This window comes from Variovorax sp. YR750, assembly GCF_900109805.1.
Lineage (GTDB): Bacteria > Pseudomonadota > Gammaproteobacteria > Burkholderiales > Burkholderiaceae_C > Variovorax > Variovorax gossypii.
Genome location: NZ_FOBJ01000001.1, coordinates 620,909 through 675,511 on the forward strand (window position 1 = coordinate 620,909; position 54,603 = coordinate 675,511).

The 54,603-nt window shown below is 67.5% G+C and carries 56 protein-coding genes, 2 tRNA genes and 1 riboswitch (2 of these 59 only partly in view); of the genes, 31 read left to right on the forward strand and 27 right to left on the reverse strand.

Features of this window, described 5'->3' with window-relative positions; genetic code table 11:
- Nucleotides 1–259: the 5' portion of an aspartate aminotransferase family protein gene (locus BMY35_RS02815; protein ID WP_093195457.1), read on the reverse strand. It extends 1,046 nt beyond the left edge of the window; 259 of the gene's 1,305 nt are visible here — the first part of the coding sequence; the start codon lies at nt 257–259; the stop codon falls past the left edge of the window.
- Nucleotides 260–371: 112 nt separating this feature from the next.
- Between BMY35_RS02815 and BMY35_RS02820 the strand changes: the two genes are divergently transcribed.
- Nucleotides 372–1,115: a TetR/AcrR family transcriptional regulator gene (locus BMY35_RS02820; protein WP_176947492.1), complete on the forward strand. Its 744-nt coding sequence runs from the start codon at nt 372–374 to the stop codon at nt 1,113–1,115.
- Here BMY35_RS02820 and BMY35_RS02825 read toward each other — a convergent pair.
- Complete coding sequence (locus tag BMY35_RS02825; RefSeq protein ID WP_093195459.1) at nt 1,102–2,040, reverse strand: LysR family transcriptional regulator; 939 nt, start codon at nt 2,038–2,040, stop codon at nt 1,102–1,104. The two genes, BMY35_RS02820 and BMY35_RS02825, sit on opposite strands and share 14 nt — an antisense overlap.
- 86 nt (nt 2,041–2,126) lie before the next feature.
- Here BMY35_RS02825 and BMY35_RS02830 point away from each other — a divergent pair, with 86 nt between their 5' ends.
- The 3 genes from BMY35_RS02830 to BMY35_RS02840 are packed head-to-tail and all read left to right on the forward strand — an operon-like array spanning nt 2,127 to nt 5,352.
- Entirely contained in the window at nt 2,127–3,143 is a 1,017-nt protein-coding gene (locus tag BMY35_RS02830) for a Bug family tripartite tricarboxylate transporter substrate binding protein (RefSeq protein ID WP_093195460.1), read from the forward strand.
- A complete protein-coding gene (locus BMY35_RS02835) occupies nt 3,140–4,375 on the forward strand; it encodes an aromatic ring-hydroxylating dioxygenase subunit alpha (protein WP_093195461.1) in 1,236 nt (411 codons plus the stop codon). The genes BMY35_RS02830 and BMY35_RS02835 overlap by 4 nt, the downstream gene beginning before the upstream one ends.
- The gene (locus BMY35_RS02840) at nt 4,372–5,352 is read left to right on the forward strand and encodes a PDR/VanB family oxidoreductase (protein ID WP_093195462.1); all 981 of its coding nucleotides are present in this window, start codon (nt 4,372–4,374) and stop codon (nt 5,350–5,352) included. The genes BMY35_RS02835 and BMY35_RS02840 overlap by 4 nt, the downstream gene beginning before the upstream one ends.
- Here BMY35_RS02840 and BMY35_RS02845 read toward each other — a convergent pair.
- On the reverse strand, nt 5,326–7,224 hold the full coding sequence (locus BMY35_RS02845) for an adenylate/guanylate cyclase domain-containing protein (RefSeq protein ID WP_093195463.1): 1,899 nt from the start codon (nt 7,222–7,224) through the stop codon (nt 5,326–5,328). The genes BMY35_RS02840 and BMY35_RS02845 overlap by 27 nt on opposite strands.
- 198 nt (nt 7,225–7,422) lie before the next feature.
- Nucleotides 7,423–7,523, forward strand: a riboswitch (TPP riboswitch).
- Between the two features lie 76 nt (nt 7,524–7,599).
- Here BMY35_RS02845 and BMY35_RS02850 point away from each other — a divergent pair.
- Nucleotides 7,600–8,946 carry a purine-cytosine permease family protein gene (locus BMY35_RS02850; RefSeq protein ID WP_093195464.1) on the forward strand — a complete coding sequence of 449 codons (1,347 nt, stop codon included), beginning with the start codon at nt 7,600–7,602 and terminating at the stop codon, nt 8,944–8,946.
- Here BMY35_RS02850 and thiD read toward each other — a convergent pair.
- Nucleotides 8,891–9,751, reverse strand: a complete 861-nt coding sequence (gene thiD / locus BMY35_RS02855; RefSeq protein ID WP_093195465.1) for a bifunctional hydroxymethylpyrimidine kinase/phosphomethylpyrimidine kinase — start codon at nt 9,749–9,751, stop codon at nt 8,891–8,893. The two genes, BMY35_RS02850 and thiD, sit on opposite strands and share 56 nt — an antisense overlap.
- A gap of 35 nt (nt 9,752–9,786) precedes the next feature.
- Between thiD and BMY35_RS02860 the strand changes: the two genes are divergently transcribed.
- The 9 genes from BMY35_RS02860 (at nt 9,787) to BMY35_RS02900 (ending at nt 17,372) form a co-directional block, all read left to right on the forward strand.
- A complete protein-coding gene (locus BMY35_RS02860) occupies nt 9,787–10,878 on the forward strand; it encodes an FAD-dependent oxidoreductase (RefSeq protein ID WP_093195466.1) in 1,092 nt (363 codons plus the stop codon).
- Nucleotides 10,875–11,078, forward strand: a complete 204-nt coding sequence (gene thiS, locus BMY35_RS02865; protein ID WP_093195467.1) for a sulfur carrier protein ThiS — start codon at nt 10,875–10,877, stop codon at nt 11,076–11,078. The genes BMY35_RS02860 and thiS overlap by 4 nt, the downstream gene beginning before the upstream one ends.
- Nucleotides 11,079–11,096: 18 nt before the next feature.
- Complete coding sequence (locus BMY35_RS02870) at nt 11,097–11,909, forward strand: thiazole synthase (protein WP_093195468.1); 813 nt, start codon at nt 11,097–11,099, stop codon at nt 11,907–11,909.
- Nucleotides 11,906–12,838: a thiamine phosphate synthase gene (locus BMY35_RS02875; RefSeq protein ID WP_093195469.1), complete on the forward strand. Its 933-nt coding sequence runs from the start codon at nt 11,906–11,908 to the stop codon at nt 12,836–12,838. Before BMY35_RS02870 ends, BMY35_RS02875 begins: the two co-directional genes overlap by 4 nt.
- A 5-nt stretch (nt 12,839–12,843) precedes the next feature.
- The gene (locus BMY35_RS02880; protein WP_093195470.1) at nt 12,844–14,997 is read left to right on the forward strand and encodes a TonB-dependent siderophore receptor; all 2,154 of its coding nucleotides are present in this window, start codon (nt 12,844–12,846) and stop codon (nt 14,995–14,997) included.
- Between the two features lie 49 nt (nt 14,998–15,046).
- Nucleotides 15,047–15,122, forward strand: a tRNA-Asn gene (locus tag BMY35_RS02885).
- Between the two features lie 175 nt (nt 15,123–15,297).
- Nucleotides 15,298–15,373 (forward strand) — tRNA-Asn (locus tag BMY35_RS02890).
- 134 nt (nt 15,374–15,507) lie between these two features.
- Nucleotides 15,508–16,368, forward strand: coding sequence for an AraC family transcriptional regulator (locus BMY35_RS02895; protein ID WP_093195471.1), 861 nt, complete (start codon nt 15,508–15,510; stop codon nt 16,366–16,368).
- Entirely contained in the window at nt 16,365–17,372 is a 1,008-nt protein-coding gene (locus BMY35_RS02900) for an alpha/beta hydrolase family protein (protein ID WP_256228077.1), read from the forward strand. Before BMY35_RS02895 ends, BMY35_RS02900 begins: the two co-directional genes overlap by 4 nt.
- Here the strand turns inward: BMY35_RS02900 and BMY35_RS02905 are convergent.
- Nucleotides 17,350–17,667, reverse strand: coding sequence for a YnfA family protein (locus BMY35_RS02905; protein ID WP_093195472.1), 318 nt, complete (start codon nt 17,665–17,667; stop codon nt 17,350–17,352). The two genes, BMY35_RS02900 and BMY35_RS02905, sit on opposite strands and share 23 nt — an antisense overlap.
- A gap of 352 nt (nt 17,668–18,019) precedes the next feature.
- Here BMY35_RS02905 and BMY35_RS02910 point away from each other — a divergent pair, with 352 nt between their 5' ends.
- Nucleotides 18,020–18,421 (forward strand): GreA/GreB family elongation factor, encoded by a 402-nt coding sequence (locus BMY35_RS02910; protein ID WP_093195473.1) that lies wholly within the window; start codon nt 18,020–18,022, stop codon nt 18,419–18,421.
- A 57-nt stretch (nt 18,422–18,478) separates the two neighbouring features.
- On the opposite strand, the gene BMY35_RS02915 is transcribed toward BMY35_RS02910, so the two are convergent.
- Nucleotides 18,479–18,697, reverse strand: coding sequence for a hypothetical protein (locus tag BMY35_RS02915; RefSeq protein ID WP_093195474.1), 219 nt, complete (start codon nt 18,695–18,697; stop codon nt 18,479–18,481).
- Nucleotides 18,698–19,165: 468 nt separating this feature from the next.
- Between BMY35_RS02915 and BMY35_RS02920 the strand changes: the two genes are divergently transcribed.
- Nucleotides 19,166–20,059 (forward strand): CsgG/HfaB family protein, encoded by an 894-nt coding sequence (locus BMY35_RS02920; protein WP_093195475.1) that lies wholly within the window; start codon nt 19,166–19,168, stop codon nt 20,057–20,059.
- A gap of 54 nt (nt 20,060–20,113) precedes the next feature.
- Here the strand turns inward: BMY35_RS02920 and BMY35_RS02925 are convergent, their stop codons facing one another.
- A complete protein-coding gene (locus tag BMY35_RS02925) occupies nt 20,114–20,518 on the reverse strand; it encodes a GFA family protein (RefSeq protein ID WP_093195476.1) in 405 nt (134 codons plus the stop codon).
- Between the two features lie 101 nt (nt 20,519–20,619).
- Here BMY35_RS02925 and BMY35_RS02930 point away from each other — a divergent pair, with 101 nt between their 5' ends.
- From BMY35_RS02930 to BMY35_RS02940, 3 genes are all read left to right on the forward strand, one after another.
- Nucleotides 20,620–21,597, forward strand: coding sequence for a helix-turn-helix transcriptional regulator (locus BMY35_RS02930; protein WP_093195477.1), 978 nt, complete (start codon nt 20,620–20,622; stop codon nt 21,595–21,597).
- A gap of 150 nt (nt 21,598–21,747) precedes the next feature.
- On the forward strand, nt 21,748–22,434 hold the full coding sequence (locus tag BMY35_RS02935) for a response regulator transcription factor (protein WP_093195478.1): 687 nt from the start codon (nt 21,748–21,750) through the stop codon (nt 22,432–22,434).
- 1 nt (nt 22,435) lies between these two features.
- Nucleotides 22,436–24,307, forward strand: a complete 1,872-nt coding sequence (locus BMY35_RS02940) for a sensor histidine kinase (protein WP_093195479.1) — start codon at nt 22,436–22,438, stop codon at nt 24,305–24,307.
- A 12-nt stretch (nt 24,308–24,319) separates the two neighbouring features.
- Here BMY35_RS02940 and BMY35_RS02945 read toward each other — a convergent pair whose 3' ends face one another.
- The 5 genes from BMY35_RS02945 to BMY35_RS02965 form a co-directional block, all read right to left on the reverse strand.
- The gene (locus tag BMY35_RS02945) at nt 24,320–24,622 is read right to left on the reverse strand and encodes a hypothetical protein (RefSeq protein ID WP_093195480.1); all 303 of its coding nucleotides are present in this window, start codon (nt 24,620–24,622) and stop codon (nt 24,320–24,322) included.
- 130 nt (nt 24,623–24,752) lie between these two features.
- Nucleotides 24,753–26,237 carry a DegQ family serine endoprotease gene (locus BMY35_RS02950; protein WP_093195481.1) on the reverse strand — a complete coding sequence of 495 codons (1,485 nt, stop codon included), beginning with the start codon at nt 26,235–26,237 and terminating at the stop codon, nt 24,753–24,755.
- A 101-nt stretch (nt 26,238–26,338) separates the two neighbouring features.
- Nucleotides 26,339–27,664 (reverse strand): ATP-binding protein, encoded by a 1,326-nt coding sequence (locus BMY35_RS02955; RefSeq protein WP_093195482.1) that lies wholly within the window; start codon nt 27,662–27,664, stop codon nt 26,339–26,341.
- Nucleotides 27,661–28,320, reverse strand: a complete 660-nt coding sequence (locus BMY35_RS02960; protein ID WP_093195483.1) for a response regulator — start codon at nt 28,318–28,320, stop codon at nt 27,661–27,663. Before BMY35_RS02960 ends, BMY35_RS02955 begins: the two co-directional genes overlap by 4 nt.
- Before the next feature lie 62 nt (nt 28,321–28,382).
- Nucleotides 28,383–29,153, reverse strand: coding sequence for an IclR family transcriptional regulator domain-containing protein (locus BMY35_RS02965; RefSeq protein WP_093195484.1), 771 nt, complete (start codon nt 29,151–29,153; stop codon nt 28,383–28,385).
- A 142-nt stretch (nt 29,154–29,295) separates the two neighbouring features.
- Here BMY35_RS02965 and pobA point away from each other — a divergent pair, with 142 nt between their 5' ends.
- The gene (gene pobA, locus BMY35_RS02970; protein WP_093195485.1) at nt 29,296–30,477 is read left to right on the forward strand and encodes a 4-hydroxybenzoate 3-monooxygenase; all 1,182 of its coding nucleotides are present in this window, start codon (nt 29,296–29,298) and stop codon (nt 30,475–30,477) included.
- Between the two features lie 12 nt (nt 30,478–30,489).
- Here the strand turns inward: pobA and BMY35_RS02975 are convergent, their stop codons facing one another.
- From BMY35_RS02975 to BMY35_RS02995, 5 genes are read right to left on the reverse strand one after another with little or no spacing between them, the layout of a single operon-like run.
- A complete protein-coding gene (locus BMY35_RS02975) occupies nt 30,490–30,891 on the reverse strand; it encodes a nuclear transport factor 2 family protein (protein ID WP_093195486.1) in 402 nt (133 codons plus the stop codon).
- Complete coding sequence (locus BMY35_RS02980; protein ID WP_093195487.1) at nt 30,888–31,289, reverse strand: SRPBCC family protein; 402 nt, start codon at nt 31,287–31,289, stop codon at nt 30,888–30,890. The genes BMY35_RS02975 and BMY35_RS02980 overlap by 4 nt, the downstream gene beginning before the upstream one ends.
- A gap of 13 nt (nt 31,290–31,302) precedes the next feature.
- The gene (locus BMY35_RS02985) at nt 31,303–31,662 is read right to left on the reverse strand and encodes a VOC family protein (RefSeq protein WP_093195488.1); all 360 of its coding nucleotides are present in this window, start codon (nt 31,660–31,662) and stop codon (nt 31,303–31,305) included.
- Nucleotides 31,641–32,555 (reverse strand): helix-turn-helix domain-containing protein, encoded by a 915-nt coding sequence (locus tag BMY35_RS02990; RefSeq protein WP_093195489.1) that lies wholly within the window; start codon nt 32,553–32,555, stop codon nt 31,641–31,643. The genes BMY35_RS02985 and BMY35_RS02990 overlap by 22 nt, the downstream gene beginning before the upstream one ends.
- A 34-nt stretch (nt 32,556–32,589) precedes the next feature.
- Nucleotides 32,590–34,920: a xanthine dehydrogenase family protein molybdopterin-binding subunit gene (locus tag BMY35_RS02995; RefSeq protein ID WP_093195490.1), complete on the reverse strand. Its 2,331-nt coding sequence runs from the start codon at nt 34,918–34,920 to the stop codon at nt 32,590–32,592.
- Between the two features lie 203 nt (nt 34,921–35,123).
- On the opposite strand from BMY35_RS02995, the gene aat reads away from it, so the two are divergent.
- From aat to BMY35_RS03010, 3 genes are read left to right on the forward strand one after another with little or no spacing between them, the layout of a single operon-like run.
- Entirely contained in the window at nt 35,124–35,879 is a 756-nt protein-coding gene (gene aat, locus BMY35_RS03000) for a leucyl/phenylalanyl-tRNA--protein transferase (protein WP_093195616.1), read from the forward strand.
- Nucleotides 35,876–36,709, forward strand: coding sequence for an arginyltransferase (locus BMY35_RS03005; protein WP_093195491.1), 834 nt, complete (start codon nt 35,876–35,878; stop codon nt 36,707–36,709). The genes aat and BMY35_RS03005 overlap by 4 nt, the downstream gene beginning before the upstream one ends.
- 30 nt (nt 36,710–36,739) lie before the next feature.
- Nucleotides 36,740–37,573 carry an IclR family transcriptional regulator gene (locus BMY35_RS03010; protein ID WP_093195492.1) on the forward strand — a complete coding sequence of 278 codons (834 nt, stop codon included), beginning with the start codon at nt 36,740–36,742 and terminating at the stop codon, nt 37,571–37,573.
- Between the two features lie 82 nt (nt 37,574–37,655).
- Here the strand turns inward: BMY35_RS03010 and BMY35_RS03015 are convergent, their stop codons facing one another.
- The 8 genes from BMY35_RS03015 to BMY35_RS03050 all read right to left on the reverse strand — a co-directional run bounded on the left by BMY35_RS03015 (nt 37,656) and on the right by BMY35_RS03050 (nt 47,247).
- On the reverse strand, nt 37,656–38,870 hold the full coding sequence (locus BMY35_RS03015) for a serine hydrolase (RefSeq protein WP_093195493.1): 1,215 nt from the start codon (nt 38,868–38,870) through the stop codon (nt 37,656–37,658).
- A 116-nt stretch (nt 38,871–38,986) separates the two neighbouring features.
- Entirely contained in the window at nt 38,987–40,525 is a 1,539-nt protein-coding gene (locus BMY35_RS03020) for a 2-isopropylmalate synthase (RefSeq protein WP_093195494.1), read from the reverse strand.
- Nucleotides 40,526–40,583: 58 nt separating this feature from the next.
- Complete coding sequence (gene leuA, locus BMY35_RS03025; protein WP_093195495.1) at nt 40,584–42,287, reverse strand: 2-isopropylmalate synthase; 1,704 nt, start codon at nt 42,285–42,287, stop codon at nt 40,584–40,586.
- Between the two features lie 186 nt (nt 42,288–42,473).
- The gene (gene pssA, locus BMY35_RS03030) at nt 42,474–43,298 is read right to left on the reverse strand and encodes a CDP-diacylglycerol--serine O-phosphatidyltransferase (RefSeq protein WP_019652981.1); all 825 of its coding nucleotides are present in this window, start codon (nt 43,296–43,298) and stop codon (nt 42,474–42,476) included.
- Between the two features lie 185 nt (nt 43,299–43,483).
- Nucleotides 43,484–44,500: a ketol-acid reductoisomerase gene (gene ilvC, locus BMY35_RS03035; RefSeq protein ID WP_081266312.1), complete on the reverse strand. Its 1,017-nt coding sequence runs from the start codon at nt 44,498–44,500 to the stop codon at nt 43,484–43,486.
- Between the two features lie 49 nt (nt 44,501–44,549).
- Nucleotides 44,550–44,810, reverse strand: a complete 261-nt coding sequence (locus tag BMY35_RS03040; RefSeq protein WP_093195496.1) for a DUF4282 domain-containing protein — start codon at nt 44,808–44,810, stop codon at nt 44,550–44,552.
- Nucleotides 44,811–44,863: 53 nt separating this feature from the next.
- Nucleotides 44,864–45,355: an acetolactate synthase small subunit gene (gene ilvN, locus BMY35_RS03045; RefSeq protein ID WP_007834236.1), complete on the reverse strand. Its 492-nt coding sequence runs from the start codon at nt 45,353–45,355 to the stop codon at nt 44,864–44,866.
- Nucleotides 45,356–45,462: 107 nt separating this feature from the next.
- The gene (locus BMY35_RS03050) at nt 45,463–47,247 is read right to left on the reverse strand and encodes an acetolactate synthase 3 catalytic subunit (protein ID WP_093195497.1); all 1,785 of its coding nucleotides are present in this window, start codon (nt 47,245–47,247) and stop codon (nt 45,463–45,465) included.
- Between the two features lie 281 nt (nt 47,248–47,528).
- Here BMY35_RS03050 and BMY35_RS03055 point away from each other — a divergent pair, with 281 nt between their 5' ends.
- The 6 genes from BMY35_RS03055 to BMY35_RS03080 all read left to right on the forward strand — a co-directional run bounded on the left by BMY35_RS03055 (nt 47,529) and on the right by BMY35_RS03080 (nt 50,987).
- Nucleotides 47,529–48,095, forward strand: a complete 567-nt coding sequence (locus BMY35_RS03055; protein ID WP_093195498.1) for an RNA polymerase sigma factor — start codon at nt 47,529–47,531, stop codon at nt 48,093–48,095.
- Complete coding sequence (locus tag BMY35_RS03060) at nt 48,092–48,523, forward strand: DUF3619 family protein (RefSeq protein ID WP_093195499.1); 432 nt, start codon at nt 48,092–48,094, stop codon at nt 48,521–48,523. Before BMY35_RS03055 ends, BMY35_RS03060 begins: the two co-directional genes overlap by 4 nt.
- A gap of 204 nt (nt 48,524–48,727) precedes the next feature.
- The gene (locus BMY35_RS03065; protein WP_256228093.1) at nt 48,728–49,381 is read left to right on the forward strand and encodes a DUF3106 domain-containing protein; all 654 of its coding nucleotides are present in this window, start codon (nt 48,728–48,730) and stop codon (nt 49,379–49,381) included.
- 13 nt (nt 49,382–49,394) lie between these two features.
- A complete protein-coding gene (locus tag BMY35_RS03070; protein ID WP_093195500.1) occupies nt 49,395–49,961 on the forward strand; it encodes an RDD family protein in 567 nt (188 codons plus the stop codon).
- Nucleotides 49,958–50,365, forward strand: coding sequence for a diacylglycerol kinase (locus BMY35_RS03075; RefSeq protein ID WP_093195501.1), 408 nt, complete (start codon nt 49,958–49,960; stop codon nt 50,363–50,365). Before BMY35_RS03070 ends, BMY35_RS03075 begins: the two co-directional genes overlap by 4 nt.
- Nucleotides 50,366–50,396: 31 nt before the next feature.
- Nucleotides 50,397–50,987 carry an LOG family protein gene (locus BMY35_RS03080; RefSeq protein WP_093195502.1) on the forward strand — a complete coding sequence of 197 codons (591 nt, stop codon included), beginning with the start codon at nt 50,397–50,399 and terminating at the stop codon, nt 50,985–50,987.
- A 46-nt stretch (nt 50,988–51,033) separates the two neighbouring features.
- Here BMY35_RS03080 and BMY35_RS03085 read toward each other — a convergent pair whose 3' ends face one another.
- Both BMY35_RS03085 and BMY35_RS03090 read right to left on the reverse strand, forming a co-directional pair.
- Nucleotides 51,034–51,372 (reverse strand): P-II family nitrogen regulator, encoded by a 339-nt coding sequence (locus tag BMY35_RS03085; protein ID WP_056518066.1) that lies wholly within the window; start codon nt 51,370–51,372, stop codon nt 51,034–51,036.
- Nucleotides 51,369–53,066, reverse strand: coding sequence for an NAD+ synthase (locus tag BMY35_RS03090; protein WP_093195503.1), 1,698 nt, complete (start codon nt 53,064–53,066; stop codon nt 51,369–51,371). Before BMY35_RS03090 ends, BMY35_RS03085 begins: the two co-directional genes overlap by 4 nt.
- 19 nt (nt 53,067–53,085) lie before the next feature.
- Between BMY35_RS03090 and BMY35_RS03095 the strand changes: the two genes are divergently transcribed.
- Together BMY35_RS03095 and BMY35_RS03100 are read left to right on the forward strand one after the other, a co-directional pair.
- Nucleotides 53,086–54,240 (forward strand): GNAT family N-acetyltransferase, encoded by a 1,155-nt coding sequence (locus BMY35_RS03095; RefSeq protein ID WP_093195504.1) that lies wholly within the window; start codon nt 53,086–53,088, stop codon nt 54,238–54,240.
- A gap of 59 nt (nt 54,241–54,299) precedes the next feature.
- A protein-coding gene (locus tag BMY35_RS03100) for a hypothetical protein (RefSeq protein ID WP_093195505.1) crosses the window boundary here: on the forward strand, nt 54,300–54,603 show its start. 449 nt of this gene lie beyond the right edge of the window; the window shows 304 of its 753 coding nt (coding positions 1–304); the start codon lies at nt 54,300–54,302; the stop codon falls past the right edge of the window.

Here is a 54,603-nt window from a genome sequence, read left to right on the forward strand (position 1 = left end):
CCGGTGCCGAGTGGCCGTAGACGCCGGCCGTGTACTCCGCAATGAAGTCGGCATAGCGATGGCCGTCGGCGTCCCACAGCGTGGCGCCCTCTCCCCGTGCGATCGTCAGCGGGAACGGCGCGTAGAACAGGACTGAGCGGCTGTTGGCGCCGGGCATGTAGCGCGCCTGTTCCTCGAACTGGCGATGGCTGGCCGGGTTGCTTTCGGTGAAGCGGCCGTGCGCGGCTGCAAGGGCTTGGTCGATGTCGGCATGGGCCATGGCGATGTCCTTCGAAGGTGGTGCGCCCGTCGCTTGCAGCGCGATTTATTGATCGATGCTCAATTTAATTTGTTTATACAGTCAACCCGACTGCAGCACAATGGCTGCAACCATGACGAAGAATTCGCCCCAAAAGGTCCAGAAACCCCGTACGGCCGGCCGCCCAGCCGGGGGCGGCGGCCTGACGAAGCAGCGCATCGCCGAGGAGGCACTGGCGCAGATCGACGAGTTCGGCCTGGGTGCCTTCAGCATGCGCGAGGTGGCGGCACGGCTCGACGTGTATCCGGCCACGGTGCACTGGCACGTGAGCACGCGCGAGGCCCTGCTGGCCGAAGTTGCGGCGCTCGTCATGGCCGAAGTGTTGCCGCCGCCCGGCAAGCTCGCATGGCACGACTGGATCGCCGAGCTGTTCCGCCGCTGCCGGGCCGCGGTGCGGCGGCACCCCAACGTGGCACAGCTGCTGGGCGCGCAGCTGGTATCGAACGGCAGCCTGCCGATGGAGCTGGTCGAGGGCGTGCTGGCCGCGCTGACCGAAGCCGGCTTCGAGGGCGAGCCGCTGCTGGAGGCCTACAACTGCGTGGTGGCCGCGATGCTGGGCTTCCTGACGATGGAGTTCTCGCCCCTGCCCGCCGACAACACCCAGGCCTGGGCCGAGGAACTGCGCGAGCGCGTGCACACGATCCGCCCGCTCGACCATCCGGTGCTCACGCGCAACCTGGCGCAGCTGGCCAACAAGGCCTTCATCCTGCGCTGGGACAACGGCACGACGGTGCCGCTGGACAGCAGCTTCGAGCGGCACATCCAGATCACCATCGACGGGCTGGAGGCGTTCGCGCGCAGGCTCAGGCCGCGCTAGCGGTGCCCTCGGCCGGCGCGTCGCGCCCGATGCGCAGCAGCGCGTCCTTCAGCCACAGCACGCCGGCATCCGAGTTGGAGCGCCGGTTCCAGCACACCACCGAGCGGTAGCCCTGCAGCTCGAAAGGCAGCGGGTGCACCGCCAGCAGGTGGCGAAAGCGCTCCGCCACGCGCAGCGGCATCACGGCGACATGGTCGGTCTGCGCCAGCAGGTCGACGATCTGCCCGAAGCTGGTCATCGCCACGCTCATGGTGCGCGTGCGCCCCAGCCGCGCCAGCACCTGGTCGATGAGATCGTCCAGCGCCGAGCTGCCGTAGCCCAGGAACACGTGCGGAGCCTCGCAGAAGGCGTCGAGCGTGGCCTGCCGCGTCATCGTCGGGTGGCCCAGGCGCACGGCGACCACGTAGCGGTCTTCGTAGAGCAGCTCCGATTCGCAGTCGCTCGGTGGCTGCAGCCGCGGGAGCACCGCGATGTCGAAGTCGCCCTTGCGCAGGCGCTCGGTCAGCGTGAGGAAGGAACTGGTCTCCCAGTAGATGCGGATGCGCGAGCCGCTGGCCACCAGCTCGTTGGCCAGCCTCGGCAGCAGCAGGTGGCTGGCGTAGTCGCCGCCCGAGATGCGGAAGATGCGCTGCGAGGCCGCCGGGTCGAAGCCCTCGCCGGGCTCCAGCATCGCCGACAGGTCGGCCAGCACGCGCTCCACCTGCCCGGCCAGGGCCTGCGCGCGGGCTGTGGGCTCCACGCCGTGCGCGGTGCGGGTGAAGAGCGGGTCGCCGAAGGTGTCGCGCAGGCGGTTGAGCGAGGCGCTCACGGCGGGCTGGCTCAGGAAGAGCCTCGTCGCCGCGCGCGAAACGCTGCGCTCGCGCATCAGCGCATCGAAGGTCCGCAGCATGCCGACGTCGAGGCTGCGGATATCACGTTGGGCCATATCTCATATTCAAAGCTTCGAATTGCCCATGGGGCGGGCTGTCCGTATCGTCGAGCGCACAAGTACATCACGACTGGAGACACACGATGAATCGGTTCAGACCCTCGCCGCCGGGCGGGGCCACCCGCCGCCGCGCGCTCGGCACACTCGGCGCACTCGGCGCCGGGCTCGCGACACTCGACCTGCCCGCCTTCGCGCAGGCCCCGCACTTTCCCAACCGCGTGGTGCGCATCGTCCCGTTCGGCTCCGGCGGCGGCCCGATGGACACCATCGCCCGCGTCTACGCCGAGAAGCTCAAGGCCCGCTGGAACCAGCCGGTGATCGTCGAGGCCAGGCCCGGCGCGAGCGGCACCATCGCGGCAGACACCGTCGCCAAGGCAGCACCCGACGGCTACACCGTGCTGCTTACCCTGCCGCTCACGCACATCAACAACGTGGTGCTGCAGCCGAAGCTGCCCTACGACCCGGTGAAGGACTTCGAGCCGCTTTCGCAGCTGGCCACCGGCGGCCCGATGCTGATCGCGCGCGCCTCGGCGCCGTTCTCGAACGTGCGCGAATTCGTGGCCTATGCCAAAGCGCACCCCGGCATCTCGTACGGAACCTGGGGCAACGGCTCCAACGCGCACCTGTTCGGCGAGCTGCTGGCGAGGCAGAACGGCCTGGACCTGGTCCACGTGCCCTACAAGGCAGAGGCCGCCGCGCACAACGACATGTTCGGCGAGGCGCTGGGCGTGGCCTGGGCCAACCCGTCGACCGCGCGCGGCCTCGCGCAGGCCGGCCGCATCAAGGTGCTGGGCATCACCGGCCGCCAGCGCGTGCGCTCGATGCCCAACGTGCCCACCTTCACCGAGCAGGGCTTCGCGGGCTTCGATCTCGACAGCTGGATCGGCGTGTACGCGCCGGCAAAGACACCGCAGCCCGTGCTCGACGAATGGTCCACCGCGCTTCGCGAGATCACGAAGATGCCCGACATCCAGGAGCGCCTGGCCGGCTTCGGATTCGAGCCGCTGGGCAGCACGCCCGCCGAGTTCAGGGCCAGCTACAAGGCCGACTTTCCCCGTGTCGCGGACCTGATCAAGGCCGCAGGAGTCACTCCCGAATGAGCACCGTCGAACCCACCGTTTCTCCCTCCTCCGCACCCGGCGAATGGCAGCCGATCGCCTTCGACACCGGCACTGCCTACGGCCGCAAGCCGCCCAGCCACAAGCCCGAACTGACCGAGGTCGGCGCGGGCACGCCCATGGGCGAGCTGCTGCGCCGCTACTGGCACCCCATCGGCCTCTCAGCCGACGCCACGGACACGCCGCGCCAGGTGCGCGTGCTCGGTGAAGACCTGATCCTGTTCCGCGACAAGAAAGGCCGCGCGGGCCTCGTGCACTGGCGCTGCGCGCACCGGGGCGCCTCGCTTTACTACGGTCGCGTCGAGGAAGAAGGCATCCGCTGCTGCTACCACGGCTGGATGTTCGACGTGCAGGGCCACTGCGTCGACCAGCCCTGCGAGCCAGATGGCGGCGCGCGCAGCCGCGGCCGCGTGCGCCAGCCCTGGTATCCGGTGCAGGAGCAGTACGGCCTGATCTGGGCCTACCTCGGCCCGGCAGAGAAGAAGCCCGTGCTCCCGCGCTACGACTGCCTGGAGACACTGGACGAAGGCGAGACGCTCGAGGCTGACGGCAACAGCATCGGCGGCGGCGGGCCGCAGATCATTCCGTGCAACTGGCTGCAGCACTACGAGAACGTGGCCGATCCCTTCCACGTGCCCGTGCTGCACGGCAGCTTCAGCGGCACCCAGTTCGTGGCGCTGATGGGCCAGATGCCCGACGTGACCTTCGAGAGCACCGAGACCGGCGTGAAGATCATCTCGATCCGCAAGACGGAGGACGGCAGCACCTTCCGCCGCGTGGCCGGCCCGGTGCTGCCCACGCTGCGCGTGGTGCCGAACCCGCGCGTGGCGGCCTACGGCCGGGTGGAATCCATCGGCTGGGTGCTGCCCATCGACGACCACAGCTTCCGCATCTACACCGCGGGCCGCGTGAAAACGCCCGGCGACTTGGCCCGCGTGCGCTCGCGGCTGAACGGCAAGCTGTGGGAAGAGTTGACCGAGGCCGAGCACCGCGCCTTTCCCGGCGACTACGAGGCGCAAGTGAGCCAGGGCGCGATCACGGCGCATTCGGAAGAGCACCTGGCCAGCTCGGACCGCGGCATCGTGATGCTGCGCCGGCTGCTGCAGCGCCAGCTCGACGCGGTGCGCGAGGGCCGCGACCCGGCCGGCGTGAGCTTCGATCCCGCGACGCCGCCCGTGCATTTCGAAGCCGGCAACTTCCTCGTACGCGAATGAGCGCGGTGGCGGCTGCGGGCCAGTCCATCGCCGTTCGGGTGGCAAGCAAGACGGTGGAGGCCGAGGGCGTGGTCGGCTTCCGGCTGGTCTCGGCGGATGGCGCCCGGCTGCCGGGCTTCGCACCCGGCGCGCACATCGACGTGGCCCTGCCGGGCGGGCTGGTGCGTCAATACTCGTTGTGCAACCTGCCCGCGCAGGACGGGCACTACGAGATCGGCGTGCTGCGCGATGCCGCCTCGCGCGGCGGTTCGCTGGCGATGCACGACGCGGTGCATGAAGGCTCTGTGCTGAGCATCAGCCCGCCGCGCAACCACTTCCCGCTCCACGAAGACGCCGTGCACAGCCTGCTGCTGGCCGGCGGTATCGGCGTGACGCCGTTGCTGTCGATGGCCCAGCGGCTCGCAGCGCTGGGTGCGGGGTTCGCATTGCACTGCTGCAGCCGCACCGCCGCGCGCGCACCCTACCGGCGTCGGCTGGAAGCCAGCTCGTTCGCGGACAAGGTGTTCTTCCACCATGACGACGGACCGTCCGCGCAGCGACTTGATCTGGCTTCGACCATCGGACGCCCGGCGGCCGGCAGGCACATCTACGTGTGCGGCCCGCAGGGCTTCCTGGAGGCAGTGCGTGCCGCCGCACGCGAACTGCAATGGCCGGACGCGCAGGTGCACTTCGAATACTTCTCTGGCACCCTGCCGGCAGCGGGCGAACAAGGCGAGTTCGAAGTCGAACTGCGCAGCTCCGGCCGCGTGGTGCGCGTGCCGGCCTCGCTCAGCGTCGTGGACGCGCTGGCGGCCGAGGGCATCGACATCCCCGTGTCCTGCACGCAGGGCGTGTGCGGCACCTGTCTCACGCGCGTGCTCGAAGGCGAAATCGAGCATCGCGACCTCTACCTCACGCCCGAGGAGCAGGCCGCCAACGACCAGTTCCTGCCCTGCTGCTCGCGGGCCCGCTCACCCCGGCTGGTGCTCGACCTGTAGCAGCTCGTAGAGCACCATCCGCGTCTGCCGGCCGCGCAGCTCGGCAAGCTCCTCGATGCGGCGCGTGGCGAGCCTGCCGCCCAGCCCTTCGAAGGTGGCCTCCGAGATCAGCGTACGCGTGCCCAGCTCTTTGTTCGCACCCTCGATGCGGCTGGCCGCATTGATCGCGTCGCCGATGGCGGTGTAGGAGAGGCGGTCGCTCGACCCGAGCACTCCCGCGATCACATGGCCGGTATGGATGCCGACGCGCGTACGGAACTCCGGCAGCCCTTCGCTGCGCCATTTGTCGTTGAGCGCATTCATCTCCGCATGCAGTTCGAGTGCCGCCAGGCAGGCCCGATATTCGGGCTCGTCCAGCTCGGTCGGCGCTCCCCACAGCACCATGATGCCGTCGCCCATGAACTTGTCGATCACGCCACCGTGCCGCGCGAAGATGCCGGCGGCGAGGCTGAAATACTCGGTCAGCTGCCTCACGAGCACGTCGGCCGGCATCGACTCCGAGATGCTGGTGAAGCCCTCGACGTCGGTGAACATCGCGGTGATGCGGCGCGGTGATCCGCTGGGCCCCAGCGCGTGCCCTTCGGCCACGAGCTGCCGGATGATGTCCACCGGCACGAACTTGCTGAAGGCCTTGAGGCTGCGCGCCGACTCGTCCAGCGCCTGATTGAGGTGCTGAATCTCCAGCACACGGCTGGGTTCGATCGGCAGGTTGTCGAGCTCCAGCCGCCCGATGCGGCGCGCGACGCGCGAGAGGTTCTCGATGGGCCCGGTCACCAGCTTCGACAGTCGCAGCGAAATGAACAGCGCCAGCCCGAGAAAGCTCACCGTCAGCAGCAGCGACCACAGCACCGAGCGATGCAGGCCGCCGAGCAGCTGCTCTTCGGGCTCCCAGCTGACGAGCTGCCAGCGGGTATGCGGGATGTGCGAGGTCTGCACGAGGTAGCGGCGCCCTTCGTGCTCGATGGAGAAGGCCAGGTCGTCGGCGCCGCCCGCGGTGCTGGTCGCCAGCATGTGCGAGTGGATGGCGCCGAGCACACCGGTGTCGGGAGACTCCAGCTCGCGCACCGGCTCGGGATGGTCGCTGCGCGCGACCACATGATGGTCCGAGCTCAGCAAGGCGCTTTCGCCGCTGCCCAACGCGCCGAAGATTCGCACCAGCCTCGACAGGTGCCCCAACGACACGTTGCCGTCGACCACGAGCCCGCGCCTGTGGCCTTCGTCGTCGACACGCCCTGAAGGCCGCGCATGGCCGATGGCGAGCTCCTGCGCATCGCTCATCAGGAAGGGCTCGGTCCACACCGGGCCTTTGGCCTTCATGGCCTCCAGGTACCAGGTGCGCTTCTCGGGGTCGAAGTCGCTGCGGTAGGCGGAGATGGCCGTCGTTGCGAAGCGCTGCTTCGCATCGCCGCCGTCGAGATCGGGCGAGCTCTTGTACTGCCAGGTCTCGGTGCTGAACTCCGGACCGCGCAGCACCTGCCGGATGGCCGGGACCGGGTAGCGCACGGCCATCAGCACGTGGCCGTCGTCGGTGGCGACGTTGATGCTGTCGAGCTCCGGGGTCTGCTCGAGCATGGTCCAGAGCATCTCCGCGGTCTGCTCGCCGTCTTCTCCCGTCGCATGAACGCTCGGCGAATCGGCGATCGAGCGGATCACGCCCTCGGTCTTGGCGAGGAAGGCGAGCACGTTGTCCTCGACGCGGTCGTGATTGATCTTGTGCGCGGCGGTGCCCACCCTGGACACCAGCTTCTCGGCGGCCCAGTAGCCGAACGCCACCAGCAGCAGCGACTGCACCAGCGCGACGGCGCAGATGATGGTGCCTACGTCGACCCTGAAACGGCGCAGGCGGGGGCCCTCGAAATCGTCATCGGCCATGCAAGTTCCTCTCCAATTTTTCTTCCTGCTCGCTTATCGGCATGCGCTCCCGTTTCTTCTGTTGGTCGTTCTTCTGCTCGCGACGATTCTCGCCCCGCCCCTCCTCGCCCCCGGGTTTTCCCTGCCCTGCAAAGGCACGCCTGGCATTGCGGCTTCCCGGCAGCGGTAAACTTCGGCCCGCGCCGCGGGTTCCCGGGGCGCACTTGCTAGGGGTGCTGGGCGGCTTGCCGACCGGCTGAGAAAGTCCCTTTGAACCTGATTGAGGTAATCCTCGCGCAGGGAAGCTGGTCCGGTGGCCTCTCACGCCTTCTCGCGTGAAAGCCGCGCCACTGGGGCCTCGCCCACCTGCCAAACCTTTTGCACTGGAGCAAACGGATGGCACATGACAACAACGACAGCGCCGACAGCGCAGCCGTCTCCAACGAAGCGCTGACTCCGCTTTCCGCTTCCCAGCGTGTATTCGGCTGGCACGACCATGCCTCGCTCTGGTTCAGCCTCGGCGTGGGCCTGCTCGTGATGCAGATCGGCGCCTACCTGGTTCCTGCCGTGGGCACGCGCGACGCCGCCATCGCCATCGTGCTCGGCTCCTGCATCGGCGCCGGCCTGCTGGCCTGGACCGCGCGGCTGGGCTGCCAGAGCGGACTGGCGAGCGCGGGGCTCATGCATGCCACCTACGGCAGCGCCTTCGCGCGCCTGCCGGTACTGCTCAACATCGTTCAGCTGGTGGGCTGGACCACTTTCGAACTCGTCGTGATGCGCGAAGGCACCCAGGCCATCGGCCAGACGGTCGTGGGCCCGGCCCTGGGCAGCTTCTGGGGCGGCGTGCTGACCACGCTGCTGTGGGGCGCGGTGCTGCTGGCGCTGCTCGCGGGCTCGATGGTGAAGCTGGTGCGGCGCTTCGTGAGCCGTTTCGGCCTGCCGCTGGTGGTGCTGTCGCTGCTCTGGCTCACGTGGCAGTTCGCGACGCAGCTGCAGGCCAAGGGGCTGGATGCCTTCTGGACACGCCAGGGCGACGGCACGATGGGCATGTTCAGCGCGCTCGACCTGGTGATCGCGATGCCGGTGTCGTGGCTGCCGCTGGTGGCCGACTACGCTCGGCACGGCAGGCGCAGCACGGGCGGGCTCGGTGGCGCGTTCGGCGGTACCTGGATCGGCTATGCAGTGGCAAACGTCTGGTGCTACGCGCTGGGCGTGATGGTGGTGAGCGTGGCCGAGCCGGGCACGGGCCTCGTCACCGCGCTGCTGCTGGCGCAGGGTGGCCTCGTGGCGCTGGGCCTGATCCTGATCGACGAACTCGACAACGCGTATGGCGACGTCTACTCGGGCTCTGTCTCCACGCACAGCCTGCTGCCGCGCTGGAGCGTGAAGCGCTGGGGCCTGCTGCTGGCCGCCCTGTGCATCGCGCTGGCGCTGGTGCTGCCGATGCACACGCTGGAGCCCTTCCTGCTGCTGCTGAGTTCGGTGTTCGTGCCGCTGTACGGCGTGATCATCGGCCGGCTCGGCAGCGGCGAGGCGGTGTCGCCGCAAGGCACACGGCGCAAGGTCGATTTCGGCGCGGCTCTGATCTGGATCGCGGGCATCGCGGCCTACCACGCGCTCGCGAAGTGGGCGCCGCAGTTCGGCTCCGCGCTGCCGACGCTGGCCGCGACCTTCGCGCTCGCGTGGCTCAGCCGGCCTTCAGCGCAAGGCGGTGCGTCGGCACTGGCGCAAAGCCGTGGTTGAGGGGGCCATGACCCGCGCCGATCTTCACGTTCGCTCCCGCGGCCATCGCGCCGAGGATGTAGGCGCGCGCCCGCTCGACCGCATCGGGCAGCGTCGCGCCCAGTGCAAGGTGCGCGGCGATGGCGGACGACAGCGTGCAGCCCGTGCCGTGCAGGTTGCGGCTTTCGATGCGCGCGGAAGCCAGGCGCCGGCGGTCGCCGCCGGCCTGCAGCAGCACGTCGACCACCTCGTTGCCTGGCAGATGGCCGCCCTTGAGCAGCACGGCCTTCGCGCCGAGCCCGAGCAGTTCGTCGGCCGCGCCGTCGAGCGCATCGATGCCTTCGATGGCATGGCCCACCAGCAAGGCGGCCTCGTCGAGATTGGGCGTGACGACCACGGCACGCGGGAACAGCTCGCGCACCAGCACCTGCACCGTCTCGGCCGCGATCAGGCGGTCGCCGCTGGTGGCGACCATCACGGGGTCGAGCACAACGTTCTTCAGCTGGTAGCGGTCGATGGCCCAGGCCACCACTTCGACCACCTCGGGCGCATGCAGCATGCCGAGCTTGACGGCATCGACACCAATGTCTTCCACCACGGCCTGGATCTGCGCCTTGAGGAAGTCGGGCGGCACCCCGTGAATGCCCGAGACGCCCAGCGTGTTCTGCGCGGTCAGCGCGGTGATGGCCGTCATGCCGTAGCAGCCCAGGGCCGCGAAGGTCTTGAGATCGGCCTGGATGCCGGCGCCGCCGCCGCTGTCGGAACCGGCAATGGAAAGCACGCGTGCGTAGCGCTGGGTGGGCTCTTGGGTCTTGCCTTGGGTCATGCCGAAAATTATCGGCGACGCGAAGGAGCCTCGGCATGAGCCTGCCTTTCGATTCCGTCGCAGTCCTCGGCGCGGGCCTCATGGGCCGGCTGATGGCGCTGACGCTCGCGCAGGCCGGGGGCAAGGTCGACGTGTTCGAGGCCGGCAGTCCGGAGGCCGAAGGCGCCGCCGCGCGCGTGGCCGCCGCGATGCTCGCGCCGCTGGCCGAATCGGCCGTGGCGCCGGTGTCGGTGGTGCGCATGGGACAACATGCCTTGTCGCGCTGGCCCGAGCTGCTGGCATCGCTGGCGCAGCCGGTGTTCTTCCAGCGCGAAGGCACGCTGGTGCTCTGGCACCGGCAGGACGCCGCCGAGGCCACGCGGCTCGCGCGCGTGCTCGCGAACACCGGTGCACAGGTGCCCGAGCTGGCACCGATGCAACCGATCGACGCCCGTGCGATTGCCGCGCTGGAGCCCTCGCTCGGCCAGCGCTTCGCGCAGGGCCTGTTCCTTCCCGGCGAAGGGCAGCTCGACAACCGCGCACTGCTGGCGTCGCTGCTCGCCACGCTGCAGGCGGATGCCCGCGTCACGCTGCATTGGCAATCGGCACGGGCGCCATCCGACTTCTCCCCCGGCACGGCCGGCCAGCCCGACTGGGTGATCGACTGCCGCGGCCTCGGCGCCAGGCCCCAGTGGAACTCGCTGCGAGGCGTGCGCGGCGAGGTGATCCGCGTGCATGCGCCCGAGGTTACTCTGCAGCGCCCCACCCGTCTCGTGCATCCGCGCTATCCGCTCTACATCGCGCCGAAACCCGGCAACCTGTTCGTGATCGGCGCGACCGAGATCGAGTCGGACGACATGTCGCCGGCCAGCGTGCGCTCCACGCTCGAACTGCTGAGCGCCGCGTATGCCGTGCACAGCGGCTTCGCCGAGGCGCGCATCGTCGAGATCGCGACGCAGTGCCGGCCCACGCTGCCCGACAACCTCCCTGCCATCCGCCAGCCGCAGCCGCGCGTGATGCAGATCAACGGCCTTTACCGCCACGGCTTCATGATCGCGCCCGCCATGCTCGACGCCGCGATGGAGCTGCTGGCGCAAGGCCACTCGGCGCTCGCGGAAAGCTTCGGCCTGGAGGCTGCCCCCACATGACGATGAACATCCTGATCAACGACAAGCCCTTCGCGCTGCCCGACCACGCCACGCTCACGGACGCCCTGGCCGCGCTGGATGCCACGCCGCCTTTCGCGGTGGCGGTGAACCGTGAGTTCGTGCCGCGCTCGGCCTACGCCTCGCGCGAGTTGCAGCCCGACGACCGCATCGAAGTGATCCGCCCCGTGACGGGCGGCTGAATGATGGAGACGACAAGCATGACGACCACGAACGACCCGCTGGTGCTCTACGGCGAAACCTTCCAGAGCCGGCTGCTGCTGGGCACAGCACGCTACCCTTCGCCCGACCTGCTCGAGGCCGCCGTGAAGCGCGCGAAGCCCGCGATGCTGACCGCCTCGCTGCGCCGCCAGACGGCCAGCCAGGGCTCGGGCAACAGCGATCTCGGCAACGGCTTCTGGGAACTGCTGCGCAAGCTCGCGGTGCCGGTGCTGCCCAACACCGCCGGCTGCCACAGCGTGCAGGAGGTGGTCGCTACCGCGCAGATGGCGCGCGAGCTGTTCGACACGCCGTGGATCAAGCTCGAGCTGATCGGCGACGACTACACGCTGCAACCCGACACGCTGAACCTGGTCGATGCGGCGTCGCAGCTGATCCGCGAAGGCTTCAAGGTGCTGCCCTACTGCACCGAAGACCTCGTGCTGTGCCAGCGGCTGGTCGATGTCGGCTGCCAGGCGGTGATGCCGTGGGCCGCGCCCATCGGCACCGGCCGCGGCCCGGTCAACCCGTATGCGCTGCAGGTGCTGCGCGACCGGCTGAAAGTACCGATGCTGGTGGACGCGGGCCTGGGACTGCCCTCGCACGCCTGCCAGGTGATGGAGTGGGGATACGACGGCGTTCTGCTGAACACCGCCGTCGCACTCGCGCAGGACCCGGTCGCGATGGCCGGCGCCTTCGCCGATGCGGTGCAGGCCGGCCGCAGCGCGCACCGCGCAGGCGCCATGGCCGCGCAGGACGCGGCGCAACCCAGCACGCCCGTGCTCGGCACGCCTTTCTGGCATCACGAATCATGAGCACCGCACTCGACGCAGGCGCCATCGCGCAGGCCATCGTCGCGGCGCACGGGCTGCGCTTCGGCGCCATCACGTCCGCGCCGCCGAGCGCGCCGAACTTCTCTTCCGACGATCCGGTGTACCGCGGTGCCAAGCGGGCCTGCTCGGCGCTGGGCTTCATCGAGATCGACGCCGAATGCCTGGCCCATGCCTGGCGCGCGCAGACCCAGCGTCTGAGCGGCTTCGACGCCACGCTGTGGCCCGATGCGCCCGAGGACTTCGGCATGCGCCCCTTCCCGCCCACCGCTCGCGACGACGCGTTTCCGCCCTGCCCCGAACGGCTGGGCCTGTACGCCGTGCTGCCCGACGCGCAATGGGTGGGCCGCATGGCGCGCGCCGGCGTGCCGACGGTGCAACTGCGGTTCAAGTCCGCGGACACGGCAGCCGTCGAGCGCGAGGTGCAGGCGGCCGTCGAGGCGGTGCAAGGCACCGGTGCGCTGCTCTTCATCAACGATCACTGGCAGGTGGCCATCGCGGCCGGTGCCTATGGCATCCACCTCGGGCAGGAAGACCTCGATGAGCTCTTGCCCGAAGACCTGGCGCGGCTGCGCGACTCCGGCCTGCGCCTGGGCGTCAGCACCCACGGCTATGCCGAGATGGTGCGTGCCGACAAGGTGAGCCCGAGCTACATCGCGATGGGCGCGGTGTACCCGACCACGCTCAAGAAGATGGCGACCGCACCGCAGGGCGTGGCCCGGCTCGGCGCCTATGCGCGCCTGCTGCGCGGCTATCCGCAGGTCGGCATCGGCGGCATCGATGCCGTGCGGCTGCCCGAGGTGCTGGCCACCGGAGTCGGCTCCATCGCCGTGGTGCGCGCGCTGGTCGCGGCCGAAGCCCCCGAGGCCACGGCCGCGCAATGGATGGCGGCCATCGACGCCGCCGGCAACTGAACAGAATGAACAAGTCCGAGCTCTCCCTTTCTCCTTCCAGCTGGCCGCTTTCGCCCGTCTCGCGCGCACTGGCCGTCGTTCTCCTCACTGCCGCGTGCGGCGCGCATGCGCAGCAGGCAGCGCTGCCCGAGGTCACGGTCAACGACGCGGCCGCCGCGCCGCAGGCCGACATCAGCGGCTTCGGCGACGTTCCTCTGCGCGAGTTGCCGATCTCGGCCACGGTGATCGACAGCAAGCAGCTGCAGGCCAGCGGCGCGCGCCGGCTCGCCGACCTCACGCAGTTCGACTCGTCGGTGACCGACGCCTACAACTCCGCCGGCTACTGGGACTACCTCACGGTGCGCGGTTTCGTGCTCGACAACCGCTTCAACTACCGGCGCGAGGGCCTGCCGATCAGCGCGGAGACCTCGATTCCGCTCGACAACAAGGAGCGCGTCGAGATCCTGCGCGGCACCAGCGGCATACAGGCCGGCACCAGTGCGCCGGGCGGGCTGGTCAACTACGTCGTGAAGCGGCCCACCGAACAGGACCTGCGCGCGGTGCGCATCGAGACCACGAGCCGCGGCAGCCTGCTCGGCGCCATCGACCTAGGAGGGCGCTTCGGCGAGAACCGGCAGTTCGGCTACCGCATCAACGTGGCGAGTGAAAACCTCAAGCCGCTCACGCACAACCTCGACGGCAACCGCAATCTCTTCTCGCTCGCGGCCGACTGGCGCATCACGCGCGACTCGGTGCTGGAGTTCGAGATCGAACAGAGCCGCAAGACGCAGCCCAGCCAGAACGGCTACAGCCTGCTGGGCAGCGTACTGCCGGCGCCGGTCGATCCGCGCATCAACCTCAACAACCAGCCGTGGTCGCAGCCCTCGGTGTTCAAGGCGCTGACGGGCACGCTGCGCTTCAGCCAGGCACTGAACGCCGACTGGCGCTGGAGCGCGCAGATCGGCCAGCAACGCCTGAAGACCGACGACCGGCTGGCCTACGCCTTCGGCTGCGGCGCCGAGGGCAACTACGACCGCTACTGTTCCGACGGCACCTTCGACGTCTACGACTTCCGCAGCGAGAACGAGCGCCGCACGCAGACCGCGGGCAGCATCAACCTCAAGGGCAACGTGACGACGGGCAGCGTGCGGCACGAACTCGGCTTCGGGCTGATGCAGAGCCGCGTGCGCAACCGCTTCGACAACCAGGCCTACAACTACGCGGGCACCGGCAACATCTGGGGCACGGCCATCGTGCCGCCGGCCCCCGACGCCACCACGCCGCAGACCAACCGCGACGAAAAGTCGACCGAGTTCTCCGTGCAGGACGCGATCCGCTGGAACGACCGCTTCACCACATGGCTCGGCGCGCGCCACACGCGGCTCGACCGCAGCAGCATCGGCAACGACGGCTCGAACCCTACCGGCTACAAGCAGGACGTGACCACGCCGTGGATCGCCGCCAGCTATGCCATCCAGCCGGGACTCATGGCCTATGCGAGCTGGGGGCGCGGTGTCGAGTCGCAGGTGGTGCCGAACAAGATCTCGCAGTACAGCAACGCCGGACAGGCCCTGCCCGCGCTGCGCTCGCGCCAGTGGGAACTGGGCATCAAGGGCGGCAGCGATGCCTTCAACTGGCAGCTCGCATGGTTCGACATCTCGCGGCCGATGACCAACATCGACCTGTGCAGCGGCCTCTGCGAAGTGCGCAACGACGGCAAGGCCGTGCACCGCGGCCTCGAGGCCGGCGCGCAATGGAGCCAGGGGCCGTGGCGCATCGGCGGCAGCCTGACGCTGATCGATGCCAAGCGGCGCGGCAGCACGGCCAATCCGGCGCTCAACGGCGAGTCGCCCACGAACGTGCCGAAGCAGGTGCTGCGCGCGCAGACCGCCTACCGCTTCGCATCGGTGCCGGGCCTCGAGGTGGCGGGACAGCTCTCGTACGAAGGCCGCCGCAACGTGCTGCCCGATGGCTCGGTCACGCTGCCCTCGTGGACACGCGTGGATGCTGCGCTGCGCTACGACACCAAGCTGCGCGGCGCGAACGCGAGCTGGACGCTGTCGATCGACAACCTCTTCGATCGCCGCTACTGGAAAGAATCGCCCTATCAGTTCAGCCACGTTTACCTGTTCCCCGGCGCGCCGCGCACGCTGCGCCTGGGGCTGAGCGTTGCACTTTGAACGCGAAGTTGAAAAGCAGCGAAAAAGAACGCTATAATCTAAGGCTTGTTCCTCGATAGCTCAGTCGGTAGAGCGCCGGACTGTTAATCCGTAGGTCCCTGGTTCGAGCCCAGGTCGAGGAGCCACCATCAAGCCGCAAGGCCTCTGGAAGCCCCGCTACTCACAAGGTAGCGGGGCTTTTCATTTGCGACTGTGTTCCGCGTTTGTTGCAGAGAGTCATCGCAAGTGATGGGATCGGTGCAAAAAATGCAGCCGGCCGGCCGGAATCGGCAAAACCATTGCATATAATTTAAGGCTTGTTCCTCGATAGCTCAGTCGGTAGAGCGCCGGACTGTTAATCCGTAGGTCCCTGGTTCGAGCCCAGGTCGAGGAGCCACCATCAAGCCGCAAGGCCTCTGAAAAGCCCGCTGTCTTTATCGGACAGCGGGCTTTTTCCTTGGTGCGATCAGCTGACCTACATGAGCAAAGTCGGCTAAGTGCTCTTCCCGCGAAAAGCGCACACTCGCGCGCATGGAAAGCAGCCGCCGCATCGAGCAGGACTACCGCGCCCGCGTGGCGCGCGCCGTCGCGGCAATCGTTGCCGACCCGATGGCCGAACACCGACTCGAAGACCTCGCCCGGCTCGCGCACTTCTCGCCCTTTCACTTCCATCGCGTCTATGCGAGCGTGGCCGGCGAAACGGTGGCCGCCACGGTCCGCCGCGTGCGGCTGGCGCTCGCCACCCGGTTGCTGGAAGCCGGCGACCAGAGCATCACGCAGGTCGCGCTGGCCGTGGGTTACGAAAGCCCGCAGGCCTTCACGCGAGCGTTCGGCCAGTTCACCGGGCAGTCGCCGCGTGCCTTCCAGCAGAAGATGGTGCGGGCGATCCTCGATGTCGATGCGCTGCCGCAACCCGATGACGGCATCGCCGCGCCGGCAGTGCGCATCGTCGAGTACCCCACGCGGCGGCTGCACGCGCTGCGGCATCAGGGGCCGTTCTCGACCATTCCTCATACCCATCGGCGGCTGCGCCAGCACGCGGGCACGGCACGCATCTCGGCCCGATGGGGAGCCTCCTTCGGCGAGCCCGAGGGCGGCCCCGGCTTCAGGTACTACGCCGCCCTCGATTCCCCCGACCCTTGGCCGGACGTCGCCGAGGTCGAGATGCTCGACATTCCGGGCGGCTGCTACGCGGCGCATCGCCTGGCCGGCCCGTACTCGCAGATCAACGCCGCGGTGCGCGCCCTCTACATCCGATGGCTGCCCGCCAGCGGCTACGAGCCCGACGACCGGCCTACGCTGGAGCACTACCTGAACTCGCCGCGGCAGGTCTCGCAGGCAGAGCTGCGCACCGACCTGCTTATTCCCATCCGCCGCACGAACGCGACATGAATCTGCCGATGCGACGCGCCCTGTTTTTCGTCGCGCTCTGCCTCTGCTGCGCGCGCATCGCGCAAGCCGCCGGCTTCAGCCCGATCGAAGTGCCCGCAGACAGCAACGGCCCGGCGCTGCTCGGTGCCGTGTGGACCCCATGCGACGCGCCCGCAGACAGGCTCTCGTTCGATCCGCTGGTGATCGAGGGCACGAGAGACTGCCCGATTGCCGGCAAGCAGCTGCCGCTGGTCGTGATCTCGCACGGCAAGGGCGGCTCGTCCCTGCTGCACCACGACACGGCGGCTGCGCTGGCCGACGCAGGCTTCATCGTCGCCGCCATCAACCACCCCGGTCACAACTTCCAGGACATGAGCGGCGCGAGCCATCTGTCGGTATATGCCACGCGCCCGGCAGACATGAAGCGGCTGGTCGACTACATGCTCGGAGCGTGGCCGGGGCGCGCGGCCATCGATGCGAACCGCGTCGGGCTTTTCGGTTTCTCCGCGGGCGGATACACCGGCCTCGTGGTGGTCGGTGCTGTTCCGGACTTCCGGCTGCGCGACGACCTCTGCCCGCCGGCCTCCACGACGCCGCTGTGCGAGGAGATCCGCCGCAACGAGCTGCCGAAGATGCCCGCGCGCGACGACCGCATCAAGGCCGCCGTCATCGTCGATCCGCTCACTGCGTTCGACAAGAGCGGCCTGAAGAACGTGACGCTGCCGATGCAGCTCTGGGCCTCGGCCTTCGGAGGCGATGGCGTCGCACCGCGCTACGTGGAAGCGCTTCGCCGCGACCTGCCCGTCCGGCCGGAGTGGCACATGGTGCAGGGCGCGACGCACTTCGCCTTCGTGGCGCCCTGTTCGCCGGCCATGGCGCAGGCAATGCAGCAGATCTGCCGCGACCGTCCGGAGTTCGACCGCGCTGCCTTCCATGCGGACTTCAACACGCAGGTGCTGGCCTTCTTCAAGCAACAACTCGGGCCGGAAACGGCCGCCAGGGCTAGCGCGGCTGGAACGCGATGAGCCCCATGCCTGCGAGGCACACCGCCACACCCGTCACGTCCCACGCGGTCGGTCTGATGCCGTCCACCGCCCAGAGCCAGGCGATGGCCACGCCGATGTACACGCCGCCATAGGCGGCATAGACGCGCCCCGCCGCCGTCTCGTGCAGCGTAAGCAGCCACGCGAACAGGGCAAGGCTGATCGCCGCGGGCAGCAGCAGCCATGCGGAGCGATCCTGCTTGAGCCAGAGGTACGGCAGATAGCAGCCGACGATTTCCGCGAGCGCCGTCGCGACGTAGAGAAGAAAGGTCCGCATCCGGAGATTGTGCGGTCCGCATCGCGCTTATCGGCAAGGCACGTGAGGCCATTGCTTGATGGCCCCGCGGTGCATCCCTACACTCGCGCGCATGGCCCGTTCGTTCCACTCCCGCAAACACGCTGCGCTCGAAGCAGCGCGTGCCGGCGATGTCGCGACCACGGCGACCATGGCGGCCTACCGACGCACCTCCGCACTTTCCTGAGCCCGGCGGTCCGCTACCCTTCTTTCTGATGCGCGAACCATTGACCGCCGGGCACCCGCCGCGCGGCCGCGACGTCGTTCGTTCCCTTCCTCATTCATTCATTCGTGCATGGAGAACGGCGCCGCATTCAACTGGAGTGCTTCATTCATGCCCGCAACCATTCACGGGGAGCGCACGCTCACCGAACTCGACTTCGTCCGCCTGGGAAAACTGGCGGACCACCAGCTCCCGCCCGCTCTGGCCGACTTGCTCGATGCAGCGGACGTGCTGCCCTCGCGCGAGATCGCCGCGGACCTCGTGACGATGAACTCCCAGGTCGAGATCGAAGACCCGGCCACCGGCCAGCGGCAGCAGATCACCCTCTGCTACCCCGGCGACTCGCAGCCGGGCGCGGGCTTCGTGTCGGTGCTGTCGCCCGTCGGCATCGGCCTGCTGGGCACGAAGACCGGCGCCACCGCCTGCTGGCGCATGCCCAATGGCACCGAAGGCTCGGCGCGCGTGGTGGCGGTGCTTTTCCAGCCGGAGGCCAGCGGCGACTACACGCGCTGACTACACGCGCTGACTACACGCGCTGACACACGCGCCGATGTCGAGCGAGCGCGTCGCTCAGTGCTTGATCACGGTGCTGGTGCGGTCCTTGGCGCTGTCGATGGTCGCGCTCACGGAGTTCGTGTTGACCGCCAGGGCTACCAGGATGGAACCGACGAAAGCCGGGTCGGCCGCGCCGCTGAAGTTCGAAGCACCGGCGATGGCCAGGGCCTGCTGCACCTGCTGGCGGGTCAGTTCCAAGGCCGCTTCTCCAACGATGTTCTTCTTGGTTGCCATCTGAAAACTCCTGGAAGTGAAGGCCTGACTGTAACTTTCGGGATCGAGCCTTCGCGGCGTTCCTCCTCGAGGGCCGGCGGCGGGGGCACGCCTGTTGTTTCACCGCGCTTCCAAAAGTTTCCAAAGTAATAGAATCGCCCCGCTCCATCCACCCGTCCCCGGCGCAGCGCGCCTGCACGACGGCAGCGACAGGGGCGATCGAGGACATGGGTTGCCGTTTCCCACGCGTCCCCGGTTTCGGACTCTGGTCGAGGCACCACCCGCGCGGTGGGCAGCGAGCGACCAGGCCACGCGAACATGCACATGACTTTCGGCACTGGTGTGCCGGATTCTCGGACCGTATCGTCGCGCGGTCGCCGGCGGCGCGTCGAATCGGGAGGTCGTACAGGCCAAGGCAATTCCATCTTCGATCTTGACAAGTGACGTCCGCAACGGGCGCCGCCTTCTTTTCACTTGACAGATCGGGACATGGCTTTTTCTAAACTCTCTCTCGCAAGCGCACTCGCCGGCCTGCTGGCCCTTTCGGGCTGCCAGACCATGGACATGCAAATGGGCAGCCAGTCGGCCAAGACCGTGGCCACCGGCAGCGCCGCCGGCGCTGCGACCTCCGGCGAAAGCAGCCAGCTCGAGCGCTGCGATTCGCCCCTGGGCACGGTCTCGCTGATCGAGAACGTGAACGCGGGCTGGTACACCATCCTCACCGGCGAATACAAGCTGCCTCCCACGGCCAACCTGCTGCGCCTGCTGGTGCAACAGTCGAACTGCTTCGTGGTGGTCGAGCGCAGCGCAGCCGGCATGAACGCGATGACGCGCGAACGCGCGCTGATGCAATCCGGCGAAATGCGCGGCGGCAGCAACTTCGGCCGCGGCCAGATGGTGGCTTCCGACTACGGCCTGTCGCCCGAGATCGTGTTCAGCAACAGCGACGCCGGCGGCCTGGGCGGCGCGCTCGGCGGCCTGGTGGGCGGCGGCCGCGGCCGTGCCATTGCCAGCATCGGCGCGAGCCTGCAGACCAAGGAAGCCAGCGCGCTTCTGACCCTGATCGACAACCGCTCCGGCGTGCAGGTCGCGGCCGCCGAAGGCAGCGCCTCCAAGACCGACTTCGCGGGCTTCGCCGGCCTGGGCGGCCTCTCCGCCGCCGGCGGCATCGGCGGCTACACGCGCACGCCGCAGGGCAAGGTGATCGCGGCCGCCTTCATGGACGCCTTCAACCAGATGGTCCGCTCGCTGCGCAACTACAAGGCGCAGACGGTGCGCGGCCAGGGCCTCGGCGGCGGCGGCCGTCTCGGCGTGGACGGCGGCGCCGCTCCCTCGCAGACCTCGGCGCCCGGCGCCGCTCCGGCAACCCGCCGCCGCAAGTAAGGGCAGCAGCAGGCGCGCACCCCGCGCGCGCCTTCGCCAGCCGGCCCGCCTCGCTCAGAGGTAGCGCGTTTCGGCCGGCGCTTCGAACCAGTTGTTGTTGCGCCCGTCCATGTACTGGACGGGTGCCGTCGACAGTTCCTCCGGCGTCACGTCGTCCAGGCAGTTCACCGCCACGCTCACGTAGGCGCCACCGATCTCGGGCACGTTGCCGCGCCCGAACGAACGCACGCCGCAGCTCCTGCAGAAAAGCCATTCGGTGCTGTGCGAGTTGAACTGGTACAGCGACAGTTCCTCCTCCCCCGACAGCAGCGTGAATGCATCCGGCTTCACGATCGCGCCCCATGCGCGGGTCTTGGTGCAGATCGAGCAATTGCACTTGCCGGTGCCTTCGGCGAGATCGATCAGGGCCTGGAAGCGAACCTTGCCGCAATGGCAGCTGCCGTTGTATGTCTTCTTCATGGTCTGTGTCCTGTGCTCCGCTGTGCGGGGGTTGAAAGTGGAAGCAAGGTTACGACCCATTGCGGACAGATTCTGTCCTCGATTGCAGGCATCATGCGCACATGCTTTCAGCCTCCGCACGCCTGATCCGGCTTCTCTCATTGTTCCAGGCGCAACGCTCGTGGACGGGCGCCGACCTCGCCGGCCGGCTCGAGATCACCGAACGCACCTTGCGCCGCGACGTCGATCGCCTGCGCAGCCTGGGCTACACGGTCGACTCCACCTCGGGCGTGGCCGGCGGCTACCGGCTGGGCGCGGGCACCGCCCTGCCGCCGCTGCTGCTGGAGGACGAGGAAGCCATCGCGGTCGCGCTCGGCCTGGGCAACCCGGCCGGTGCCACGGGCGACATCGGGAACGCATCGATGCGCGCGCTGGCCAAGCTCGAGCAGCTGATGCCGCCGCGCCTTCGCCGCCGGCTCGACAGCGTGCGTTCGTCGGTGGTGCCGGTGATGGGAGACAAGTCGCCCGTGCGCCTGAAGGCCGTCTCCTTCCTGGCCGAGGCCTGCACCGAGCGGCTCGAGCTGCGCTTCGGCTATCGCGACCATCACGACACCGTCACCGAGCGCACGGCTCAGCCGCACCGCGTGGTGCAGACGGGACGGCGCTGGTACCTGCTGGCCTGGGACATCGCGCGCGAGGACTGGCGCACCTTCCGTCTCGACCGCATCGTCGATGCGGAGCCCACCGGCGCGCGCTTCACGCCGCGCCGACTGCCCCACGGCGACGTCGCGAGCTACATGGAGCACGCGCTGAAGGTCTCGCCCTACCTGCATCACGCGCAAGTGCTGGTGCACGCGCCCGCCAGCGCGCTCGAGCCTTATCTCGGCTGGGTCAGCGGCACGCCGCAGGAGGCCGGCGACGGCGCCACCCGCATCGCCACCGGCGCCAATTCGCTCGACGCGCTGTCCGTCTGGCTCGGCTGCCTGCCGTACGATTTCGAGGTCGAATCGCCGCGCGAACTGGTCGATCACATCGCGCTCGTCGCCTCGCGGCTCGCGAAGGCGGCGGCCAAGCCGCCGAGCAGCCACCGAAAGCGGTAGGCCGCCTCCCCCGTATATAGGATGGGCAGCGCGCAAGCCGCCCCCTACCCTTTGCGCCATCCAGCAGCAAACCAAGGCCTTCTTTCCCATGCGCCTCATCGTCACGTCATGCATGAGCGCATGCAGCCTTCACAGCCCGGTGCATCAGGCATGACCGCGGAAACACAGGTTGCCCTCGTGGAAGACGACACCGGAATGCGCGAGCGCATCTCGCGCGTGGTCGATGCCGATCCTTCCCTGAGCCTGGCCTACAGCGCCTCCAACGCCAGCGACATCCTGCGCTGGCTGGTCGACAACCCGGTCGACGTGCTGCTCGTGGACCTGGGCCTGCCCGACCGCCCCGGCCTCCAGGTGATCAGCCAGTGCCGCAACATGCAGCCGGCCTGCGCGGTGATGGTGCTTTCGATCTTCGGCGACGAAGCCAACATGGTCCAGGCCTTCGAGGCCGGCGCCAGCGGCTACCTGCTGAAGGACGGCACCGAGGCCGACCTCGCCACCCACATCCGCCACCTGCGCGCCGGCGGCTCGCCGATGTCGCCGGTGATCGCGCGCAAGCTGCTGCGCCGCTGGCAGGCCCATTCGGGCGGAGCGCCCAAGGAGCAGTCCGCGGCCAAGGCGGCCGGCGCCGCGACGGTCGTGCCCGAGCGGCTTTCGCCGCGCGAGTTCGAGGTGCTCGACCTCGTCTCTCGTGGTTTCACCTATGTCGAAGTCGGGGTGCAAATGGGAGTCTCGGCCTCGACTGTCCAAACCCATATCCGCAATATCTACGGCAAGCTGGATGTGCATAACAAATCGGAAGCTGTGTTCGAGGCCCGCAACCTCGGCTGGCTTCCCTAGCGTGACCGCCGGCGGCCTCTGCCGCCTGCTGCTCGTCGCCCTGTGCCTGTGGCTCGCCCTGGCGTCGGCGGCCCCTCGCGCCAACGCCGCGGAAGCACCCGACGCCTTCGACGTTTCCTCGGCCGAGGCGGTGCTCGAACCCGACGGCCTGCCGATGCAAACGCGCCGGGTGGAGTTCCCCTTCCGCTGGGATCACGAGTTCCCCGGCCGCGGCGGCAAGGCGACCTACCGCATCGAGCTGCCCGCCGCCGCTGTGCCGGCCGGCAAGCCGGCCGCCCTGCTGCTCTCGGGCGCGGGCAACCAGGTGGCGATCTCGTTCAACGACGCGCTGGTGGCCAGCTACGGCACGCTGGGCGTGCCGAACTACGACGCCTCCAAGAGCAACCTGCTGGTGCCGGTGCCGGCCGTGCTGCACCAGAACGGCCAGCCGCAGTCGCTGGTCGTGCGCACCACCATCCAGCGCCAGCGCGGCGCGGGGCTGGCCAGCATCCACTACGGCCCGGAATCCTCGCTGGCGCCGGTCTATCGCGCGCGGCAGAACTGGCGCAACACCTCGGCCATCGTCTACGCCGTGAGCCTGCTGCTGATGGGCGGCATCGCCGGCGGGCTGTGGCTGCGCCAGCGCGATGCGCTCTACGGCTGCTTCGCGCTCGCCGCGCTCTCGGGCGTGGCGCGCAACCTCGACCGCGTGTGGCCCGACGTGGCGGTTCCCTGGCCGCTGTGGGGCGCGGTGGTGGCGGTCTGCTATGCCTGCCACATCGGGCTGATCGCGCGCTTCGTGCTGCTGGTGCTGGAGCGCAACCCGCCGTGGCTGGTGCGCTCGATCTACGGCGCGCTCGCGCTGTCGGTCGCGCTGGCCTGCGCCTCCTTTGCGTTCGCCCGGCCGCTGCTGTGGACCGGCGGCCTCGTCATCCTGCAGTGCATCAGCATCATCTGCCTGCCCTACGTGGTGTACGGGGCGCTGGTGGACCGCCGCCGCATCGCGGGCGTGCTGATGGCGGCGGGCACGCTGGCCATCCTGGCCGGCGCGCACGACCTGCTGCTGGTACGCATGGGCCTCTTCGGCGGCGCCTACTACACGCTGACGGCGCACGCCATGTTCTTCTTCGTGATGATCCTGGCCGGCCTGGTGGTCGAGCGCTACAGCCGCACCGTGGCCGACTACCGCGCGCTCAACGCCAACCTCGCGGCCCGTGTGGCGGAGCGCGAGGACCAGCTGCGCGGCGCCTTCGAGACCGTGCGCCAGCAGCAGCAGGAACAGGCCGTGCTGCTGGAGCGCCAGCGCATCATGCGGGAGATCCACGACGGCGTAGGCTCGCAGCTGGTGGGCCTGCTCAACGTGGTAACGCAGGCCAGGCCCGACCGCGCGGTGATCGAGGAGCACGTGAAGCTCGCACTCGACGAGATGCGCATGGCCGTCGACTCGCTGCAGCCCACGCACGACGACCTGGCCACCGTGCTGGCCACGCTGCGCTACCGGCTGCAGCCACGCCTCGACGCGGCCGGAATCGAGCTGGTGTGGGACGTCGAAGTGATCCCGCAGCTGGAACCCTTCGCCGCGCAGGCAGCCCTGCAGCTGCAGCGCATCCTGCTCGAAGCCTTCACCAACGTGCTCAAGCACGCGGGCGCAACGCGCATCGTGATGCACGCGAGCTGGCACGGGGAACAAACGCCGGCGCTGGTGCGCATCATGCTCACGGACAACGGGCGCGGGCTGCCTGCGGCGCCGGCCAGTGGCGGACGCACGGGGCACGGCATCGCCAACATGCGGGCACGCGCCCAGTCCATCGGCGCGCGGCTGCAGATCGAGACGGTGGACCCGGCGGCCGGCGGCACGCGCATGCAGCTCGACTGGCCCTGCGCACCCGCCTGAAGCCGCTCGCTGTCAGCGCAGCGCGAATGCCAGCGTCACCGCCCCGAGCGCCAGCAGCGCGAGCCCGGCGATGAAGACCATCTCGCCCCAGGCTTCCAGCCGCGCGCCCGACCTGCGCGAGCGCATCGAGATGAAGGACAGCAACGCGCTGGCCAGGAAGACCAGCGCGTCCACCGCGAGCAGGCGGTCTATCAAGAGCCGCATGTCGTCGCGCGGCCCGAGGTGCCCGATGGACATCACCGTCATGCACACGCCGATCATGGTGGCCGACGTGGGCAGGATGTGCGCCGAGAGGCTCTGGGCAGGTGAAGTCATGCGGGCGCGAGGTCGGCAGTCGGATCCTGGATTTCGCGGAACACCGAGGAACCGGCGTTGCCGGGCCTCAGGTGTTGCCCCCGGAAGGGGTTGGCGAAGCGACACGAAGTGCGCGAAGCCTGGGGAGAACTTAGCCGATTCGGACCGGCACGAAGATCTTGTCCTCGCCGCGCTGGATCAGGAGCGCCACCGACTTGTTGCTGGCCTTCGCCACCACCTCGCGCACCTGCTCCACGCTCTGCGCGGGCGTGCCGTTGATGGCCAGCAGCACGTCGCCTGCCTGCACCCCGGCCTGGGCCGAGGGGCCTGCCGCGTCTTCGATCAGCAGTCCGTTGTCGACCGCGGCCTCGCGCTTCTCCTGCGGCTGCAGCGGGCGCAGCGCCAGGCCCAGCTTGCCCTGGCCCACGTCGGCATCGGCCTTCGCGACCTTGGCCGGCTTGTCGCTCGCGTCGCCGAGCTTGGCCTGCAGCTCCTGGCGTTCGCCCTGGCGCCACACTTCGAGCGTGACCTTCTTGCCCGGTGCCTGCTGGCCGATCACCGCGGGCAGGTCGCCCGAGGAGACGATGGGCTGGCCGTCGACCTTGCGGATCACGTCGCCCGCCTTCAGGCCGGCCTTGTCGCCGGGGCCGCCCTTCTCGATGTTCGAGACCAGCGCGCCTTCGGGCTTGTCGAGCTTGAACGAATCGGCAAAGGCCTGGTTCACTTCCTGCACCGCCACACCGAGGCGGCCGTGCGTGGCCTTGCCGGTGGCGACGATCTGGTCCTTCACCTGGATCGCCACGTCGATCGGAATCGCGAACGACACGCCCTGGTAACCGCCGCTGCGGCTGTAGATCTGCGAGTTGATGCCGACCACCTCGCCGCGCGTGTTGAGCAGCGGGCCGCCGGAGTTGCCGGGGTTCACGGCCACGTCGGTCTGGATGAAGGGCACGTAGCTGTCGTCGGGCAGCGAGCGGCCCTTGGCGCTCACCACGCCGGCCGTCACGGTGTTCTCGAAGCCGAAGGGCGAGCCGATGGCCAGCACCCATTCGCCGACCTTCAGGTCCTTGGTGTTGCCCAGCGCGAGCACGGGCAGGTTCTTGGCGTCGATCTTGAGCACCGCGATGTCGGTCTTGGCGTCGGCGCCCAGCACCTTCGCGCGGTATTCGCGGCGGTCGGTGAGCTTGACGGTGACTTCCTTCGCGTCCTTCACGACGTGGGCGTTGGTGATGATGACGCCGCTGGGGTCGACGATGAAGCCCGAGCCCTGCGCGCGCACCGGCACATCGCGCTGCTGTTGCTGGCCGCGCGGGTTCATCTGGCCCTGGAAGCGGCGGAAGAACTGGAACATCGGATCGTCGGGATCGATGCCCTGGATTTCTGCGGCGGCCTCGTCGTCGGAAGCCTTCATGGTGCCGGTCACGCTGATGTTGACCACGGCCGGGCCATCGCGCGAGGTGATGGTCGAGAAGTCGGGCAGCGTGACCATGGCCGCGGGCGCGGTGGCGACGGCATTGGTGGTCGGGGCACCCACGGCGCGGGCGCTGGTGTAGGCGCCGGCGCCGACGGCACCGATCACGCCCGCGCTTGCCAGGGCGATGGCCAGGGCACGGGGCGAAGTCAGACGTGTGTTCATTTGTCGGTTCCTTTCTGGGCGTATGGACGCAAAACGATGAAAGGAATGTCGCGGGTCTGACTTAAGCGCCGCTTAAACGGCGCGGCGCCACCGCAAGGGGCTCAGGCGCGCGCGGGAAAGCGCACCAGCACGCGCAGGCCGCCGAGGCTGGGCGACTGGTCGAGCACCACGGTCGCGCCGTGCAGGTCGGCGATCGACTTGACGATGGCCAGGCCCAGGCCGCTGCCCGACGCCTGCGATTCGCCCGAGCGGTAGAAGCGGTCGAGCACCCGTTCGCGCTCGTCGGGCGGCAGGCCCGGTCCGCTGTCGTCAACGGTGAGTTCGGCGGCGTCGCCCTGGCGGGAGATGCCGATGTCGACACGGCCCTCGACCGGCGTGTACTTGATCGCGTTCTCCAGCAGGTTGCGCAGCAGCATGCGCAGGGCCTCGGACTGGCCGTCGACCACCGCCTCCTCGGCGTGCGCGATGCCGATGTCGATGCTCCTCGCCTGCGCGGCCGCCACGGCGTCGGACACGGCGAGCCGCGCCACCTCGGCCAGGTCGACCGGCTCCGGCTTGGCGCCGGCCGCCAGGCTGGCCTCATGACGGGCCAGCGCGAGCATCTGCTCGACCAGCCTCGTCGCGCGGTCGATGCCCGCCACCAGCCGGTTCACGGCCAGCTCACGCGAGGCATCGTCGGGCGCGCGCTGCAGGCCCTGCACCTGCAGCTTCAGGGCGGCCAACGGCGAACGCAGCTCGTGCGCGGCATCGGCGACGAAGTGCTTCTGCGCATCGAAGGCATGGCGCACGCGATCGAAGAGCAGGTTCAGCTCCTGCACCAGCGGGCGCACCTCCTCGGGCAGGTTCTCCTCGCTCACCGGAGACAGGTCGTCGGCCTGGCGCGAGGCCACCTGCTTGCGCACCCGGGCCACCGGCGCGAGCGACTGGCTCACGACCCACCACACGACCAGCATCAGGAGCGGCGCCATCAGCGCCACCGGCGCGATGGTGCGCAGGGCCAACGTGCCGGCCATGTGTCGCCGCGCCGCCATGTCCTGCGCCACCTGGATCACCAGCCCGCGCGTCTGCATCGAGAACACGCGGTAGGTGGTGCCCCGCGCCTGTACGTCGGCGAAGCCCAGCACCGCGAGCTGCGGCAGCGCGGCCTGCTCGGCGGACTCGAAGATGCGCACGCCGTCGGCGGTCCACACCTGCACCACGAAATCGAAGTTCTGCTCGGCGGCGCCCAGTCCGCCCACCGCCGCGCTGGGCGGCAGGCCCGCGCGCAGCGACAGTGCCATCTGCTGCATGTGGTAGTCGAAGATGTCGTCGGCCTCGGCGAGCACCGTTCGGTAGGCCACCAGAGCCTGCGCACCGGCGGCCAGCACGATGGCAGCGAGCAGGAACCACAGCAGGCGCGCGCGCAGGGAGCCGGTCAGCCTCCTCATATCTTCGGCACCATGTAGCCGACACCGCGCACGTTGCGGATCAGCTCCGCGCCGAGCTTCTTGCGCAGCCCGTGCACGTACACCTCGACCGCGTTGCTGCTGATCTCGTCCTTCCAGCTGTAGAGCTTCTCCTCGAGCTGGGCACGCGACAGCACCATGCCGGGCCTGGCAAGCAGCGGCTCCAGCACGGCCCATTCGCGCGCCGACAGCACCACCGGCTGGCCGGCCACCGTGACCTCGCGCGTGGCCGGGTTGATGCTCACGCCCATGTGCTCGTACACCGGCTCGGCACGACCCGCGGCGCGGCGCAGCAAGGCGCGGATGCGGGCCAGCAGTTCGTCGAGGTCGTAGGGCTTGAGCACGTAGTCGTCGGCGCCGGCGTCGAGGCCCTCGATGCGCTGCTGCACCGAGTCGCGCGCGGTGGCGATCAGCACCGGCATGCGCTGTTTGCGCGCGCGCAGGTTGCGCAGCACCTCGAGTCCGTCGCGCCGGGGCACGCCGAGGTCGAGCATCACCAGGTCGTATTGCTGGGTGCGCAGGGCCGATTCGGCGGCCTGGCCGTCTTTCACCCAGTCCACCGCGTACTGCTCGGCGCGCAGCAGGTCGAGCACCGCTTCGCCGATCATCACGTCGTCTTCGAGGAGGAGGAGTCGCATGGTTGTGTCCGTTTCGGGGATTCGAGGCGCGGGCCGCGGCCAAAGTTCAGACCAAGGGAAGATCAGAGAAGCGATCGGACTTCTCGCGCGGCTTCGAAAAGCAGTGGCAGCATCTCGCGCTGCAGCGTCTCTTCCTGGTAGCGCGTGCCCGAGAGCACCACGTTGAGCGCGGCCACCGTGTGGCCCTGCATGTCGCGCAGCGGCACGGCCAGCGCCTGCACGCCCAGCTCGTGTTCCTCGCTGGCGAAGCAGTAGTCGTCCTTGCGCGCGCGGGCAATCAGCTGCCGCAGGCCCCGCGCCTGCGTCACCGTGCGAGGCGTGAGCCGCGCCAAGTGCCGGCCCTTGAGCCATTGCGTGAACTGGGTCGGCGCCATCGCGGCCAGCAGCACGCGGCCGGTGGAGGTGGCATGCGCCGGCAGCCGTGCGCCCAGGTGCAGGCCGTAGGCCAGCACGCGCGTCGGCGTTCCGTAGCTGCCGCTGCGCGCGACGATGACCACCTCTTCCCCGTCGAGCACCACCGCCGAGAACGATTCGCCGGTCTGCGCCGCCAGCCGGTTCAGCGTGGGCTGCAGCGCGCGCGGCAGGCGCGACGAGGCGAGATAGCTGCCTGAGAAGCGCAGCACCTTGGGCGCCATCCAGAAGTAGCTGCCGTCTGTCTCCAGATAGCCCAGATGCGCCAGCGTCAGCAGGTGCCGGCGGGCCGCGGCGCGCGTGAGGCCGGCGCGCTCGGCGGCCAGCGTGGCGTTCAGGCGCTGGCGCTCGGTGTCGAAGCTTTCGAGCACCGCCATTCCCTTGGCGATGCCCTCGATGAAGTCGGCCTTGGCGATGCTCATTCGGCGTGGTGGTTCGTCGTCTTTGGAAGTGTTGCGCGATGATCGCGCACGCATTCGCATGATCGCACAGAGCCGCGCGAGCGGCCTCCTCAGAAGACCCGGTGCGCCCTACGCTCCACGAAACCCTCTCGGAGACACGAACATGCGCACCCAGGTCGCCATCATCGGAGCCGGCCCCGCCGGCCTGCTGCTCGGGCAGCTTCTGTACAAGGCAGGCATCGACAACGTCATCGTCGAACGCCAGAGCGGCGACTACGTGCTCGGCCGCATCCGCGCCGGCGTGCTGGAGCAGGTCACGATGGACCTGCTGGCCCGTGCCGGCGTCGACGCCCGCGCCAAGGCCGAGGGCCTGCCGCACGAAGGCATCGAGCTGCTCTTCAAGGGCGCTCGCCACCGCATCGACATGCACGGCCTCACGGGCGGCAAGCAAGTGACGGTGTACGGTCAGACCGAAGTGACGCGAGACCTGATGGAAGCCCGCGCGGCCGAAGGCCTCGCCACCATCTACAGCGCGGCGAACGTGAGCCTGCACGACTTCCAGTCCAGCAAGCCGCGCGTGCGCTACGAGAAGGACGGCCAGACGCACGAGATCGAATGCGACTTCATCGCCGGCTGCGATGGCTACCACGGCGTGAGCCGCGCGAGCGTGCCGGCCGATGCGATCCAGACCTACGAGAAGATCTATCCCTTCGGCTGGCTCGGCGTGCTGGCCGACGTGCCGCCGGTGTCGCATGAACTGATCTACGCCAACACCGAACGCGGCTTCGCGCTGTGCAGCATGCGCAGCGCCACGCGCAGCCGCTACTACGTGCAGGTGCCGACCGAGGAGCGCGTGGAGAACTGGAGCGACGAGGCCTTCTGGAACGAGCTTCGCGCCCGCCTCGACCCCGAGGCGCGCGAGCGGCTGGTGACCGGGCCTTCGCTCGAGAAGAGCATCGCGCCGCTGCGCAGCTTCGTCGCCGAGCCGATGCGCTTCGGCTCCCTGTTCCTGGCGGGCGACGCAGCCCACATCGTGCCGCCGACCGGTGCCAAGGGCCTGAACCTCGCCACCGCCGACGTGGGCTATCTCTCGCGCGCCTTCGAGATCTTCTATGCGGAGAAGTCGGCCTCGGCGCTCGACCGCTACTCCGACCTGTGCCTGCGCCGCGTCTGGAAGGCCGAGCGCTTCTCGTGGTGGTTCACCTCGCTGATGCACCGCTTTCCGGAAACGGGCGCCTTCGGCCAGAAGATCCAGGAAGCCGAGCTCGACTACCTGGTGCATTCGACCGCTGCCTCCACCGCGCTGGCGGAGAACTACGTCGGGCTGCCGCTGGAAGACTTCTGAGCCGGCGGCGTCTCAGCCGCCCAGCACCTCGTCGACAAAGCGCTGGTCTTCGTCGTAGATCCAGCACTCCGCGAGCTTGCCGTCCTTCACGGTGTAGCGCAGCTGCCGCTCCAGTTCGACTGCACGGCCCTGGAACTCGAATTGCTCGACCGCGACGATCAGGCCGTAGTGCTCGCCCGCCAGCACGTCTCGGATCGAGACAAGCCGGCGATTCGTTCGCTCCTTCACCTTCTTGAGCACGGCAAGACACGCCGCCTTGCCGCGATGCGTGCCGGCGAGCGGATTGCGTCCGAAGTAGTGGAAGACGACCTCGTCGTGGTAGCTGTCGACGATGCGCTGCACGTCGTTGGCAACCCAGGCGTCGGCGTAGCCCCGGATCACGGCACGGATGTCGTCCGGGGCCTTGCTGCTCATGCGTGCTGCTCCAGCGCCTTCTTCATGGCAATGCCGCCCTGCTCCATCATCGGCCCGACGTAGGCCGCCATGGCGTCGGGCAGCACGTCGGTGATCCAGACGAAGCGCGAACGGCCTTCGCCCTCATCGAACACCTGCGCCGTTGCGTGGTGGTGCGCGGCCTGTCCGCCGGTGACGGTGTAGGCCAGCCGTCGATGGGCATCGTCGATGCCGACCAGCACCTCGCGCGCCACGAGCCCGTTGGCGAAGGTGAGGATGCGGGCGCCCTCGGCATCGATGGTGCAGGCGGTGAGGAAACCCGGCGCGAGCCGCGTGTGCACCGCGCCGAAGTCGCGCAGCGCGTCCCACACCTGGGCGGCATCCGCCTCGACGATGAATTCCTTGTAGACAGTGGCCATGGCGAGCCTCGCTTCAGGGGCAGACCGCCTCGACGTTGTTGCCGTCGGGGTCGATCAGGAATGCCGCGTAATAGGTCGGGCTGTAGTCCGGCCTCGGGCCCGCGCCGCCGTTGTCGGTGCCGCCTGCCTTCAGGCCGGCCTTGTGGAAGGCGGCCACTGCTTCGTGATTCGGCGCGCGGAATGCGATGTGCGTGCCCGGCCCTTTCGTGCCCTTGGCGGCGTAGAGCCACAGCGCCGGCTCGTCGGCCGGGCCGATGCCGGCGTAGCTGTCGTCGTGCGGGCCCGGCACATGGCCGAGCGGCGCGAGCGCGGCTTCGTAGAAGCGGCGGCTCGCGGCGAGATCTTTGACTTTCAGTCCGATGTGGTCGTACATGATGGCTTCCTGCTCGATGGATTGGTCAGGAGCTCATCATCGAAGAGCGCGGCAATGCGTTCTTGGAAAATCTTGCGGTCGCCCTGGGCCGCCTTGCGGAAGCCGCCCGGCGACACGCCGGCCGCGCGATGGAAGGTGCGCACGAAGTTGCTGAGATCGGCAAAGCCCACGTCGAGCGCGACCTCGGTCACCGACCGGCCGTCGTCGTCGGCTAGCAGGCGCGCGGCATGCCTCAGGCGCGAGCGCACGAGGTACTGGTGCGGCGTGACGCCCAGCACCTGCGAGAACAGCCGCAGGAAGTGGAAGGAACTCAGGCCTGCTTCGGCTGCCGCACCGTCGAGGCCGATGTCGTGCTGCGAATTGGCGTCGATCCACATCGCCGCGTCGACCGCGCGACGGCGGTCACGTGCGGCGGCCGAAGCCGGCGCCCGGGGCTTCGGCCGGCCGGAGACGACTTCGACGAAGCGGCCCGCGAACCACATGCCCAGCTCGTCCAGCCCGACGTCGCTCTGCCCGTCGGCTGCGGCCTGCGCCAGTTCGCCGATGACCACGAGCTCAGCCAGCGGCGGCACGCCGCCGGTGCGCCAGGTCTTGCGGTCGCCGCCGATCAGGTCGACGAAGCCCGGCGACAGGTGGAAGGCAAGGCACTCGTCGCCGCAGACATGATGGTCGTGCGTGCAGACGTATTCATCGCCCGGGCAGCCGACCAGCACCGAGCCGGCGACCAGCTCGTAGGCCCGGCCGCGCGTGCGATAGCCGAAGCTGCCCTTGCGCACGTACGAGACCGAATAGCCTTCGTGCAGCTCGGTGAAAGGCTGCGCGTCGGGCCCCACGTCGCAGCGGTAGCTGGCGATACGGATCGCGTCGGTCTGAACTTCGTTGGTGACAAGCATGGCCGACGCCTTTCTGCCCCACGAAAACGATTGCTCAATCGACGGTTTGCATCGCCTGCCAGACACGCGCAGGGCTCAGCGGCATGTGCAGGCGAGGCGCGCGCGTGGCGAGGCCGTTGCGCGCGAAGGCATCGGCCACCGCATTCACGATGGCCGGGGTGGCGCCGATGGTGCCGAGCTCGCCCACGCCCTTCACGCCCAGCGGGTTGTTCTTGCACGGCGTGGACTCGTCCATCTCCATGTTGAACATGGTGTCGACGATGTCGGCGCGCGGGGCGGCGTAATCCATCAGGCTGCCGGTGACGGGCTGGCCGGTCTCGTGGTCGTACACCACCTGCTCGTACAGCGCCTGGCCGATGCCCTGCACCGCGCCGCCTTCGAGCTGGCCGCGCACGATCATCGGGTTGATGACCCGGCCCACGTCGTTGACCGAGCTGTAGGCCACCACGCTGATCTCGCCGGTGGGCGGGTCGATCTCGATCTCGCAGATGTGGCAGCCGTTGGGCCAGGTCGGGCCGGCCACGGTGCTGGTGGAGTCGACGAAGATCTCGCGCCCCGGCTGCTTCGCCGCGAGCGTGAAGAGGTCGAGCTCGAGGTCGGTGCCGGCCACGTTGAAGACGCCGCGGCTGTAGACGATGTCGTCGATGGAAGCCTCGAACTCCTGAGCGGCCAGTTCGCGCGCCTTGTCGATGGTGCGTTCGGCGCCGATGCGCACGGCCGAGCCGCCGGTGAAGAGCGAACGCGAGCCGGCGCTGCCGAAGCCGTCGCCGCGGTCGGTGTCGCCGAGCACCACGCGCACCTTCTCGATGGGTACGCCGAAGGCATCGACCGCGAGCTGAGCCAGCGATGTGGCGATGCCCTGCCCCATGGCGTTGACGGCCGAGAAAACCTCGATCACGCCGTCGGCCTGCACCGAGACGGTGACGCGCTCCTCGAACACGTTGCCGCCGGTCCATTCGAGGAAGGTGGCGATACCGAGGCCCCGATGCTTGCCCTTGCCTGCCGACTCGGCCGCGCGGGTCTCGAAGCCCTGCCAGTCGGCGAGCGTGAGCGCCTGGTCCATCACCGACTCGAAGTTGCCGGTGTCGTAGGTCTGCGCCATCGGGTTCTTGTACGGCATCTGCTCGGGACGGATGAAGTTGCGGCGGCGCAGCACGATGCGGTCGATGCCGGTCTGGCGCGCAGCCTCGTCCATGAGCCGCTCGATGGTGAAGATGGCTTCCGGCCGCCCCGCGCCCCGGTAGGCGCCGGTGGGAGCGGTATTGGTGAGCACCGCCTTGAAGTGGAAGTCGATGGTCTGGATGTCGTAGACGCTGGTCTGCACCCAGGGGCCGATCAGCAGCTGGATCGCGACGCCGGTGCCTGTGGCGTAGGCGCCGACGTTGGCCAGGGTCTTGATGCGCAGGGCCAGGATCCTGCCGTCGGCATCGAGCGCCATCTCGGCGCGCGCCTCGATGTCTCGGCCGTGCGCGCTGGAGAGAAACTCCTCGCTGCGGTCGGCCACCCACTTCACAGGGCGGTTCACCTGCAGCGCCGCGAAGGCGACGGCGATGTCCTCGGGATAGGCGCCGGTCTTCATGCCGAAGCCGCCGCCGACGTCGCCCACCACCACGCGCACCTTTTCCTTGGGCAGGCCGATGGCGGCGCAGATGGAATCGCGCACACCGGAGGGCATCTGCGTGCTCATGCGGATCGTGAGGCGTCCGGTTTCGGCGTCGCGCGCGGCGAGCACCGAGCGCGGCTCGATCGTCAGCGCCACCACGCGCTGGTTGTTCACGTCGAGCGCGACCACGTGGCTGGCCTTGGCGAAGGCGGCCGTGGCGGCCTCGCTGCTGCCGTGGCGCATCTCGGCGGCGATGTTGCCCGTGGCTTCCTCGCACAGCAGCGGCGCCCCGTCGGCGGTGGCGCTCGCGAGGTCGACCACCATGGGCAGGTCTTCGTAGTCGACCATGATGGCTTCGGCGGCATCGCGCGCCTGCTGCACCGTGTCGGCCACGACCGCGGCCACCACTTCGCCGACGAAGCGCGTGCGCTCGTGGGCAATGGCATGGCGCGGAGGGCTGGCGCTGTCGCTGCCGTCCGCGCGCTTGAAGCCGGCCGCGCCCGGCAAGGGCTTGACGCCGGCTTCGGCCATTTCGGCGCCGGTGATCACGCGCAGCACGCCGGGCATGGCGGCGGCGGCGCTGGTGTCGATGGAGAGGATTCGCGCGTGCGGGTACGAGGATCGGAGGAAGACGAGATGAGCCTGTTCGGGGAGCGTGACGTCGTCGGTGTAGCGTCCGGCGCCGGACAGGAGGCTTTCGTCTTCCAGACGGCGCACCGCCTGGCCGCTGCCGAAGCGAGTGGGATTGGGTTCAGTGGTCAACGTGGTCCTCTTATGCTGATCCCCGGCGTGTGCTCGGGCCTGCCTGATCTGTCGTGGGTGCGCGAAAACAAGCTGTGCACTATAGGGTTTCCGGCTGGTTTTGTGGCGCCGTGGAATGTCGGCCGAACCCTTTTGGCGGTGTCGGCGGCACGCGATTTTCGCCCACTGGATCGGAATTTGCGAAGCCGTGTATACCTATGCCCATGCGACAACTGCCTTGGCTCGAACCCGGAGACGCCCTGCCCGACCCCGCCTCGGCCTGGGGCGTGGCCGACCCGGTGCCCGGCCTGCTGGCCGCGGGTGGCGCGCTCGACGTCGATACTTTGATGCAGGCCTATGGCAACTGCGTCTTCCCCTGGTTCAGCGAAGACCAGCCCATCCTCTGGTGGAGCCCGGACCCGCGCATGGTGCTGCGGACGGCCGACTTCAAGCTGCACCGCTCGCTTCGCAAGACCCTCCTGCGCTTCATCGAAACGCCCGGATGCGAGGTGCGCATCGACCATGACTTCGCGGCGGTCATCACGGCCTGCTCGAGCTCGCCGCGGGTGGGCCAGTCGGGCACCTGGATCGTGCCGGACATGGTGAAGGCCTATACGGATTTGCACCGCGCCGGCCACGCCCACAGCGTGGAGACGTGGATCGACGGCGAACTGGCGGGCGGCCTCTACTGCGTCGGGCTGGGCCGCGCGGTGTTCGGCGAGTCGATGTTCACCCGCCGGCCGGACGCGTCGAAGATTGCCTTGGCCGCGCTGGTGTCGCTCTGCCGCCACTACGGGGTGCAGATGATCGACTGCCAGCAGAACACGGCCCACCTCGCCAGCCTCGGCGCCCGCGAAATGGCCCGCAAGCGCTTCGTCTCCCACGTCGCCGGGGCACGCCAGCAAGAGGGCCCACGGTGGCGTTTCGACCCCGTATACTGGTCCGAACTCCTTTCCGCGCGATCTCCTTCCCCGACGTGACGCACCTCAAGGATCTTCCGCTTCACACGCTGCAGTTCTACGCAACTGCGCCCTACCCCTGCAGCTACCTGCCGGACCGGCAGGCCCGCTCGCAAGTGGCCACGCCCAGCCACCTGATCCACAACGACGCCTACTCCGACCTGGTGCTCAGCGGCTTCCGGCGCAGCGGGATGTTCACCTACCGGCCCTATTGCGACGGTTGCCGTGCCTGCATTCCGCTGCGCGTGCTGGCCAACGACTTCCGGCCCAACCGCAGCCAGCGCCGCGCGCTGAAGCAGCATGCCGACCTGCAAGCGCGCGTGCTCAAGCTGTGCTTCATGCCGGAGCACTATCAGCTCTACCTGCGCTACCAGAACGGCCGCCATGCCGGCGGCGGCATGGATCACGACAGCATCGACCAGTACACCCAGTTCCTGCTGCAGAGCCGCGTCAACTCTCGGCTGGTGGAGTTCCGCGAAACGCTGCCCGACGGCAGCGCGGGCGCGCTGCGGATGGTGTCGATCCTCGACGTGCTCAACGACGGCATCTCGGCCGTCTACACCTTCTACGAGCCCGACACCCGCGTAGCGCCGGGCCGCCCCAAGCAAGCGGACGCCCCCCTGGAGGGGCAGCGAGAGCACGCAGTGCCGAGCGTGGGGGCCTCATCCACCGGCTACGGCACCTACAGCGTGCTCTGGCAGATCGAGCAGGCCCGCAAGCTGGGGCTGCCGCATGTCTACCTCGGGTACTGGATCGAGCACAGCCCGAAGATGAACTACAAGGCGCGTTTTTCCCCTCACGAAGTGTTGTTGGATGGCCGCTGGCAGGCGCCAGGCGATTTCACAAGGTAAAATGGCGCTCGGTCATCACCGCCAAGCGCCATGAGAAAAAACCAATCCGACATTCCCGCCGTTCCCGTGATCCAGGTGATCGAGCGCATGTTCGCGCTGATCGACGTCCTGGCATCGCGCGAGGACGCCATTTCGCTGAAGGAGATCAGCGAAAAGACGGGGCTCCACCCGTCGACCACGCACCGCATCCTCAACGACCTGGCCGTCGGCCGCTTCGTCGACCGCCCCGAGGCCGGCAGCTACCGCCTTGGCATGCGCCTGCTGGAGCTGGGCAACCTGGTCAAGGGCCGGCTCAACGTGCGCGACGCGGCCCTGGGTCCGATGCGCGAGCTGCACAAGCTGACGCAGCAGCCCGTCAACCTCAGCATGCGCCAGGGCGACGAGATCGTGTACATCGAGCGCTCCTACAGCGAACGCTCGGGCATGCAGGTGGTGCGCGCCATCGGTGGCCGCGCCGCCCTGCACCTCACATCGACCGGCAAGCTGTTCCTGGCCGCGGATGACCCGCAACGGGTGCGCAGCTACGCCACGCGCACCGGCCTTGCCGGCCACACGCGCAACAGCATCACGCAGCTGCCCGCACTGGAGCGGGAACTGTCGAAGGCGCGCCAGTACGGCATTGCCCGCGACAACGAAGAACTGGAGCTGGGTGTGCGCTGCATGGCCGCCGGCATCTACGACGACCAGGGCAAGCTGGTGGCGGGCTTGTCGATCTCCGCCCCGGCCGATCGGCTGGACGAAGGCTGGCTGCCCAAGCTGCAGGCCACCGCCAACGAGATCTCAGGCGCGTTGGGATTCAAGGAAGGCATGGCCGCCGCGCCGTCTCCCTCCGCAAGCAGCAGCCTCCCGTCGACTGGCGCCTGACACACCGGAAACACCCCACAAAAGCAAACAGGCCCTCTGGAGGGCCTGTTTTCGTTGGGGCTGCCGGTGAGTGTGACGTCGATCAGCCAGCGATCTGATACGCGGTATTGCGCGACGAGGCTGCCGGAGAGCCGGCTGCGTGAGTGGCCTCCACCCAGCGGCGAACCCGCTCGGCATCCGCGATACGGCTGAACTTGCCGGCCGAATCCAGGAACACCATGATCAGCTTGCGGCCGGCCACGCGCGCCTGCATCACGAGGCACTGGCCGGCTTCGGAGATGTAGCCGGTCTTCTGCACGCCGATTTCCCAATCGGGGCTCTTCACGAGGCGGTTGGTGGTGTTGAACTGCAGCACACGGTTGCCGACTTCGACCTGGTATTCAGGCGAGGTGGACAGCGAACGCACGGTGGCATCGGCGTAGGCGGCATTGACCAGCAGCGCCAGGTCTTGCGCGCTCGACTGGTTGCGGCTCGACAGGCCGGTGGGCTCCACGTAGCGCGTGTCCTTCATGCCGAGCATCTTGGCCTTGGCGTTCATGATGCTCACGAAGGTCGTAAGGCCGCCCGGGTAGGTGCGACCCAGCGCGTGCGCGGCGCGGTTTTCGCTAGACATCAGAGCCAGGTGCAGCAGTTCGCCGCGCGAGAGCGTGGTGCCGACCGTCAGGCGCGAGCTGCTGCGCTTCTCGGTATCGACGTCGTCCTGGGTGATGGTGATGAGCTCGTCGTTCGGCAGATGAGCCTCGCTGATGAGCAGGCCGGTCATCAGCTTGGTGAGCGATGCGATCGGCAGCACGGCGTGGTCGTTCTTGCTGAACAGGACTTCGTGGGTATCCTGGTCGATGACCAGCGCGACGCTCGACTTCAGGTCGAGCGCGTCTTCGGTTCCATGCAGGCCGGCCATCTGGCCGAAGGATTGGCGCGGGGGCACTTCGGCGACGCGAACCACCGAGCGGCGCTGTACGGCCACCACGGTCTTGCCGTTCTTCTTGTGGATGGTGGCAACGACGTTGCGGCCGCCACGAACCACCTTCTCGGCGCGTTCGCCGCGCTTGGCGACGACGACCGGAACAGCGCCGCGAGCCGTCTTGGACGACGCGGCGTTGTGCTTGACTTCCACCGGCACGGGCCCCTTCGCCTTCTTGGCGGCGACGGCGGTCTTGGCAGCGGCGGGCTTTTCCTTCTTGGCGGCCTGGGCGCCAGGCAGCAAAAACGCCGTGGCGCAGAGCGCGACGGCGAGGGCTTTGAAAGCGGGCAGGAACCGCTGGCTGGAAACTCGGCGTAGGCGGGCTTCAGGCATTAATAAATCTCCAGCGGCAGAAACGAGGACCGCAGTGTATCGAAATCAAAAAAGACACGCAATATCAGTTACTTGCATCCTCTTCTTCATTCGAATATCAAGGATCGCCCGAAAACCTAACCTTGTGCCGCCACTCTCTCAGCTTGGCTCTGTAACTTGTTGAGCGCACTCAAATAAGCCTTAGCCGAAGCGACAACGATGTCCGGATCCGCCCCGACACCGTTGACCACCCGCCCTGCGTTTTGTAACCGGACTGTAACTTCTCCCTGGCTTTCCGTCGAGCCGCTGATGGCGTTTACAGAGTAAAGAACCATCTCGGCGCCGCTCTTGACGTGCGACTCGATCGCCTTCAGGGAGGCATCAACCGGGCCATTCCCGTCGGATTCGCCGGTGACTTCCTTGCCCTGGACGGTGAAAACGACCTTCGCCTGGGGGCGCTCGCCGGTTTCGCTGTGCTGGGAGAGAGAGACGAAAGCAAACTGCTCACCAACGTGCGACACCTCCTCCGCGCTGACGAGCGCGAGGATGTCCTCGTCGAAAATCTCGGACTTGCGGTCGGCCAGCTCCTTGAAGCGCAGGAAGGCTGCATTGATTTCGCCCTCGCTGTCCATGGCCACGCCCAGCTCCTGCAGGCGCTGCTTGAAGGCGTTTCGGCCGCTGAGCTTGCCCAGCACGATCTTGTTGGCCGTCCAGCCCACGTCTTCCGCCCGCATGATCTCGTAGGTGTCGCGAGCCTTGAGCACGCCGTCCTGGTGGATGCCGGAGGCGTGCGCGAATGCGTTGGCCCCCACCACCGCCTTGTTGGGCTGCACCACGAAGCCGGTGGTCTGGCTGACCATGCGGCTCGCGGCCACGATGTGCTGGGTGTCGATGCGCAGGTCGAGCCCGAAGTAGTCCTTGCGGGTCTTTACCGCCATGACGACCTCTTCGAGCGAGCAGTTGCCCGCGCGCTCGCCCAGGCCGTTGATGGTGCACTCCACCTGGCGCGCGCCGCCGATCTTCACGCCGGCCAGCGAGTTGGCCACAGCCATGCCGAGGTCGTTGTGGCAATGCACCGACCAGATCGCCTTGTCGCTGTTGGGAATGCGCTCGCGCAGCATCTTGATGAAGTTGCCGTAGAGCTCGGGAATGGCGTAGCCGACGGTGTCGGGCACGTTGATGGTGGTGGCACCCTCGTTGATGACGGTCTCGAGCACCCGGCACAGGAAATCCGGGTCGCTGCGGTAGCCGTCTTCGGGGCTGAACTCCACGTCGCCGATCTGGTTGCGCGCGAAGCGCACGGCCAGCCTGGCTTGCTCATGAACCTCGTCGGGCGACATGCGCAGCTTCTTTTCCATGTGAAGCGGCGAGGTGGCGATGAAGGTGTGGATCCGTCCGCGGGCCGCGCCCTTGAGGGCTTCGGCCGCGCGTCCGATGTCGCGGTCGTTGGCGCGCGAGAGGCCGCACACTGTCGAGTCCTTGATCGCGTTCGCGATTGCCTTCACCGCCTCGAAGTCGCCGTTCGAGCTGGCGGGAAAACCGGCCTCGATGACATCGACCTTCAGCCGCTCCAGCAGCTTGGCAATGCGCAGCTTCTCGTCGCGCGTCATCGAGGCGCCCGGCGATTGCTCGCCGTCGCGCAAGGTGGTGTCGAAAATAATGAGTTGGTCGGTCATCGTGGGTCTCCGTTGTGCGTCACCCACGCGCACCCGACCAAGGGCCGGCGCAGCAGAGTCAGGCGACTGCAACCGCCGATTGTGCCCCGTGTGCGCCCCGGGTCCGCGCACGCTGCACGCCAGAAACAATCGCTTTCAGCGACGCCGTGATCACATTGGCATCGATGCCCACGCCGAACAGCGTCTGGCTGTCGTCCACGCGCAGTTCCAGGTAGGCGACCGCCTTCGCGTCGGCGCCGGCGCCGATGGCGTGCTGGTGGTAGTCCATCACGCGCACGGTGTGGCCGGTGGCCTTGCTCAGCGCCTGGGTGAAGGCGTCGATCGGGCCGTTTCCGCGGCCTTCGATGGCATGGACCTCGCCGTCCCAGGGCAGATCGCCACGCAGCACCACCGAGGCGTTGGCGCCTTCGCCGCCCTCCTCGATCACGCGGTTCTGCAGGGATTGCGCCGTCTCGATGCCATATTCGCGAACGAACAGCTGCCAGAGGTCGGCCGCGGTGAGTTCCTTGCCGGCGACGTCCATCACGCGCTGCACGGACTGCATGAATTCCATCTGCAGGCGGCGCGGCATCTCGATGCCGTACTCGCTCTCGAGCAGATAGGCCATGCCGCCCTTGCCGGACTGGCTGTTCACGCGGATCACGGCTTCGTAGCTGCGGCCCACGTCCTTCGGATCGATGGGGAGGTACGGAATCTCCCAGATGTCGCCTTCCTTGCGTGCGGCAAAGGCTTTCTTGATCGCGTCCTGGTGCGAGCCGGAGAACGAGGTGTAGACGAGATCGCCCACGTACGGGTGGCGCGGGTGCACCGGAATCTGGTTGCAATGTTCGACCGTCGCGCGGATCTCGTCGATGTTCGAGAAGTCGAGCTCCGGCGAGACGCCCTGGGTGTAGAGGTTGAGCGCGACGTTCACGAGGTCGAGGTTGCCGGTGCGCTCACCGTTGCCGAAGAGGCAGCCTTCGATACGCTCGGCGCCAGCCATCAAGGCCAGCTCGCCTGCCGCCGTGCCGGTGCCGCGGTCATTGTGCGGGTGCACGCAAAGCACGATGGAGTCGCGACGCGCCAGGTTGCGGTGCATCCACTCGATCATGTCGGCGAAGATGTTCGGGGTGGAATGCTCGACCGTCGTGGGCAGGTTGACGATGCACTTGCGCTGGGGCGTCGGTGCCCACACTTCGGTCACCGCATCGACCACGCGCTTGGAGAAGTGCACGTCCGTGCCCGAGAACATTTCGGGCGAGTACTGGAAAGTCCACTGCGTGTTCGGCTGCTTGGCGGCGAACTCGTTGAACATGCGGGCATGGCTGCTCGCGAGTTCGACGATCTGGTCCTCGTCCATGCCGAGCACCACGCGGCGCATGACGGGAGCCACCGCGTTGTAGAGATGCACGATCGCGCGCGGAGCACCCTGCAGCGACTCGAATGTGCGAGCGATGAGGTGGTCGCGGGCCTGCGTCAGCACCTGGATCGTCACGTCATCGGGAATGCGGTCTTCCTCGATGAGCTTGCGCACGAAGTCGAACTCGATCTGCGATGCCGAGGGAAAGCCGACTTCGATTTCCTTGAAGCCGATGGCCACGAGGGTTTCGAACATGCGCATCTTGCGTGCGATGTCCATGGGCTCCACCAGCGCCTGGTTGCCATCGCGCAGGTCGGTCGACAGCCAGATCGGCGCCTTGGTCAGCACGGCATCGGGCCAGGTACGGTCCTTGAGGCCGATCGGGGCGAATGCGCGGTATTTGCTTTGAGGTTGCTTGAGCATGTCGATTTCTCTTCGATGGTTGGTAATCGACCAGCAACCCCAAAAGACAAACGGCCCGTTGCTGGTGCGAACGGGCCGTGGTGAGGGATTTGCGCGTGCGCTACCGTCTCCGCCCGTGAGGGAGGGTTAGTAGGGCCAGCAGCGAAATCTTGGTCATGAGGCTGACGAATGTAGCACAAGCCGGGATCAGTTATGCAAACCGCGCTCGTCGGGCTCTTCGGTCGAGGTGCTGATCACGCTCGCCTGCTGGCCCTTGGCCTTGCGCCATGCGTAGACCACGTAGCCGCTCAGGCCGTAGACGACGAACAGGCCGAACAGCACCGTCGGCGGATGGATGTTGATGACGGCGATGCCCAGCGCGATCAGCACGATCACCGCGAAAGGCACGCTCTTCTTCATCTGGATGTCCTTGAAGCTGTAGAACGGTGCGTTGGTGACCATCGTGAGGCCCGCGTACAGCGTGAAGGCGAAGGTGACCCAAGTGATCTGCGTCCAGGAGAGGTACAGCACCTCGCCGCCGCGCTTGCCCCACTCGTTCACCAGCCAGATGAAGCCAGCCACGAGCGCTGCCGCTGCCGGCGACGGCAGCCCCTGGAACCAGCGCTTGTCGACCACACCGGTGTTGACGTTGAAGCGCGCGAGCCGCAGCGCTGCGCAGGCGCAATACACGAAGGCCGCGATCCAGCCCCAGCGGCCCAGCCCCTTGAGCGACCATTCGTAGGCGATGAGCGCCGGCGCCGCGCCGAACGACACCATGTCGGACAGCGAATCCATCTGCTCGCCGAACGCACTCTGCGTATTGGTCATGCGTGCGACGCGGCCATCGAGGCTGTCGAGGATCATCGCGGCGAACACGCCGAGCGCCGCGAGGTCGAAGCGCGCGTTCATGGCCATCACGACCGAATAGAAGCCGCCGAACAGCGCCGCCAGCGTGAACAGGTTCGGCAGGATGTAGATGCCCTTGCGGCGCTTGCGCGGCGGCACATCGTCGGGAAGCGTGTCGTCATGCATTGAATTTGCCTCCATCCCTCGTGCGTGCTACGTGGGTAGCTATCCATTCGATAGCATCTTGATCTGTGAATCGCATGGTTCGCAGTGTAGTTCAGGGGGCCGCGTCGTCCCCTTTCAAACAAAAGGGCCACCGCAACGGGTGGCCCTCGGAAAACGGGCGCCGAAGCGCCCTCCTGGCTTGCAGATCAGTTGCGGGTCTGGTCGACCAGCTTGTTCTTCTTGATCCAGGGCATCATCGCGCGCAGCTTCTCGCCGACGACTTCGATCTGATGCTCGGCATTCAGGCGACGACGGCTGATCAGCGTGGGAGCGCCGGCTGCGTTTTCCAGCACGAAGCTCTTGGCGTACTCGCCGGTCTGGATGTCCTTCAGCACCTGCTTCATGACCTTCTTGGTCTCTTCCGTCACGACGCGCGGGCCGGTGACGTACTCGCCGTACTCGGCGTTGTTCGAGATCGAGTAGTTCATGTTGGCGATGCCGCCTTCGTAGATCAGGTCGACGATCAGCTTCAGCTCGTGCAGGCATTCGAAGTACGCCATTTCAGGGGCGTAGCCGGCTTCCACCAGCGTTTCGAAGCCAGCCTTGATCAGCTCGACCGTGCCGCCGCACAGAACCGCCTGTTCGCCGAACAGGTCGGTCTCGGTTTCTTCGCGGAAGTTGGTCTCGATGATGCCGGCCTTGCCGCCGCCGTTGGCGGTGGCGTAGCTCAGCGCGAGGTCACGCGCCTTGCCGGTCTTGTCCTGGTGCACGGCCACGAGGTGGGGCACGCCGCCACCCTGGGTGTACGTGCTGCGCACGGTGTGGCCCGGGGCCTTGGGAGCGACCATCCACACGTCGAGGTCGGCGCGCGGCTGCACGAAACCGTAGTGCACGTTGAAGCCGTGCGCGAAGACCAGCGAAGCACCTTCCTTGATGTTCGGGGCGACGTCGTTCTTGTAGACGTTGGCGATCTGCTCGTCGGGCAGCAGGATCATCACGACGTCGGCGGCCTTCACGGCGTCGGCGACTTCGGCGACCTTCAGACCGGCCTTCTCGACCTTGGGCCACGAAGCGCCGCCCTTGCGCAGGCCGACCACGACCTTGACACCGCTGTCGTTCAGGTTCTGCGCGTGCGCATGGCCCTGCGAGCCGTAGCCGATGATTGCAACCGTCTTGCCCTTGATGAGGCTCAGGTCAGCGTCCTTGTCGTAGTAAACCTTCATTTGAATCTCTCCTAAAAAATCTCGAGCATCCGTACCGGATGCATTTCACTCAAAGGCCGGAGGAATTCCGGTCCTTCATCTGCTGGTTGATGGACACGAGGCTGTCGTGGATGCGGAACAGCACGATGAACAGTTCGCTGAAGATGCGAACGGCGACAGTGCCGAAGATCAGGGCCACGAACGCCGGCAGGTACTGCCCCTGGTAGAGGGCCGCCCCCGCCAGGGCGATCACGCCCAGCAGGCCCAGGAGGTAGAGCACCCGGACGATCGCCGGAGTCACCATCCTGTCGAAACCGAGCAGACCTCGCATCACTTTTGCCTCATGTGTGGACGAATGTATGAACTGAGGGCGCCGTCACCCTCCTAAACGCGCAAGATGCGCTCGCCGCGCCCGATGCCGCTGGCACCGGTGCGGACAGTCTCGAGGATAGCGCTACGCTCGATCGCTTCCAGGAAAGCGTCGTTCTTGCCGTGGTCGCCGGTCAGTTCGATGGTGTAGCTCTTGTCGGTCACGTCGATGATGCGACCGCGGAAGATTTCCGCCATGCGCATCATCTCCTCGCGCTCCTTGCCGACCGCGCGCACCTTCACCATCATGAGCTCGCGCTCGGTGTAGGCGCCTTCGGTCAGGTCGACGACCTTCACCACCTCGATCAGCCGGTTCAGGTGCTTGGTGATCTGCTCGATCACGTCGTCCGAGCCGGTGGTGACGATGGTCATGCGCGAGAGGCTCGCGTCCTCCGTGGGCGCCACCGTGAGCGATTCGATGTTGTAGCCGCGGGCCGAGAACAGGCCCACCACGCGGGAAAGAGCACCCGGCTCGTTTTCCAGCAGCACTGCGATGATGTGTTTCATGTTTGCGTGACTCCTCTTTTCGCCGCCCTCCCCCGCGCACGGTAATGCGCGGGCTCGGCGGGCAATAGATTCGTCAGTAAAGAGTTGAGCGAATGTCGTTCCGCGGATCAGAGATCCTCGGAACCCAGCAGCATTTCGGTGATGCCCATGCCGGCCTTCACCATCGGGAACACGTTTTCGGTCGGATCGGTCCGGAAGTCCATGAACACCGTGCGGTCCTTGAGCTTGCGTGCCTCGCGCAGCGCCGGCTCCACGTCTTGTGGACGCTCGATCAGCATGCCGACGTGCCCGTAGGCCTCGGCGAGCTTCACGAAGTTGGGCAGCGCATCCATGTAGCTGTGGCTGTAGCGGCCGGAGTATTCGATCTCCTGCCACTGGCGCACCATGCCCAGGTAGCGGTTGTTGAGCGAGCAGATCTTGATCGGCGTGTTGTACTGCAGGCAGGTGGAGAGTTCCTGGATGCACATCTGCACCGAGCCTTCGCCGGTGATGGTGAACACTTCCGAATCGGGCTTCGCGAGCTTGATGCCCATGGCATAGGGAATGCCCACGCCCATGGTGCCCAGGCCGCCGGAGTTGATCCAGCGACGCGGCTCGTCGAAGCGGTAGTACTGGGCAGCCCACATCTGGTGCTGGCCGACGTCCGACGTGATGTACGTGTCGGCGTCCTTGGTCATGTTCCAGAGGGTCTCGACCACGTACTGCGGCTTGATCACGTCCTTGTTGCCGCGGTCGTACTTCAGGCAGTCGCGCGAGCGCCAGGATTCGATCGTCTTCCACCAGTCGGCCAGCGCGCCGGCGTCGGGCTTGGCGGTGCTCTCGCGGATCATCGAGATCAGCTCGGTGAGCACGTCCTTCACGTCGCCGACGATCGGGATGTCGACCTTCACGCGCTTGGAGATGCTCGACGGGTCGATGTCGACGTGGATGATCTTGCGTTCGTTCTGCGCGAAGTGCTTGGGGTTGCCGATCACGCGGTCGTCGAAGCGCGCGCCCACGGCCAGCAGCACGTCGCAGTTCTGCATCGCGTTGTTGGCCTCGATGGTGCCGTGCATGCCCAGCATGCCCAGGAACTTGCGGTCGCTCGCCGGATAGGCGCCCAGGCCCATCAGCGTGTTGGTGACCGGGTAGCCGAGCATGTCGACCAGCGTGCGCAGTTCGTTGCAGGCGTTGCCCAGCAGCACGCCGCCGCCGGTGTAGATGTAGGGACGCTTCGCAGCCAGCAGCAGCTGCAGCGCCTTGCGAATCTGGCCGCCGTGGCCCTTGCGCACCGGGTTGTACGAGCGCATCTCGACCTTGTCGGGATAGCCCGCGTACGGGATCTTCTTGAACGAGACGTCCTTGGGCACGTCCACCACCACGGGGCCCGGACGGCCGCTGCGTGCGATGTGGAAGGCCTTCTTCATCGTCATGGCCAGATCCTTCGGATCCTTGACGAGGAAGTTGTGCTTGACGATGGGACGGGTGATGCCGACCGTGTCGCACTCCTGGAAAGCGTCGAGGCCGATGGCGGCCGTCGGGACCTGGCCCGAGATGATCACCATCGGGATCGAGTCCATGTACGCCGTCGCGATGCCGGTGACCGCATTGGTCAGGCCGGGACCGGAAGTGACCAGCGCCACGCCGACTTCGCCGGTTGCGCGCGCATAGCCGTCGGCTGCGTGGACGGCGGCCTGCTCGTGGCGCACCAGCACGTGCTGGATGGTGTCCTGCTTGTAGAACGCGTCGTAGATGTAGAGAACCGCGCCGCCCGGGTAGCCCCAGACGTATTGGACGCCTTCGGCCTGCAGTGCCTTGACCAGCACTTCGGCGCCCATGAGTTCTTGAGTCGAATTGCCTGCGCCAGCGGACGCAGCGGCTGCGGAGACGATTTCCGCCTTGGAGATTTCCATGATCAACCTTTGTTTATTTCGGGAACGAAATACCTTGGGTGCCCCTTGCCAACCCTTGTGAGGTCGCGCCAGGACTTGAGGCCAAAGCCATGGACGGACTGATGTTCCGCCGGACCGTGACCCGTTTGCCTTTTGACTTGCAGATCGGATTATGACATTTCCGGGCGTTCAGATTCGCTTCAGCTGCCTTGTAAAGCTACAAAGGCATAATCCGCGGCGTTGAACATACGCGATCGCCAGACCCATTCCCCACGCGGCGCGCCCTGCGCGCCCCCTCTCGCTTGGCTACTGAACAAGAACTCTCCGACTTCCTGAAAAGCGTCGAACGACGCGCTTTCAAGCGCTCGGTCTACCACGTGCGGGATGAAGAAGCGGCCCTCGATATCGTGCAGGACAGCATGATGAAGCTGGCCCAGCACTACGGCGACAAGCCCGCGGCCGAGCTGCCGATGCTGTTCCAGCGCATCCTGTCGAACTGCACGCTCGACTGGTTCCGCCGCCAGAAGACCCGGCGCGCGCTGTTCTCCAACCTCAGCGATTTCGACTCGGTCGACGAGGACGGAGATTTCGATCTTCTGGAGAACTTCGTCTCGCCGACCGACTCTAGGGAGGCGGAGAGCGCCGAAGACACGACCCGCCGCACCCAGATCTTCCAGGAAATCGAAGAGCAGATCGCAGCATTGCCGGGCCGTCAACGCGAGGCTTTCCTTATGCGTTACTGGGAGGAAATGGACGTCGCAGAGACGGCCGCCGCGATGGGCTGCTCCGAGGGCAGCGTCAAAACCCATTGCTCGCGAGCCGTCCACGCTCTGAGCAAGGCGCTCAAGGCCAAGGGAATATCGCTATGAACACTAAGGTTCCAACCTCAATCAACACCATCGCCGAAGACCAGTTCGGCCAGCGTCTGGTCGCCCGCCTTTCGGCCGGCAACCGGGAGTTGCCGCACGACATCAGCGAGCGGCTGCGCGTGGCACGCGCGCAGGCCGTGGCAGCACGCAAGCAGCCCCCGCAGTTGCGGACTGCGCCGGTGGTGGTGCAGTCGGGTCATACGCTCACGATGGGCGGGAGTTGGAGCTGGTGGACTCGCATCGGCTCCGTGGTGCCGCTTATCGCACTCGTCGCCGGCCTGATCACCATCAGCATGATGCAGGATGACGACCGTGCCAGCGAACTGGCCGAAGTGGATTCCGCGTTGCTGACGGGCGATCTGCCGCCCGCCGCCTATACCGATCCTGGTTTTGCCCAATTCCTCAAGGCCGACAACGCCTCCGACTGAACCTTCCCCGATCGAATGCGACGCCGTTCCACTTCCAGCGCGAACAGCCCCCGCCCGTTGCGCCCGCTTCCGGCGGGCGCAGTCGTTTGGGCAGGTGCGTTTGCTGTCGCGGCCTTCAGCCTGACGCTCGCCTGCGCCCAGCCTCATGGCGAGGCCGCCTCCAAGGCTGCGGCGAGCTCCGCGCCGGCCACGAGCCCCAAGGCGGTGTCGACGACCAAGCCGCTCTGGAGCGAACTCACAGCCGAGCAGGAGCAGGCCCTGAAGCCGCTGAGCGCTCACTGGAACACCCTGAACGTCGGGCAAAAGAGGAAGTGGCTGGCGCTGTCCCGCAATTTCGGGAGCATGTCGGCGGAAGAGCAGTCAACCCTGCACAGCCGGATGATCGAGTGGGCGGCCCTCAGCAACCAGCAGCGCGCGCAGGCCCGCTTGAACTTCGCCGAGGTCAAGCGCATTCCGCCCGACGAACGCAAGGTCAAGTGGGAACAGTATCAAGCCCTGAGCGAGGAAGAAAAGCGCAAGCTTGCCGAGCGCGCTCCTCCCAAGCCGCGCGGCGCCGCCATTCCCGTCCGACCTGTTTCGTCGCAGAAGCTGGTGCCGGTGCCCGCCGTCACGCCCGGCGGACAGCACACTCCCAGGATCCTGCTGGCTCCGCCCCCCGCTCCGACGGTCACGCCGGCCACGACGATCATGGTGGCATCGCCGCCTGAACGCGCTCCTGCCGCCGCCACTGCGACACCGGCTGTTTCCGTGATTCCGGCAGCACCCGCCCCGGCCGGCATCGCGGCTCCACCGGTTCCCGCCGAAGCCCAGGTGCCTGCCCCGTCGTCGACAGCCGAATCGTCCTCTTCCTCCCCCTGACCGCTAGGCTTCGATGGCATCCAGTTCCCCCGAGGCTTCGGGTCCCGATCAGCCTGCCTCGCCGGCCAATCCAGCCACCAGCGCTCCCGTTTCGATAGTGCCCGGCCTCTGGCGCCGCATGGCTTGCTGGCTGTACGAGGGCATGCTGCTGTTCGCGGTGGTGTTCGTCTCCGGCTGGCTCTTCAGCACGCTGGGCCAGATGCGCGACGCCATGGATTCGCGGCGCCATCTGCTCCAGGCTTTTCTTTTCGTGGTATTCGGCGTGTACTTCGTCTGGTTCTGGACCAAGGGCCAGACCCTCGCCATGAAAACCTGGAACATCCGCATCGTCGACCTGCACGGCCAGCCCGTGAGCCAGCGCCGGGCACTCGCGCGCTACCTCCTGAGCTGGGTCTGGTTCCTGCCGCCGCTGGCCGCCATTGCGCCATTCAAGCTCTCGGGCGGCGAATCGACCGTGCTGATCTTCGGCTGGGTTGCCATCTGGGCCTTGCTGGCGCGCTTTCACCCCGACCGCCAGTTCTGGCACGACTCCTGGGCCGGTACACGGCTCATCACCTCCAAACCGATGAGCCGCCGATGAGTGCCGTGCCGAAACTTCCCGATCCCGCCGTCAACCCGCAGAAGGCCCGCAAGGGCTTCGAGCGCGTGTGGCATGCCACGCTGATCTCGCTGCACGGCCTGCGTGCCGGCTGGAGCGAACCCGCGTTCCGGCAGGAAGCCATCCTGTCGATCGTGATGATCCCGGCCTCCTTCTGGCTCGGGCGCAGCTGGGTCGAAGTGGCGCTGCTCGCGGGCAGCGCAGTCCTCGTGATGATCGTGGAGTTGCTCAACACCGCCGTGGAAGCGGCCATCGATCGCATCGGCCCCGAGTGGCATGACCTCTCCAAGCGCGCAAAGGACATGGGCAGCGCCGCGGTGCTGCTGTCGCTCACGCTGTGCGGCGGCATCTGGGCGGCGGCACTGTGGCAGCGCTTCATGTCATGAGAGGGCCCATCGGCTGCGGCATGATGGCGGGATGACTCCTGAATTTTCGATTTGCGTGTATTGCGGCTCGCGCCCCGGCGAGCGTCCCGAATTCACTGAAGCCGCTCAGGCGGTCGGCCGATGGATCGGCCAGCATCGCGGCCAGCTGGTCTACGGCGGCGGACGCACCGGCCTGATGGGCACGGTGGCCGAGGCCACCCGCCAGGCCGGCGGCCGCGTCGTCGGCATCATCCCCAAGGCCCTGGTCGACAAGGAACTGGCCAACCCCCTGTGCGATGAACTGCACGTGGTCGACACCATGCACGAGCGCAAGGCCATGATGGGCGAGCGCGCCGACGCCTTCATTGCCCTGCCGGGCGGCATCGGCACCTTCGAGGAATTGTTCGAGATCTGGACTTGGCGCCAGCTCGGCTATCACGACAAGCCCACCGGCATCCTCAACACCGCCGGCTACTACGACGGCCTGCTCGCCTTCCTGGCGCACAGCGTGCGCGAAGGCTTCATGGGCGACTGGCAGATGGGCCTGATCCGCACCGACACCGAAGTGCCCGAACTGCTCACCGCGCTGCGAGCCGAAGTGCCACTCCATCCGCGCGAAGACAGGCTCTCGGAAAACCTCTGATCCGCCCCGAAAAAAAGCCCCGCCAGCGGGGCTTTTTTTCTTTCACTCAGACGGCGTTTTCGTTTTCCTCGCCCGTACGGATGCGCACGATGCGCTCCACGCCGGTCACGAAGATCTTCCCGTCACCGATCTTCCCGGTGCGCGCCGAATTGACGATGGCCTCGATGCAGCGCTCCACATCGGCCTCGTTGACGACCACTTCGACCTTCATCTTGGGCAGGAAGTCGACCACGTATTCGGCTCCGCGGTAGAGCTCGGTATGCCCCTTCTGGCGACCGAAACCCTTGACTTCGGTCACGGTCAGGCCGGTGACGCCCACTTCGGCCAAGGCCTCGCGCACGTCCTCGAGCTTGAAGGGTTTGACGATGGCGGTGATCTGCTTCATGGTTTTTGCGCTCCGGCGGTTTCGTTGAATTTGCTGGTGATAGGGTAACGCCAATCCTTGCCGAAGCTTCGGTGGGTGACCCGGATTCCTACCGGCGCCTGGCGCCGCTTGTATTCATTGATCTTGATCAGCCGCGCGACGCGCTCGACCACGGCGCGCTCGTAGCCGGCCGAAATGATCTCGTCGATGCCCTCGTCGTCCTGCATGTAGCGTGCCAGGATTCCGTCGAGGATGTCGTAGGGCGGGAGGCTGTCCTGGTCGGTCTGGTCGGGCCGCAGCTCGGCGCTGGGCGGTCGCGTGATGATCCGCTCGGGAATCGGCTCGGTGCCCGTGCCGTACGGATCGTGGGCATTGCGCCAGCGCGCCAGCGCGAACACCGTGGTCTTGAGCAGGTCCTTGATGACCGCGAAGCCGCCCGCCATGTCGCCGTACAGCGTGCAGTAGCCGGTCGCCATTTCGCTCTTGTTGCCGGTGGTGAGCACGATGGAGCCGAACTTGTTCGACAGCCCCATCAGCAGCGTGCCACGGATGCGGGCCTGGATGTTTTCCTCGGCGGTGTCCTCGGGCCTGCCCTTGAACTCCTCGGCCAGCGCGCCCTTGAAGGACTCGAAGGTGTGCTTGATCGAAATCTCGTCGTAGCGCACGCCAAGGCGGCTGGCCATGTCTCGCGCGTCGATCCAGCTGATGTCGGCGGTGTAAGGCGAAGGCATCATCACCGCACGGACCTTGTCCTTGCCCAGTGCATCGACCGCGATGGCGAGCACCAGTGCGGAATCGATGCCGCCCGAAAGCCCCAGGATGGCGCCCGGAAAACCGTTCTTGCCGATGTAGTCGCGCACGCCGAGCACGAGGGCGTCCCAGAGTTGGGCTTCGGCGTCGCGCGGGGCCGCGATGGCGCCCGGATTGGCCACGAAGCCCACGCCGCCCTGCGGCTTGCGCTCCAGCTCAGCGAAAACCAGCTTCTCCCGGAAGCTCTCGGCCTGCATGGCGGTAGCCCCATCGGCTTGCAGCGCGAACGAGGCACCGTCGAACACCACCTCGTCCTGCCCGCCCACCAGGTGCGCGTAGACCAGCGGCAGCCCCACGGCGCGTGCCCGATCGGCCATGCGCGCGACGCGTTCGCCCTCCTTGCCGACGTGGTACGGCGATGCATTGATCACAGCCAGCACCTCGGCACCGCCTTCGCGCGCCAGTTCGGCGGGCTGGTCGAACCAGGCGTCCTCGCAGATCAGCAGGCCGACGGAAACGCCCTCCACCTCGAACACGCAGGTGCCCTGTCCCGGCGTGAAATAGCGGCGCTCGTCGAACACCTGGTAGTTGGGCAGCTCGCGCTTGGCGTAGGTCTCGAGGATGCGGCCTTCCTTGATGACGCTGGCCGCGTTGTGGCGCATCTGCACCGCCACCGAGCGGCTGCGCAGGCTGCCGCCGGTCGGATGCCCCACCACCACGACCATGTCTTTGAGGTCGGCCAGAGCGGCGGCGATGCCTTTCACGGCATCATCACAGGCTTCGGTGAAGGCGGGACGGAGGAACAGGTCCTCCGCCGCATAGCCGGCAATCGAGAGTTCGGGCGTCAGCAGGAGGCGCGCACCCTGGGCATGGGCATTGCGTGCGGCATCGACGATCTTTTTCGCGTTGCCGGCGAGGTCGCCCACCACAAAATTGAGTTGCGCGATGGCGAGCTTGAGCGTCATACAGAAGGAAGAAAAAGGCTTGAACGATTATGTCATTCGGGTTCTGCCGTCTCCGTCGGACGTGAGCCCGGAAGCATGGAACGCGTTGCTGGCCGCCCAGGCCGAGCCGTCGCCCTTCATGCGCCACGAATACCTCACGGCCCTGAACGACAGCCGCAGCGCCACGCCCGACAACGGCTGGATGCCGCAGTTCGTCACGCTGTGGCAAGGCGAGCAGTTGCAGGCTGCGTGCCCGCTCTACGTCAAGGACCATTCCTACGGCGAGTACGTCTTCGACTGGGCCTGGGCCAACGCCTACGAGCAGCACGGGCTGGCCTACTACCCGAAAGCCACGGTGGCGGTGCCGTTCACGCCCGTGCCCGGGGCACGGCTGCTGGCGCGCGATGCCGAGAGCCGCACATTGCTGGTGCAGGGCCTCGTCGCCCTGTGCAAGCAGCTGGAGCTGTCGTCGCTGCACCTGCTGTTCGGCGCCGATGCGGACATCGCCGCCTGCACCGAATCGGGCCTGATGCTGCGCAACACGGTGCAATTCCATTGGACGAACGCGCAGTACGCCGACTTCGACTCCTTCCTCGCCAGCCTCTCCCACGACAAGCGCAAGAAGATCCGCCAGGAGCGCCGCAAGGTGGCCGATGCCGGCGTGCGCTTCCGCTGGTCGCGCGGCGCCGACATCAGCAAGGCCGACTGGGACTTCTTCTACCGCTGCTACGAGCGCACCTACCGCGAGCACGGCAACCCGCCCTACCTCACGCGCGACTTCTTCCGGCGCATGGCCGACACGATGCCCGAGGCCTGGCTGCTGTTCATCGCCGAGCGCGACGGCAAGCCCATGGCGAGCAGCCTGATCGCGCTCTCGACACAGCCCGACAGGCCGCTCGTCGCCTACGGCCGCTACTGGGGCGCGCTGGAGCGTGTCGACTGCCTGCACTTCGAGGCCTGCTACTACCAGCCGCTGGCCTGGTGCATCGAGCACGGCACGCAGCGCTTCGAGGGTGGCGCGCAGGGCGAACACAAGATGGCACGCGCGCTGATGCCGGTGAAGACCACCAGCGCCCACTGGCTGGCGCACCCGTCGTTCGCCGATGCGGTCGAGCGCTTTCTCGAACGCGAGGGCGCGGGCATCGAGAACTACATGGACCACTTGGGCGAGCGCAGCCCCTTCAAGTCAGTCTGAGTGCCATTCGGGACTGCTATAAAAGCGCCCGACATCCACAACAACTCAGAGAGAAATCGATGCCATTCCTGGGACTGGGCCTGCACGTCCTCATCGCGCTGTTCTTCGCCGTGCATGCGATGCGCCATGGCAAGCAGATGTACTGGCTGCTCATCCTCTTCAGCTTCCCGCTGCTCGGCAGCATCGTGTACTTCGTGGTCGAGTACCTGCCCGCATCGCGCATGCAGCGCACCGCCGGCAAGGTGGCGAACGCGGCCATCGGCTTCATCGACCCCGAGCGCGAGTACCGAGCGGCCACCGAGGCCTACGACCTCGCGCCAACCGCGCAGAACAAGCTGCGCCTCGCCAAGGCCGCTCTCGACA

Bases quoted from the DNA above. Each gene is read 5' to 3' on its own strand.
- BMY35_RS02820 (WP_176947492.1), top strand. From the start codon at position 372: ATGACGAAGAATTCGCCCCAAAAGGTCCAGAAACCCCGTACGGCCGGC.
- BMY35_RS02825 (WP_093195459.1), bottom strand. From the start codon at position 2,040: ATGGCCCAACGTGATATCCGCAGCCTCGACGTCGGCATGCTGCGGACC.
- BMY35_RS02830 (WP_093195460.1), top strand. From the start codon at position 2,127: ATGAATCGGTTCAGACCCTCGCCGCCGGGCGGGGCCACCCGCCGCCGC.
- BMY35_RS02835 (WP_093195461.1), top strand. From the start codon at position 3,140: ATGAGCACCGTCGAACCCACCGTTTCTCCCTCCTCCGCACCCGGCGAA.
- BMY35_RS02840 (WP_093195462.1), top strand. From the start codon at position 4,372: ATGAGCGCGGTGGCGGCTGCGGGCCAGTCCATCGCCGTTCGGGTGGCA.
- BMY35_RS02845 (WP_093195463.1), bottom strand. From the start codon at position 7,224: ATGGCCGATGACGATTTCGAGGGCCCCCGCCTGCGCCGTTTCAGGGTC.
- BMY35_RS02850 (WP_093195464.1), top strand. From the start codon at position 7,600: ATGGCACATGACAACAACGACAGCGCCGACAGCGCAGCCGTCTCCAAC.
- thiD (WP_093195465.1), bottom strand. From the start codon at position 9,751: ATGACCCAAGGCAAGACCCAAGAGCCCACCCAGCGCTACGCACGCGTG.
- BMY35_RS02860 (WP_093195466.1), top strand. From the start codon at position 9,787: ATGAGCCTGCCTTTCGATTCCGTCGCAGTCCTCGGCGCGGGCCTCATG.
- thiS (WP_093195467.1), top strand. From the start codon at position 10,875: ATGACGATGAACATCCTGATCAACGACAAGCCCTTCGCGCTGCCCGAC.
- BMY35_RS02870 (WP_093195468.1), top strand. From the start codon at position 11,097: ATGACGACCACGAACGACCCGCTGGTGCTCTACGGCGAAACCTTCCAG.
- BMY35_RS02875 (WP_093195469.1), top strand. From the start codon at position 11,906: ATGAGCACCGCACTCGACGCAGGCGCCATCGCGCAGGCCATCGTCGCG.
- BMY35_RS02880 (WP_093195470.1), top strand. From the start codon at position 12,844: ATGAACAAGTCCGAGCTCTCCCTTTCTCCTTCCAGCTGGCCGCTTTCG.
- BMY35_RS02895 (WP_093195471.1), top strand. From the start codon at position 15,508: ATGGAAAGCAGCCGCCGCATCGAGCAGGACTACCGCGCCCGCGTGGCG.
- BMY35_RS02900 (WP_256228077.1), top strand. From the start codon at position 16,365: ATGAATCTGCCGATGCGACGCGCCCTGTTTTTCGTCGCGCTCTGCCTC.
- BMY35_RS02905 (WP_093195472.1), bottom strand. From the start codon at position 17,667: ATGCGGACCTTTCTTCTCTACGTCGCGACGGCGCTCGCGGAAATCGTC.
- BMY35_RS02910 (WP_093195473.1), top strand. From the start codon at position 18,020: ATGCCCGCAACCATTCACGGGGAGCGCACGCTCACCGAACTCGACTTC.
- BMY35_RS02915 (WP_093195474.1), bottom strand. From the start codon at position 18,697: ATGGCAACCAAGAAGAACATCGTTGGAGAAGCGGCCTTGGAACTGACC.
- BMY35_RS02920 (WP_093195475.1), top strand. From the start codon at position 19,166: ATGGCTTTTTCTAAACTCTCTCTCGCAAGCGCACTCGCCGGCCTGCTG.
- BMY35_RS02925 (WP_093195476.1), bottom strand. From the start codon at position 20,518: ATGAAGAAGACATACAACGGCAGCTGCCATTGCGGCAAGGTTCGCTTC.
- BMY35_RS02930 (WP_093195477.1), top strand. From the start codon at position 20,620: ATGCTTTCAGCCTCCGCACGCCTGATCCGGCTTCTCTCATTGTTCCAG.
- BMY35_RS02935 (WP_093195478.1), top strand. From the start codon at position 21,748: ATGACCGCGGAAACACAGGTTGCCCTCGTGGAAGACGACACCGGAATG.
- BMY35_RS02945 (WP_093195480.1), bottom strand. From the start codon at position 24,622: ATGACTTCACCTGCCCAGAGCCTCTCGGCGCACATCCTGCCCACGTCG.
- BMY35_RS02950 (WP_093195481.1), bottom strand. From the start codon at position 26,237: ATGAACACACGTCTGACTTCGCCCCGTGCCCTGGCCATCGCCCTGGCA.
- BMY35_RS02955 (WP_093195482.1), bottom strand. From the start codon at position 27,664: ATGAGGAGGCTGACCGGCTCCCTGCGCGCGCGCCTGCTGTGGTTCCTG.
- BMY35_RS02960 (WP_093195483.1), bottom strand. From the start codon at position 28,320: ATGCGACTCCTCCTCCTCGAAGACGACGTGATGATCGGCGAAGCGGTG.
- BMY35_RS02965 (WP_093195484.1), bottom strand. From the start codon at position 29,153: ATGAGCATCGCCAAGGCCGACTTCATCGAGGGCATCGCCAAGGGAATG.
- pobA (WP_093195485.1), top strand. From the start codon at position 29,296: ATGCGCACCCAGGTCGCCATCATCGGAGCCGGCCCCGCCGGCCTGCTG.
- BMY35_RS02975 (WP_093195486.1), bottom strand. From the start codon at position 30,891: ATGAGCAGCAAGGCCCCGGACGACATCCGTGCCGTGATCCGGGGCTAC.
- BMY35_RS02980 (WP_093195487.1), bottom strand. From the start codon at position 31,289: ATGGCCACTGTCTACAAGGAATTCATCGTCGAGGCGGATGCCGCCCAG.
- BMY35_RS02985 (WP_093195488.1), bottom strand. From the start codon at position 31,662: ATGTACGACCACATCGGACTGAAAGTCAAAGATCTCGCCGCGAGCCGC.
- BMY35_RS02990 (WP_093195489.1), bottom strand. From the start codon at position 32,555: ATGCTTGTCACCAACGAAGTTCAGACCGACGCGATCCGTATCGCCAGC.
- aat (WP_093195616.1), top strand. From the start codon at position 35,124: ATGCGACAACTGCCTTGGCTCGAACCCGGAGACGCCCTGCCCGACCCC.
- BMY35_RS03010 (WP_093195492.1), top strand. From the start codon at position 36,740: ATGAGAAAAAACCAATCCGACATTCCCGCCGTTCCCGTGATCCAGGTG.
- BMY35_RS03015 (WP_093195493.1), bottom strand. From the start codon at position 38,870: ATGCCTGAAGCCCGCCTACGCCGAGTTTCCAGCCAGCGGTTCCTGCCC.
- BMY35_RS03020 (WP_093195494.1), bottom strand. From the start codon at position 40,525: ATGACCGACCAACTCATTATTTTCGACACCACCTTGCGCGACGGCGAG.
- leuA (WP_093195495.1), bottom strand. From the start codon at position 42,287: ATGCTCAAGCAACCTCAAAGCAAATACCGCGCATTCGCCCCGATCGGC.
- pssA (WP_019652981.1), bottom strand. From the start codon at position 43,298: ATGCATGACGACACGCTTCCCGACGATGTGCCGCCGCGCAAGCGCCGC.
- ilvC (WP_081266312.1), bottom strand. From the start codon at position 44,500: ATGAAGGTTTACTACGACAAGGACGCTGACCTGAGCCTCATCAAGGGC.
- BMY35_RS03040 (WP_093195496.1), bottom strand. From the start codon at position 44,810: ATGCGAGGTCTGCTCGGTTTCGACAGGATGGTGACTCCGGCGATCGTC.
- ilvN (WP_007834236.1), bottom strand. From the start codon at position 45,355: ATGAAACACATCATCGCAGTGCTGCTGGAAAACGAGCCGGGTGCTCTT.
- BMY35_RS03050 (WP_093195497.1), bottom strand. From the start codon at position 47,247: ATGGAAATCTCCAAGGCGGAAATCGTCTCCGCAGCCGCTGCGTCCGCT.
- BMY35_RS03060 (WP_093195499.1), top strand. From the start codon at position 48,092: ATGAACACTAAGGTTCCAACCTCAATCAACACCATCGCCGAAGACCAG.
- BMY35_RS03070 (WP_093195500.1), top strand. From the start codon at position 49,395: ATGGCATCCAGTTCCCCCGAGGCTTCGGGTCCCGATCAGCCTGCCTCG.
- BMY35_RS03075 (WP_093195501.1), top strand. From the start codon at position 49,958: ATGAGTGCCGTGCCGAAACTTCCCGATCCCGCCGTCAACCCGCAGAAG.
- BMY35_RS03080 (WP_093195502.1), top strand. From the start codon at position 50,397: ATGACTCCTGAATTTTCGATTTGCGTGTATTGCGGCTCGCGCCCCGGC.
- BMY35_RS03085 (WP_056518066.1), bottom strand. From the start codon at position 51,372: ATGAAGCAGATCACCGCCATCGTCAAACCCTTCAAGCTCGAGGACGTG.
- BMY35_RS03090 (WP_093195503.1), bottom strand. From the start codon at position 53,066: ATGACGCTCAAGCTCGCCATCGCGCAACTCAATTTTGTGGTGGGCGAC.